Here is a 52,936-nt window from a genome sequence, read left to right as displayed (position 1 = left end):
ACATTCCCTACGTCGACAAGATCCTCCTCCACGGGAGGGAGGGGCGGGAGAACCTCCTCGCCGGGATCACGAGGGACCTCTCGGACTGTTTCGCCGCGGCGGGACACGACGTCGACCTCTCCTGGACGACGAGTTTCGCCGACGCGGGAGACTCGGACGTGATCGTCTGCACGGCGGGAGTGGCCAGGAAACCAGGCCAGGACCGGCTCGACCTCGCCCTCGAGAATGCCCGCATCGTGTCGAAGATGGCGGGGGCCATCGGCATGCACGCACCGCGGGCCATGTTCCTCATGGTGACGAATCCCGTCGACGTGATGACGTCCGTCGCGCTCCGCTACGCGCACATGCCACCCCACCAGGTGTTCGGCCTGGGCACGCACCTCGACTCCATGCGCCTGAAATTCCTGATCGCGCGTCACTTCAAGGTCCACGTGAGCGAGGTCCACACCCGCATCATCGGGGAACACGGGGACTCGATGGTCCCGCTCTGGTCCGCGACCACCATCGGGGGCATCCAGATCTCGAACCTGCCCGCATTCAACGGGCTCCCCATGGAAGACATCATGGGGCGCGTCAGGTCGAGCGGGGAAGAGATCATCAGGAACAAGGGCGCGACCGTGTACGGCCCGGGAGAAGCCATCGCAACGCTCGTGAGGACAGTGCTCGGGAACGAGAACAGGATCCTCACGGTCTCTGCCTACATCCGCAGCGAGGTCCACGGGATAGGCGACGTGTGCATCGGTGTCCCGGCAAGGATAAACAGGCAGGGCGTATTCCCCGTCCCCATCAAGATATCGGACGACGAGGTCGCGAAGTTCAGGGTATCGGTGGAGAAAATAAGGAGTATCACCACCGCCGTCCTCGAGAAGCTCGGGAAGGAATGAACGAAAAGGGGTTGCGGGACCCGCGCCCTTCCATGGCCGTGACCCCGCGAGGGGAAAAAATCCGGCAGGGTATCTCCCGGTTTTTCAGGTGAGGGTCACGTCGGTGATCTCTGCCCGCTCGACGCCGGGTATCTTCTGGATCGCTGCCTCGAGGGCATCCGTCTCGCCCCCCGCGTCCTGCACCAGCGCCGCGACGACGAGTGCCTTGAGCCCGAACCCGATGGGCTCCTCGCGGATGTCTTTCACGGCGGGGACCTCCCTGCGTATCGCCTCCTTCAGCCCCGCGAGGTCGACCTCGGGCGACTCGGGCATGACCCTGAGGATGACTGCCACCGTTCCCATGGCTCACGGCCCCGTGAACCCGCACCTCGGACAGACGTAGGGAATACTCTGTTCGCGGCAGCGGAAGCATCTCCTGATCTCATGGCCACACGTGGGGCATCCGAATTCCGTTGCGCCCCTCTCGGCAAGCGGCGCATTGCATGAGGTGCACTTTCTGGATGGCATGGGTTCTCCCTGCAAAGTATCTCGTACTATCTGACCTTTGGAGACTTAAAAGCCGATGGTTGTCCCGCGGGGCACCGCGCCGTCGAGAACGGCGGCGAGCCGTTCAAGCCGCAGCCCCGAGATGACCACCGCGGGCACCCCGCGCTCGAGGACGAACCCGAGGAAGCAGGGATCCACGTCACCCGTCTCGACCGGCGCGTCGACGCGCCGGAGGAGCCTCCCCCCGGAGCGGATGCCGTCCACCGCCTTGAGGAGGACGAGGGGGACGCCGAGCGTCCATGCGCACCACGCGGCGATCGTATCCGAGGTCACGTCCCACGAGTGCGGGAGGGGGTCTGCGGAGCGGAGGGGGATGTAGGGGAGGAGCACGCGGGGCCCCTCGGAGACGGAGAGCTGCCCCGTGACGGGGATACCGAAGCGCGAGAGATACCACCCGAACTGCTCCATGGCGGCGACGGCCATCCAGTGCGCTGCCGTCCCTCCCGCGCCCGTCTCCCTCACCGCCCGCGCGAAGGGCCCGCCCCCGGGAACGACGAGCACGGGGGGAGACCTCTCGAGGAGGAAGGCGCAGATCTCGCCAGCCCTCGAGTACAGGCTCCCTCCGAGCTTGATGACGAGCGGGGGGGAGAACATGCCGGTTCCTCCGGAGGGAAATGTGGGACGTTCCAGCAGGTTAATTGTTTCCCGTCGCACCATTCATAGAGGATGCACAGGGTACCCCTCGTCCTCGCCCTGGTCCTGCTCATCTCGCCCGTTTCTGCCTTCGCCCTCGTCGAGTTCTGCCCCGACCCGTACCTCGAGAAAGACCTCGACGAATACTTCGTCCTCGAGGGGAGCGGCCCCCTCGACGGGATCGTGGTCAGCGACGGGGAGGGGAGCCTGCGGTTCCCTCCCGGCTCCCACCTCTCGGGGCGGTGCGTCGTTGCCCGCGACGCGGAGGCATACAGGCGGAGCCACGGGGTACTCCCCGACTACGAGTGGGAGGGGAGTTCCCCCCTCGTCCCCGACATGGAGAGGACGGGCAGGTTCCAGCTCGCGAACACGCGCGACGAGATCACCCTGTTCTGGAACCGGTATCCGGTCCAGAAAGTCGAGTGGCCCGGGACGGTATCGACGCGCCAGGGCCAGGTCCACTACCTCGAGAACGGGACGTGGGACCGCCGCATCCTAATGCTGGGCCAGTCCCGGTTCGCGCCGGCCCGCTTCGACGGCGTCTCCGGGGTCGCCTTCGTCGCCCCCGACTGCTCGAGGGAGGTATTCCTCTCTGCCGTCGCGGGGGCGAGGGAGGAGATCCTCGTCGCCGTCTACGAGTTCACGAGCCCGGACCTCGCCCGGGCGCTGGTGGAGGCGGCGGGGAGGGGGGTGAACGTCACCGTCCTGCTCGAGGGCGGGCCCGTGGGGGGGATACCCACGGGGGAAAAGTGGGTCATCTCGCGGCTCGAGGGCGCGGGCATCCCCGTCTCCGCGATGTCGGGGACGCAGGACGTCCACGCCCCTTACCGGTTCATGCACGCGAAGTACATGGTCGTCGACAGGTCGGGTGTCCTCGTCACGAGCGAGAACTTCAAGGACAGTGGGTTCCCGGAGCGGGGGAAGAAGGGGAACAGGGGGTGGGGCGTCTTTGTCAGGGACAGGCGCCTCGCGGAGTACTTCGCCTCCGTCTTCTCCCACGACGCGGGCGGGAAGTACACGGTGCGTGCACCGGCCGGCGGCGGGACAATGGAGATCACGCACGCGGATGCATCTCCCCCGCGTTACACCCCGTACGATTTCTCCGGGGCGACGGTCACGCCCGTCGTCTCCCCGGACACGAGTTACCTCCTGCACGACCTCCTCAGGGGGGCGGAGAGGACCCTCGACATCGAGGTTGCGTACATCGCGAACGAGTCCGCGGGCGTGCTGAACCCCCTCCTTTCCGACGCGGTGGATGCTGCCCGGCGCGGTGTCCGCGTGAGGGTGCTGCTCGATTCCTATCCCTACAACGTGGAGGACGATGCCGACAACGACGAGATGGTGGACCTCGTCAACGGGATCGCCGCGGCGGAACGTCTCCCGCTCGAGGCGAGGCTCGCGGACCTGAGCCGCGGGAATATCCTGAAGGTCCACAACAAGGGTGTCATCGTCGACGGGAGGAGGGTCCTCGTGAGCTCCATCAACTGGAACGCGAACTCGCCGGCGTTCAACAGGGAGACCGCGCTGGTAGTGGACCACCCGGGAGTCGGGGCGTACTTCTCGGGAGTTTTCGAATCTGACTGGAAGACCGCGGGGAGCGAAGGGGAACCGGGTCGCCACCCGGACACGGCAAAGGTGCTTGCCGCGGTCGCGGTCGTCGTGCTCGTCGCGTGCGTTTTCTCCCTGAAGCGGGGGAGACGCAGGTAAGACCGGAGGGTCATGGGGGCCCCTGCGGGACAGAGCAACCGGGGTGCGCGTGGACGTTCCTGCGGGGTGTATATGTTGCACGGGTACGTACCCAAAAGATCGTGATACTCGTCCGGCAGGAGAAGATCGCGCTCGCGCTCGTCATCGCGGTCCTCGTGTCTGTCACCATCGCCTCCATCCTCGTGGAGAGCGCGGGGAAGGAAGCCTTCGCAAGGCCATTCTCGCAGGATTCACGCGAGGGCGAGCTCGTCTTCCACGGGGGGACCGTCGAGGATGCGAGGACGACGCAGGGAGGCGGTCACCAGGTCCTCAGGGTTGGGGGAGTGAGGGTCTTTGTCCCCTCGCACGCAGCCCGGAGGGGGTGGCCGCGTGCGGGGGATTCCGTCTTCGTGGTCGGCACGGTCCAAATATACAGGGGCGAAAAGGAGATCCTCGTGCAGTCACCGGGTGACATCCGGCCCATCGCGTCCCCTTGAGGGCCCCCCACGGGATCCGGGCCCGATCATTTTAATGCCTGCCGGTGGCCAAAGTGAGATCGGTGATTTCCAGGGCGAGGGGGTGGATACAGGGCATGGAGGAAGGCAAGGGCGAGAAAGAGACGACAGTAAGGCAGAGACTCTGGATCCTCGTGGTCCTCGGCATCGTGTGCGCGGGGCTCGAGGTGACCGTGCACTACATGTTCCGGACGGCCGTCGGGTACACGCACATCTTCTACATCCTCCTCGTCCTCTCCGCGCTCTGGTACCACAGGAAGGCGCTTTTCGTTGCCGTCGGCCTCGTGGCGGCGACGATCGCAACGAGCCTCGTCGTGGGTGACTTCTCGTGGGCAACGGTCCTCCGTGCCGCGATGTTCATCGCGGTCACGTGGGTGGTCGCGAGCATCTCGGAGGAGAGGGACAGGGTGAAGGCGGAACTGCAGGAGAAGAAGGAGGAGGTGGAGAAGAAGCACTCCGCGCTCGTCGGGTACCTCTCCGAGGCAACCCTCCGGATGAAGGGCCCCCTCGAGATGCTGAGGGACAACCTCGCCTCGATCCGCAGGCACCTTGACGAGGGACCCGTGACCGAGGAGGAAAAAACGATGCTCTCTGTCCAGATAACCCACCTCGAGCAGATAATCGAGAATTTCAGGGAGCTGAACAGGGAGATTGTCGAGGAGAGGGAGGAGATCCCCGAGGCATACCGCGAGTTCCTGACGAGGTGAGGGGAGGATGGCTGTCGATCTCTCGAGGCTGGGCCAGGACAAGCTCTTCCTCGTCCTCTCGGCGGCGGAGAGGCTGAAGCAGAGCAACATCCACATCATCAAGAGCCTCGTTCACCAGGGCTACAGGGTCGTCGTCATCACCACGAACCAGCCCTCCGGGATTCTCAGGAAGTACTACGCCGCGGAGGGCATTGACACGAAGAAAATCACCTTCATCGACGCGATCACGAAGTATGCCATCGGGAGAGTGCCGGAGGACGACACCGAGACGATGTTCGTGAATAGTCCCTCGAACCTGACCGATCTCGGGATCGCCATCACCGAGGTGCTCAACGCGACCACCGGCGAGAAACCGTGCCTCCTCTTCGACTCGGTGAGCACCATGCTCATCTACCTGCCGTCCGTCCACATCTCGAAGTTCATCCACTTCGTCACGAGCAAGCTCCGCCTCCTCGATACACCCGGGATCTTCCTCGCCGTGGAGAAAGGGATCGATCCCCTCCTGCTCACGCAGCTCACCACCTACGTCGACGACGTGATCGACATGGACAGGCTCGCGGAAGCCGAGGGGCGCGCGGCCGGGGCCCCTGCGACCTGAAAAAACGGGTTTCCCCTCACTCCCCGCCGGTTCTCAGCACGCGGTAACGGACGCGCCCCTCCTCCACGCAGGACCGGACCATCCTCTCCCTCTCCGAGAGTGAGGCCGCCCTCCCGCTCTTCACCTCGACGAAGACGATCTCCTCGAGCCTGCCCGCGGAGAGTCCCGAGAAGACCACGAAGTCCACGGGGGACCCGAGGAACCTCGCGTCGCGCGGGTTGTAGGGAAACTGGGGGAAGAAGGGGAGGAGGTGCTCGGTCACCCTGCCCCTCACCGCGGCCTCGCTCCGCGCGACTGCATCCCGCCGCACCCGCGCCTCGTTGGCCGCCACCCACTCCCTGCAGAGGACCTCTGCCCGCTCTTTAGCCTCCCGCTCGAGGCTTTCCGCACGCCACTCCTCGAACATCGCCCGCGCCCTCTCCCCGACCCTCTCGCGCAGCCGCACGTGGGAGACGAGGAGCCACAGGAACGCGATCAAGAGCGCCGCGAGGACAGCGGCGAGGAGGGAGACAGTGGTATCTTGCATGAGGGGGAAGGTGGGTTTCCCCCGGGGAAAATCCCTTCACCCGGAACAGTGGTGAAAAGCAGGCGCGGTCCCGGGGCGGGCCGCCAAGATCACGTTCCCCGCGCGGACTCCGCCGCGGAGAGGAGTATCCTTATCGCGGTGGCGACCTCCTCCCTCACCCTCTTGTCGGGGTCGTTCTCGAGTGCGCGGAGCGGTTCGAGGGCAGAGGGATCGCCGAGGACGCCGAGCGCCCACGCGGCGTGCTTCCGCACGAGGGCCTTCTCGTCTCTCAGGGCCTGGACGAGTGCGGGGACCGCCCTCCTGTCCCCGAGGCGCCCTAGGCCAATCGCGGCACCGATGCGGAGCCACTTCTCCGGGGACTGGAGTGCCTTGAGGAGGGGTTCGAAAGCCCTCCCGTCCCCTATCTCGCCGAGGGACTTCGCGGCGATCCAGGAGACTTCCACGAACGGGTCGGAGAGGGCCTCGATGAGGTCGGGGACGACGGACCCGTCCCCGATGACGCCGAGTTTCTCGGCTGCCTTCCACCGCTCGTCGAGGTAGGGGCTCTTGAGGAGCGCGGCGAGACGCCGCACCGCCCTCCGCCTCGCCGCCTCCTCGGCCTCCCTCTTCTCGCGCTCGGTCACCTCTCTCCCTGCCATTCCCGGAGTCTCCCCTCGGCAGGCATTAGGGATCCACGCTGATAAGTTTTTGGGAACGTCGCTCGGGTGGGTGGGGGGCCCGTGCAGGGAAAGTTACGCGTCAGGTATATTCCCGCGGTGCGGGTCCCCGTGCCGGCCGGGGAGCGTCCCCGGTCCCAACGACGTCGAGGCCGATATCGAGGGCCTTTACGCTGTGGGTGAGCGCGCCCACGCTGACGAGGGAGACCCCCTCGATCGCGTAGTCGGCGATGTTCTGCGGGGTGATCCGCCCCGAGACCTCGACGAGGGGGAGGGAGGGGAGACCCGCGTTTTTCAGCATCCTGATGGTCTCCCGGACGAGCGCGGGCGTCATGTTGTCGAGGAGGAGGATGTCTGCCCCCGCGCGTGCCGCGCGCACGGCCATCTCCGGGCTCTCCACCTCGACCTCGACCTTCCTGTAGCACGAGTGCGCCCTCGCCCGCGCGATCGCCTCCTCGAGGGGGACGAGGGCGAGGTGGTTGTCCTTGATGAGTATCCCGTCGGAGAGGGTGAGGCGGTGCGGGTCCCCCCCGCCGATGGCAACGGCCTTCTTGTCCAGCAGGCGGAGGCCCGGGCACGTCTTCCGGGTCGCCGCGACGCGTGCCCCCGGGAGTTTCTCGTCGAGCACGTCCTGGAGGGCACGGGTCATCGTCGCGATCCCGCTCATGCGGATCAGGATGTTGAGCGCGGTCCTCTCCACGAGGAGGACGGCCCGGGCCGGCCCCTCGACCTCCGCGAGGACTGCCCCGGGCGGGACCCGGTCGCCGTCCGCCGCGAGGGGCCGGAACGCGACGCCACTCGCGAGGAAAAGCTCCCGGGCCTCTTCGAGCCCCGCGATGACCCCCCCTTCCCGCGCGACGATCCTCGCCCTGCAGGACACGCGCGGGAGGACGGAGAGCGAGGTGATGTCACCGAACGGTGCATCCTCGTCGAGAAAGGAGAGGAGGAGACCGCGGGGGACCTGGAACGGCCCGCCGGCCCCGTCTTCCCCTCCCCCCCGGGGGGTAGCACCCTCTTGCTTTCCCTTCACGTCCCGACCACCAGGGGATTGTCCAGGTTCCGGAGGAGGGTGAGGATGGAGAGGGCGGCAAGGTAGCTCGTCGCCGGGTTGTCGGGGCTCGGGACGTTGCTCACCCTGATGTAGATCTCGCCGAACTCACCCTCCGCCTCTATCTCGTGGATATTCCGCGTGACGGAAGGGTCCGCGTACAGCTCGACGTCCGCGTCGCGGTCCGCGGCAAGGCTCAGCGCCACGGAGACGTTCACGTTGCGGGGGAATTCCTTGATGCAGTCGTGCGCCTTGCCGCGGAAGACGAGGGTCCTCTCCCCTGCCTCTATCCCGAGGGACTCGGGGCTCTTCGTGGTCCGCAGGACGAGGCGGCGGACGGGGGAGATTCGGCCCACCTTGAGGTTGTCGAGCCCCGCGATCGCGCCGCTCGGGACGAAGATGCGAAGGCCCCTCTCCCCGGCGATCCCCACGAGCTCCGAGAGAAACCGGGAATCTGCGAGCGCACCCACGGAGAGGAGGATGAGGTTCTTGCCCCTCGAGAGCACGCTCTTGCCGTACTGCCGCGCAGCCCTGACCGAGGCCGCCTCGACCACGTACTCGAAGTCTGCCCCGATGAACGAGTCGAAGTCGCTGTGCGCGGTTCCGCCCGATATCTCGGCGAGCTCCTTGGCCCGGGCGTGCACCTGGTCGTAGAGGGCCACGACCTCGAAGTTTTCCCTGTGCGTCACGATGACGCGACCGATGTTCCCGCACCCCAGAAGCCCGACCCGAATCATCGTACAGTCATAATGGGCCGGCCGGGTTAAGCCTTTTTCTTCCCCGGGCAGGGTTCACCCGGGGCTGCGGGCGCGTGCATGCCATTCCTGCCGCCGCGCCGGGGACAGGGGGAATGCTCATGCCCTCCGGGAGCGAGGGATGCCATGGATGGGCGACGGGTCGCACGGCGCGGACAGCAAAAAGGCGGGGGACAGCCGCGGGGCACTCCGCGCCCTCGCGGAAAAGAAGGTATTCCTGCGGACGTTTGGCTGCACGTACAACGCGGGGGACAGCTGGAAGCTCGCCGAGGTCCTCAAAGCGCAGGGGTGCACGCTCGTCGACGATCCCTGCCTTGCCGACGCCATCGTCCTCAACACGTGCGCGGTCGTCGGGAGGACGGAGAGGAAGGTCCTCGCGGAGGTGCGGCGGCACGAGGGCCGCCCCGTCTACGTGACCGGGTGCATGCCGCTCGCCCTCCCCGGAGCGTTCGCGGCCACGCGAAGGCCTGTCGTCACCATCCACCCCGACGAGATCCACGCCGCGTGGGCGAAAGTGAACACCGTTCCTGCCGGCCCGGTGGGGATAGTCCAGGCCTGCCGGGGTTGCCTCGGGTCGTGCACGTACTGCATCACGCGGCGCGCCCGGGGCGTCCTGGAGAGCCGGGACCCGCGCGAGATCCTCTCGGAGACCGCGCGCCTCGTCGCCGCGGGCGCATTCGAGGTGAGGCTGACGGGCCAGGACCTTGCCGCGTGGGGGAAGGACACCGGGCAGTCCCTCCCGTCCCTCCTCCACGCGCTCAACTCCCTCCCGGGGCACTTCATGGTCCGTCCCGGGATGATGAACCCGGCGACCCTCTATCCCGCCCGCGAGGGTGTCGCGGAGGCATTCACCCTTCCCAAGATCTTCGCGACCCTCCACCTCCCGGTCCAGTCGGGGTCTATGGGGGTCCTCCGGCGGATGCAGAGGGAGTACACCCCGGCAGAAGTCCTCGAGATCGTGGAGGTCTTCCGGGAGGCCGTCCCCGGGCTCTCCCTCACGACGGACATCATCTGCGGTTTCCCGGGGGAGACCGAGGGGGAATTCGAGGAGACGCTCGGACTCCTCCGGGAAGTCCGGCCCGACAGGGTCATCGTGACCCGCTACTCCCCTCGTCCCGGGACACCCGCCGCGGGGGAGGTGGACATGCCCGACCGCGTCAAGAAGGAGCGGTCGCGGAGGCTCCTTGCCCTCGCCGTGGAGATCGCGCGGGGCGAGAACGCGCGGTGGGTGGGCCGGACCGTCCCCGTCGTCGTCACCGAGCGCCTCCGGCCGGGCACGTCCATGGGCAGGACCCGCGAGTACCGCGGCGTCGTCATCGGGGGAGAGTATCCCCCCGGGACTGTCCTTCCGGTCCGGATCCTCTCGGACCACGTGTATTACTTCAGGGGACAACCCGTGTGACGCGGCGGGCCCACCGGGGGATGTGCGGGCACACCGGTATCGCGCGATAGGGTTTACGGACCGGGAGGGACGGTTTTTCGCAGGAACAATTATTGCCCCCTCCACCCAGTAGTGAATGAACGCCCCGGAAAATTTCCCCGCGCCGCGGGGAAGGGGGAGACATGCACGAGAGTGACGAGATAGAAAGGGGATACCGCAGGCTTCTTGAAAAGATCGAGGACTACGACGGGAAGATCGGGAAGCTGGGGGAGGAGGTCCGCGCGCGGGAAGAGGAACTGATGGCCCGCATGGGCGAGATGACGGTCCCGGTCGTGAAGAGAATCGGTCTCACGCTGCTCATGAAGGGAAAGGTGGACACGAGGGGCGAGCTCTACGACACGGCGTTCTACAAGGAGAAGATGATCGTCCTCGGGAGGACCGACCCCGTGCCGCACCGGCCCGACGATCCCAGCAAGAAGGTGGACGACCAGTTCTGCGTCCTCTCCGAGGACGGGAAGTTCTACGAGCTCATGTACAGTTCCGACGGGGTCTCCGTCGACTCCTACCGAAACCCCCTCGCCCCGCGCGATGCCCTGCACCTCTACGGGCACGAGGTCATGGTGATGCTCTACCGCGCGATGAGGGACTACCTGGAAGGCCAGGAAGACCTCATCGAGGCCCTGGAGAAGACGATCGCGTTCATCACCCAGAAAAAGTGAGGGCGCGGGGTCACTTCCAGCCGAAGAGGGGGAAGAGGGGTTTTAAGAGGTCCTCGTCCTCGACGTCGCCGGGGAGGAGGACGATGGTCTTTGCGAAGGAGAGACCCTCCTCGTTCCTGTACTTCACGTCGACCTTCGTCTTGTCTGCCAGGGCGGGGACCTGGAACGTCACCACCTTGTCCTCCCCGAGTTCCGGGATCTCGAACCGGAGGTCCTGCGGCGCGAGGGATACCTGAACTGAGAGGGCCCTCGCGTTGCCCCTGTTCCGTACCCGTATCCCCCTGCCGCCCTCCTCGGCGAAGACCACGATGTTCGGCTTGTTGAGGCTGTCCTGCATGATGAAGACCGACATCGCGAGGGCGATGGCGATGACCGCCACGATCAGGCTCGCGTAGATGTCGACGAGGACGTAGAGGGCGACGCACGCGGCGAAGCCGAGCGCGATGACGACGAGAGGTTCCCTTCTCATGCGATCCATGTGGGACGCGTGACCAGTTAAGGGGATTGGAAGCGCGGAAAAAGGGGTGATGGGCCCGATGTGATTCGAACACATGACCTCCCGGTTATCAGCCGGGTGCACCACCTGGCTATGCTACGGGCCCCCGTGGCCTGCCTACTATTTCGTCCCCGCTGGATATTATAGGTTTTGAATTCCCGCCGTGTCCATCCCTCCCCTGCGACCAGTAGATTAAATGGGTCCTGCCCTGAATGTATGAATGCGAATTCCGGGTGGGAGCCTGATGAGAAGGGAGTACCTCCTTGGCAACGAAGCGATCGCCCGCGGGTGCCTGGAAGCCCCCGTCGATTTCGTGACGGGGTATCCCGGCACGCCGTCCTCGGAGGTGATCGACATCCTCCGCGGGATACCGGAGAGGGGCTACTACGTCGAGTGGTCTGTCAACGAGAAGGTCGCGCTGGAAAACGCCCTTGCCGCGGCGTGGTGCGGGCTCCGCGCACTCGTCACGATGAAACACGTCGGCCTGAACGTCGCGGCAGACCCCCTCATGACGAGCGCGTACACGGGCGTCACGGGGGGCCTCGTCATCATGAGCGCCGACGACCCGTTCGCGCACAGTTCCCAGAACGAGCAGGACAGCCGGTGCTACGCCCTCTTCGCGAAGATTCCCTGCCTCGATCCCTCGACGATCCAGGAGGCCCACGACATGGCGAGGGACGCGTTTTCCCTCTCGGAACAGTTCGGTCTCCCCGTCATCTTCAGGCCCACGACGCGGATCTGCCACTCCAAGGGGGACACGATCACCGGCGAGCCGGCCAAGAACACGCGCAAGGGCGAGTTCCACAAGGACCCCAAACAGTACGTGGTCATCCCCGCACACACGCGTGTCCTCCACAGGAAGCTGAACGAAAAGCAGCCCGCGGTGAAGAAGGCCCTCGTGGAGAATGGGTACAACAAGGCCGTGATACGGGGACCCCGGGCGGTCGTCGCGAGCGGGATCGCGGCCGCGTACGTGGAGGAGCTCATCCCCGATGACGTCTCCCTCGTGAGGATCGGGGCGTACCCCGTCGACGAGGGATGGCTCAGAGACCAGGTGCGGCGCCACGAGAGCGTCCTCGTCGTTGAGGAGCTCCACCCCGTCGTCGAGGAGATCGTCCGCCAGGTCTCCGGCGGGGTCCCGGTCTCGGGCAAGAAGGACGGGCTCGTCCCGTGGGAGGGGGAGCTTTCCACGGCCTCGGTCGCCTCGATCCTCAAGTCCTTCGGGATCGAACCCCGCGAGACCTACCCCCCGGCAGTTCCCGTGGCAGATCTCCCTCCCCGGCCACCCATCCTCTGCGCGGGGTGCATGCACCGCCCCGTCTTCTACGCGATCCGCAGGGTCTTCAAGGACGGGATATTCCCTAGCGACATCGGGTGCTACACCCTCGGGCTCCAGCTCGGCGCCGTGGACACGACACTCTGCATGGGGGCCGCCGTCACGGTCGCGAGCGGGCTCTCCCACGCGGGGGAGAAGAGGGAGATCGTCGCGACGATAGGGGATTCGACCTTCCTCCACTCGGGCATCCCCGGCCTCATCAACGCGGTGTACAACGGTGCCCGCATGATCCTCGTCATCCTCGACAACCGGGTCACGGCGATGACGGGGCACCAGCCCAACCCGTGTTCCGGCACCACGGCGACGGGTGCCCCCTCGCCCCAGATCTCGCTCGAGGCGGTGTGCAGGGCGTGCGGTGTCCAGTGGGTGGAGACCGTGGACCCCTACGACCTCGTCTCCACGATGGCGACCCTGCGGGCCGCGGCGGAACAACCGGGCGTGAAGGTCGTGATCGCGCGGCAGCCGTGCGTGATCACGGCACGGCGGGCAAACATCCGGAGGGGGCGCTTCGAGGTCGACCGCGAGGCGTGCACGGCCTGCGGCGTCTGCATCGGGTTCGGCTGCCCCGCGATAGAGAGGGGAGAGGAGGACAAGGCACGCATCACGGACCTCTGCAGCGGGTGCGGAGTCTGTGCCCAGATATGCCCCGCGGGTGCGATCAGGAAGGAGCGAAGGAAGGAGGGCAGGCGATGAGCGGGAGTTTCGACATCCTCCTCGTGGGAATCGGGGGGCAGGGGATCATCCTCGCGTCCAACATCCTCGGCGAGGCATGCCTCGCCGAGGGGAGGAGCGTGAGGGGTGCAGAGACCCACGGGATGGCGCAGAGGGGTGGCTCCGTAGAGGGGCACATCCGCATCGACGGGAGATTCGGCCCCCTCGTCCCGCCGGGTGCGGCGCGGCTCATGATCGCGTTCGACCTGCTGGAGGCGCTCCGGTACTCCCATTTCCTCGCGCCGGACGGGAGGATCGTCTCCAGCAGCAGCCTCGTCGTCCCGACCTCCGCCTCCATGCAGGGGGCAGCCGTGCCGGACAGGGAGGCCATCGTCCGGAGACTCTCCGCGTGGCCCCTCTGCCTCGTCGAGGCCGACAGGCTCGCGGCAGAAGCGGGGAGCCCCCTCTCGCAGAACGTGGTGATGATAGGCGCGGCGTCGTGGTTCATGCCCCTCAAGCCAGAGTCCCTCGCGGGCGCGGTGAAGAGGCTCGTCCCGCCAAAGACCGTCGCGATCAACATGAAGGCATTCGAACTCGGCCGCGCGGCAGGGGAGCGGTGCAGGGGGGAGGCCCGGGGAACGTGAGAGAGGCGAACCTCGGCCCCTTCTCCCCCGACACCATCTACCTTGGGGATGCACTCGCCCTCCTCCCCGCCCTGCCCTCGGGGACTGTCGACCTCGTCGTGACCGACCCGCCATTCGCGATCGATTTCCGGGAACAGCGGAAAAATTACAACAGGACAGGGTCCCACGTCCTCCCGGGCTACCGGGAGATTCCCGCCGACGGCTACCAGGAATTCACGGACAGGTGGATGGAACAGGCATTCCGCGTCCTCTCCCCGACGGGGAGCCTCTACGTCTTTTCAGGGTGGAACAGGCTCAAGGAGGTGCTCTGCGGCCTCGACAGGGCGGGCTTCCACGTCCTCAACCACCTGATATGGAAGTTCCAGTTCGGGGTCTTCACCCGCCGGAAGTACGTGACGAGCCACTACCACATCCTCTTTGCCGTCAAGGACCCGTCCGACTACACGTTCAACAAGCAGGATCATTACCCGGAGGACGTCTGGGTGATCCCCCGGGAGTACTGGAGGGGAAAGAAAAAGACGGCGACGAAGCTCCCCCGCGCGCTCGTCAGGAAGATACTCGCGTACTCGAGCAATCCGGGCGACCTCGTGCTCGATCCCTTCATCGGGTCGGGGACGGTCGCCGTCGTCGCGAGGGAGATGGGGCGGCACTTCCTCGGGTTCGAGATATCCGAGGAGTACTACGCCTTCGCCCTCGAGCGGCTCGTGGAAGCGGGAGACCCGGGCCGAAACCCGCCAGAAGACGCGTCGCAGGACCGGGGGGACGCTGAGGGGGAGAATTGAACTCCCGAGGGGCCGAAGCCCCACAGGCTCTCCAGGCCTGCGCCGTACCGCTAGACTACCTCAGCAAAACGAGTGTACCCGTACTATATCGCGGGATTTTTTTAAAATCCTATCTCACCCGCCCTCCACCCGGGACACCGCGTGCCGGCCCCTCACTCCTCGCGGGATCTTTCTCTCTTTGCCTTCCACCCCTTCGGGTAGGTCCCCGGGGGGAGGAGGACGCACTCCGGCGCGATGGCGAGGCCCGGCATCCCCGGGGAAACCCTCTCGGAGGGGACGAGTGCGCGCCCCACGCAGACGAGCTCCCTCCTGCGCGTCAGGACCGCGACGCGGTCCCCCTCGCGGAATGACCCGCGCGAGAGGATCCCGACCCCCGCGAGGGAAGCGCCGTGGCAGAGGGCATCAACGGCCGTGTCGCGTACGACGACCTCCGGCAGGCCGGCGACGGCTGCTTCCACCGGGAGTACCATCCCAAGGAGGGGGCGGGAGAATCCCTCGCGGAACGCGTCCGCGGCGTCGCGGAGCTCCGCGAGTGTCCGCGCGGACTCCTCCCCGAAAGGCCCCGACCTCGTCCGGCGGAGTTCCTGCATGTGGGCGCCGCACCCGGCCGCAAGGCCGAGGTGGTGACAGAGGGACCTGATGTACGTCCCCGCGTCGCAGGTGACCCGCAGGACGGCAAGCCTCCCCTCCATCTCCAGGAGCTCGAGGGAACGGACGGTCCTTATCCGGAGTGCCCGCGCAACGGAACTCCTCCGCGGCGGTCTCTGGTAGATACGGCCGGAAAACTCCCGGCAGAGCCTCCCCACAGCCTCCACTCCCGGATTCCCGTGGAACCTCACGACGGCGACGTACTCCTTCTCGTGCGAGAGGAGGACGGGCGCGAGGCGGACCGCCTTCCCGAGCATCACGACGAGGACACCCGAGACGCCGGGATCGAGCGTGCCCGCGTGGCCGACCTTCGTGCCGAGGATATCGCCCGCCCACGCGGTAACCTGGTGGCTCGAGGGGCCGCGGGGCTTGTCGAGGACGAGGATACCTCCCGCGGGCAGGGGAATCGCACCCTCCCCGCTCACCCGGCACCACCACGGGGACGGGAGAGGAACCTGTCGAACGCGGAGAGCGTGCCCTCGAGCGACCCGTCGCCCACGACGTGGGGGGCGTGCCCCCCCTCCCGCATCGCGGATGCGGTGACCTCGCCGATGGCGAGGAAGAGGAGACCGGGCCGCCCCTCGAAGACGGCCACCCTGTAGGACATCGCGCTCGTGAAGAGGACGGCATCCGCGTCGGCGAGGGGGAGGGGTATCCCGGTCGGCCGGAGGGAGTAGCAATGGGCCTGCGTGACCCGCCCCCCCGCGGACTCGATGGACGCGACGAGACCCGGATTCGGCACGTCCGCGCGCGGAATGCCGACGTGTTTCCCGGCGATCCAGCTGCCCACGTGGCGGACGAAGTCCCGGCTGTAGAAACTGCCCAGGACCTCGGCCCGCACGCCGCATTTCTCGAGCTCCCGCCCCGTCTGCGGCCCGATCGCGACCACGCGCGGCCACCTCTCCACCCGCGGCGCGACGAGGCGGACGGTGAGGGCACTCGTGAAGAATATGCAGTCGAACGCGCCCTCGTTCGCGAGGCGGACGAACATCTCAATCTCGGCGGGGTCCGGGACGGCCTCGAGGGGATAGACCGCGTAGCACTCGTGTCCCCGCGCGGCGCAGCGTGCCCGGTCCTCGGCGGCCTTCTCCTTGAGCCTCGTGATCGCGATTCGCATCGGGCAACCCATCTCCGGCTGCAGGTAGGTTTCCTATCAGGTATCGATTCATTTAAGATAAATGCCCCCTACCCTCGCGAAAGGATGTGGGAAATCGTCGCGGGGACGGCAGCAGGGGTGGCCCTCGGCACGGTATCGGGGCTTCTCCCGGGCATCCACGTGAATACCCTCGCAGCCGTCCTCATCGCCTCCCTCTCCGTCCTCGCGCCGCTCTTTGGACCTGCATTCCTCGCCGCGGTCCTCGTCTCGGCGCTCGTCGCGCACTGCTTCCTCGACGCGGTCCCGAGCACTTTCCTCGGCATCCCGGATGCAGACACCGCCATCGCCGTCCTGCCCGCCCACTCCCTCTGCCTCGAGGGGAGGGGGGAAGAGGCAGTCCGCATCGCCGCCCTTGGGAGCGCGACAGGGATCGTCCTCTCTGTCCCGCTCTGCATCCTCCTCATCTTCCTCGTGCCCCCCGTCCAACCCTACGTGGACTGGGCGAGCGGGATAGTGATAGCCGGGGTCGTCGCGGTCCTCGTCCTCCACTCCCCCTCGGCGCGCGTCTCCACGGGTGTCTTCCTCGTCTCGGGAATCCTCGGGCTCTTTGCATTCCGGTACGCGTACCTCTCCCAGTCCCCGCTCGGCACGGGCGCGATCCTCATGCCGCTCCTCTCGGGGCTGTTCGGCATCTCCGTCCTCCTCTTCTCCGGGAAGGGCGCGATCCCTCCCCAGCAATTTACGGGGATATCGCTGGAGGACGGGGGGATCGCGAGGGGAACGCTCCTTGGGTCGGTCGCGGGGATCGTCGTCGGGTGGCTGCCCGGGCTCTCGAACGCGACCGCAAACGGGGTCCTCGCGTCGGTCGTCGACTGCGGACGCGACAGGCGCGAGTACATCCTCGCCACCAGCGCGGCGAACACCACGAACGCCCTCGTGGGACTCGCGGCGTTCTACGCCGTCGAGAGGACGCGAAACGGCGTCGTCTCCGCGCTCTCCGCCCTCGAGGTCCCCCCTCTCCACCTCCTCCTCGTCTCCGCGTCCCTCGCGGCGCTCCTCGCGTACGTGGTCACGGTTGCATGTGCAGGGCTCGCCCGCTCCCTCGAGGGGATCGACAGGACGCGGCTCGCCGCTGCCGTCATCGCGTTCGTCACGTTCGTGTCGTTCCTCACGACCGGGCCTTTCGGACTCCTCGTCCTCGCGCTCGCGACGGCCGTCGGGTGTGTCCCCCGGCTCCTCGCGGTACCGCAGGTCTTCTGCATGGGCGCGGTCATGCTCCCCGTGGTCCTCTTCTCGTTCGGCTTCTCGATCGCCTGACCGTGCGGGGGAGCGCCCGGCAGGGGGGTATATGAGCAATCCCGCCGTCCAAGATATCAGGGAATGCCTTCTTACTGGTTCGGCGACGTCTCGGGGGGGAAGTGCACACCGGCGGAGTCCCGCGACCCGGAGTACCTCTCCCTCCGCCTCGACAGGATCCTCTCCACGGGGGAGGCGCTCCCGATGCCCGCGTGGGAAGTCGCGAGGGACTGCGGGTTCGTCGGTTCGCGCGCCGAGTACCTGCACGTTCTCCGCGCGCTCTGCGTGTTCCGCGCCGGGAGGGCACTTGCCCGCGTTGCCGCGGGACCCGAGCAGGAACTCCTCCAGATGGTCCGCGTGAGGGACCGGCTGGACGAGGCGATCAACGACCTCTCGGAGAGCGCACTCGCATGGCACGCGGCGGTGACACCCGGATTCACGCGGAAGTACCGGGCCCTCGGGGGGAAAGAGGCACTCGGGGCCATCTCCGCGGGGGGGAGTCCCCGCCTAAAGGAGGTCGCGGCGGCCATCGCCCAGCTAGGGTGCGCGAGGGACGGCCTGACCCGCGAGATCTCGCGCCTCGCGTCGGAAATCGTCCCGAACACGGCGGCGCTCACGGGGGGTGTCGTGGCAGCACGCCTCCTCGCCGCGGCGGGAGGCCTCGTTGCCCTCTCCCGCCTCCCGGGTTCCGCGATCCAGGTCCTCGGTGCCCGGACGGCGCTCTTCTCCCACGTGCGTTCCGGGACACCGCCGCCGAAGCACGGGATCGTGTACCAGTGCCGCGCGGTGCACAGGGCGGCGAGGTACCGGAGGGGGAAGGTCGCGAGGACGCTCTCCGCGAAACTCGCCATCGCCGCGAGGATCGATCTCTTCCGGGGGGAGGTGGACCGCGCGTTCATCGAGGAGGCACGCGGGGCGGTGCGGAGGGCGGGGGGAGGAAGGGAAGGATGATGTGGATCGACGGGGTCCTCGTCTCCCGCGGGGAAGCGGGGGTCTACGGGGAACGTACCCTCAAGGGATACAGGGTCTGGAGTCCCCGCAGGAGCAAACTCGCCGCGTACTACTACCTCGGCGGGGAAGTGATGCTCGAGCCCGCGATGCGGGTCCTGTACCTCGGCGCGGCCCACGGGACGACGGTCTCGCACGTGGCAGACTACACGGAGGTCGTGTACGCAGTCGAGAACGCGCCCGCCCCGATGAGGGACCTCCTCGCCGTCGCGGAGAGGAGGATGAATATCGTCCCCATCTTCGCGGACGCGGCATGCCCGGAAACGTACGTTCCCCTCGTGGAGGAGGTCGACTTCCTCTTCCAGGACGTTTCGCACCCTGACCAGGTCCTGATCGCGAGGAGGAACTTCCCGTTCCTCGGGGAGGGTGGCATTGCCCTCGTCGCGGTGAAGGCCCGCAGCATCGACGTGGCGGGAAAGCCCCAGGACGTCGTGCGGCGCGCCGCCAAAGAGCTCGCGCGCCACGGGATACGCACGCGGAAGGTCGTGTGGCTCGGGCCGTACCACCGTGACCACGCCATCCTCGAGTGCTGCAGAGGTGGGGAACCGGGGAGAGAAGGGTCTCTGGGGGGGAATGGAGGGGGAGGAGGGCGAGGGGAATCGCGGGGAGAACAGGGAAGATCAGGGGACGGATTGACGGGAGGAAATCACCGCCGGCGCGTCACGCCAGGCGCGGAGGGAAAACGGGGACCATAGCCCGGAGCAGATTCGAACTGCTGTCGCGAGATCCAGAGTCTCGCATGATTGACCGCTACACTACCGGGCTGCGTGTACCTTATTCTATTCGTCCCCTCCCGTAATTAACCTGACTGGTTTTCTCCCGCCCCGCCGTTGCGACCGGCGGTCATCTCCGCGCGAAGTCTCACGGGCACTTCCCGCACGCCCTGCACACCTCCGGGATGGGGGAAATAGCCTCCCCCCTCCTGCAGAACGGCTCGATATCGGCGGCATCGCGGACGTAGTAGATGTGGGGCACGAGGGAGACGTGAGTGTACGACCCCAGCCCGAGCCCGAGTTCCCCCGCGATGTGCCGCTGGAGCGCAACGAGGGCGAACATGTTCGCGCCCGCGGCGGTGAGCATGTCGTTGCTGCGGAAGACCACTTTCATGTGGAGGAGGCCCGACCGTGCGACGCACTGCACGAGCTGCAGGCAGGGGCAGTCCCCCACGGACTGGTCCCTCGCGGGATTCCACGTGACGGCGATTGCACGCCGCGTCGCGGGGTTCTCCCTTATCTTCCGGGTGATGTACGCGACCTGGTCGACGTGCACGGGGGAGCAGTCTCCCGCAAAGAGCCCGTTGCCCCAGTGGAAGAGACGCTCGTGGTAGTCGTACTCGAATGCGGAGCGGCTCCCGGAGAGGAGGTCACGGGCGTACTGCTCCATGAAGTTCTCCGAGAACCTCGAGGCAGGGCTCACCATCGGGTGCGTGTCCGGCCGCTCGACCCTGATCGCGACCTCCTCGGCCTCCACGGTCTCCTCGCCGTTCTCCGTCGTGAGGGGCGTCCCCTTCTCGAGGACGACCTTGACCACCTGCTCGTGCGCGGAGGCGAGGGTGTGGGCTCTGATGCAGCGCATGCATCACTATGGGGAGTGAATACATTGTTAAGGTTTCATGATGCCTGCCGGGAACGTGTAGGAAGGGTGTGCGCGTGGAACGGGCCTGACCCGGGCGGGACCCGGCACGGGACCCGGGCGAAGGACCGGGGGCCGAATGGAAAAAAAGCCAATAAATGCGACCAAATTCGTGAAAAGGCTGTTTTTTTCCCGTCTCTCGTCGTCTCTCCGACCAAAAAGGATATATGAGGTGTTCCACAAATATTCATTCATATTCCGTTATTCGGAGTATGGAGCACGGGAGAACCTCCGTTCGGCACCTGTCGAATGCGGTTCTCACGTGCATGGATTGAACGTTCAGGATTTGGACATGAGTAAGGAGGACAAAAGAATGATTAAGCGCTTTGGCCTTGCACTGATTGCAGTGGTAGTCCTGGCCGCGTTCACGCTGCCAGCATCCGCCGCAACCATTAGGCAAGTCCCGCAGGGCGGAGATGTGTTCATAGGTGAAGAGGGCCTTGATGTATCCGCGGCAGTCGGTACTGCAACCCAGATTGCCTGGTTCGCGTCAGGGAACAACCCCGCCACCTCGACACCTGACTACGTGTTGTCCGTCGGAACCCCGACTAACTTCTACGTATCCCCGCAGACCTTCGTAGGGAAGACAGGGAACTGGTACAGGTGGACAGGGACGATCGGACCCGTCGCATTCAACGTGGTCGATCCCGCCATCGCCGTCAAGGTGTGGGACAACACCGCCGGGAAGGATGTCTCCGGCAAGTCCGTTCCCCCGGGGAACTACCTGAACTTCAGGATCGAGACCAACACCTACTCGGTGACCTCGAGGGCTGACGCCGGCACGCAGGGCTTCGTGAACGTCCGCGTGAAGACGTCCGACGGTGCGGTCTACACGTCGCTCTTCGAGACGACCACGGCGTCCTACTCCATAGTGGGACTCGCGCCGACGAGCGACCTCTGGTACGCGCTCCCCACGGCAGCCAACAAGGGGTGGAACACCGGCGTCCTTGACGCGAACGGTGCCCGGATGTACAAGGCGGGGACCTACACCGTGTACGCCGAGCTCGACCTGAACAAGATCAAGGACAACTACAAGGCACCCGACGGCAGCGACTACACCGGCAAGACGATCTCCGCGACCCAGACGGTGACCATCACCGCCGACACCGTGAAGATCGAGGCGAGCAAGGACGTCGTCGTCCGCGGGAACCCGTTCTCCGTGACGATCACCGGCAGGCCCAACACCGAGTACTACCTCTGGGTGAAGGGTACCGGCCAGATGAGCGGGGCACCCCTTGACCAGCCGCCACTCCTCGTCGCGAGCCAGAAGGACGTGACGAACGACCCGGTCGGTGGCCCGTACACCATCGGTAGCTACCAGTACGAGGGCGGCGCAGGGCGGACCATCAAGCAGGACGTCCCGCAGGCCCCGAGCAACGGTGTCTACTACTACGCGAAGGTGAAGACCTCCAACTCGGGCACGGTCACCGTCGGCTGGCAGACATCCCAGGCGACCAAGGACAAGAAGTACACCTTCCGCGTCGAGCGCTTCGACGGCACTTCCTACAAGTCTGACGAAGTCGACGTGAAGATCGAGAAGGGAACCGTGACCGTCGTTGCGGCCGGCGACCAGAGCTACTACCTCGGCGAGGAGGTCAAGCTCTCCGGGACGAACTCCGAGACTGACACGGTGTACCTCTTCATCACCGGGCCGAACCTCCCCTCCCAGGGTGGCAAGCTCACTGACCCGAGGACCGGTGTCGTGAACGGGAACGTCGCGACATTCACGACTGCCGACGTGCTCGATGACAACACGTGGGAGTACAAGTGGCAGACTGCCAACCTGAACATCGACGCGGGGACCTACACGATCTACGCGGTCGCTACCCCGTCCGACAGGAACAACCTCGCGGACACCCAGTACGCGACGGTCTCCGTGATCATCAGGAAGCCCTTCGTGACCGCGGTCGCGTCCCAGTCCACGATCGCCCAGGGTGACAAGTTCTACATCCGCGGTGTCGCAGAGGGCAAGCCATCACCGGGCGTCGCGATCTGGATCCTCGGGAAGAACTACGTCCTGTACGACACCGAGAGCGTGAACAACGACGGCTCGTTCGAGAAGGAGATCAGCCAGGGTATCACCCAGAACATGGCCGCCGGCCAGTACTTCGTGGTCGTCCAGCACCCGATGTACAACGATGTCCTGGATGTCTACCCCGACGCGACCAAGACCTACGTGGTCGGACCCTACCCGACGGCCGGCTCCAGGATCTTCAAGCTCCAGGGTGCAGGCAGCCTGCAGGGATCTGACGCGGCAGAGGCACTCGTCACAGCGCTTGACAACTCCTACGTCGACGATACCTACACGAAGCTCCAGTTCCTGATCGAAGCGCCGGTCATCCGGATCTCCCCGATCACCGAGAAGGCAGTCGGCGAGAAGTTCGAGATCTCGGGCACCACCAACCTCGCGGTCGACGACGAGATCCTCGTCGAGGTCGTCTCCTCGTCCTTCGCCCCGACCCAGAAGACTCAGAGCGGCGAGTTCAGCGGTGCAACGGGGACCGTGAAGGTCATGAAGGGCACCGAGGGCTACAACACGTGGTCGTTCCCGGTTGACACGAGCAACTTCAAGCCCGACGAGTACATCGTCCAGGCTTCCGGTGTGACCGTGGACGTCACCGCAACGGCGCTCTTCAACGTCGTCGAGAAGAAGCCGACGACAATCCCGACCACCATGCCGCCCACGACAGAGCCGACCACTGTCCCGACCACCGTGCCGACGACCCCGACCCCCACGCCGACCCCGACATCACCCGGGTTCGGTGCCCTGGTGGCCCTCGCCGGCCTCGGTGCAGTGGCGTTCCTCATCGTGCGCAGGCACTGATCGGGAACCCCCACAAACCCACACTTTTTTCCCGATTTCGTCCACGCAGGAGCGATTATCCCTTCCTTGTCCGGTTCTGCCCAGACACACAACCACTAAATAGGGCAGCACACGGAAGAGTACACCTGGAGAGCATACCAGGAGAAGACCGGCAGCGACGCCGGGAAACAAGCGAGGGAGACCGGGGGAGAAACATGAAGCTTTCCGTGAAACTCGTGGACATAGGGACCCGCGAGGTCCTCCTCCACGCGGCAGACGCGGGGAACATCGGGGTGATGCCGGGCGACCGCGTCCAGATCCTCAACGAGGCGAGCGGCATGACGGTCGCCGCGTTCGTGGACACCACGACATCCCTCCTCCCGAAGGGGACGATTGGGATCTACAGGATCACGAACGAGAAGCTGCAGGTGAGCGAGGGGACCCTGGTAGAGGTGAGGAGGGCGGAGCGGCCCGCGACGCTCGACTACATCCGGAAGAAAATGGACGGGGAGCACCTCACGAAGGACGAGACGTTCGCGATCATCAGGGATGTCGTGGAGGACAATCTCTCGCCCGCGGAGCTGACTGCATACGTGACCGCGTGCTACATCAACGGGATGGACATGGACGAGGTGGAACACCTCACCCGCGCTATGGTCGAGACGGGCGAGAGACTGAAGTTCCACAGCCACCCGATCGTCGACAAGCACTCGATCGGCGGGGTCCCCGGCAACAAGATCTCGCTCCTCGTCGTCCCCATCATCGCGGCGAGCGGCCTCAAGATCCCAAAGACGAGTTCCCGCGCGATCACGGGGGCCGGCGGGACGGCGGACTTGATGGAAGTCCTCGCGCCGGTCAACTTCACTGCCGCGGAGGTCCAGCAGATGACCGAGAAGGTCGGCGGCGCGATCGTCTGGGGTGGGGCGACGAACATCGCGCCCGCGGACGACAAGATCATCATCCAGGAGTACCCATTCCGGATCGACGCCCGGGGCCAGATGCTCGCGAGCGTGATGGCGAAGAAATTCGCGGTCGGCGCGGACCTTACGGTCATTGACATCCCCGTCGGGATGCACGCGAAGGTGAAATCGGTCCAGGAGGGGCGGAAACTCGCGCGGGAGTTCATCGAGCTCGGTGACCGCCTGAAGATACAGGTGGAGTGCGCGATCACCTACGGCGATTCGCCGGTGGGCCGCGCGATTGGCCCGAAGCTCGAGGTCATCGAGGCGCTCCGCATCCTCGAGGGGGCAGAGGGGCCTGGATCGCTCTTCCAGAAGAGCATCGCCATTGCCGGGATAGCGCTCGAGATGTCGGGGAAGGCGGCGCGGGGGAAGGGTTCCGAGATGGCCGCGGAGATCGTGAAGAAGGGCGACGCCCTGAAGAAACTCCGCCAGATCATCGAGATACAGGGGGGCGACCCGAACGTGAGGTCCGACGACATCCAGCCGGGAAGGCACCAGTTCGTGGTCAATGCCCCGGCGACGGGGTACGTGATCGAGCTCAACAACAGCGCGCTCGTCAGCCTCGCCCGGACGGCAGGTGCACCGCACGACAAGGGTGCAGGCATCCTCCTCCACGCGAAGAAGGGTGCGCGTGTCGAGAAGGGCCAGCCGATCTTCACGATATTCGCCGAGAGGAGCTGGCGGCTCCAGAAGGCCATCGAGGAGGGGAGGAAGCTGATGCCGGTCCTCGTCGAGGGGATGCTCCTCGACCGGGTCCCCCAGGACATGCGGTGGAGGTGAAGGCGCGGCGCGGTCCTCCACGCTGCCTCCGTTTTCCCGCGGGAAATACCAATTCCCCGGGCCATCCCGCGCACGTACCAGTGGGCTCTTATAGGCAGGGGACCCAGATCTCCATGCATGGACAGATCAAGCAGGATTTTCCTTTATACACTTTTATCGCTCGTGTTTCTCGTGGGAGCCGCGGGGGCGGTCACCGTCGTCGTGAACGTGTACGAGAGGGACGGGAACGTCACCCCCGTTCCCGGGGCATCGCTCTACGCGAACGGGGCGTTCATCGGGAAGTCCGACGCGGGGGGTTCGATCCAGTTCTCCCACCCGGGGGAGGCCCCGGTCGGGGTGACGGTGAAGAAACTCGGGTACGCGACGTGGACGGGAGAGATCGACCCCAACACGACCGCCCTCTCGGTGGAGATGACCCGCGCGAAGGTCGCGCTCACCGTGGAGGCCTACGACACGGATACCCTCCTCCCGGTCCCCGCGGCACGCGTGAAGGTCTCGGGGCCGGGGGTGTCCAACGCGACGACCACGGACGTGAACGGGTCCGCGACAGTACTCCTCGAATCGAACGCGGTCTACACGGTCGAGGTCGAGGCGCCGGGCTTCCGCCTCTACGAGAGGGCTATAGAGGTCGGTTTCGAGGAGAAGAACCTGCAGGTCCTCCTCGTCAGGGAGGAGAGATTTTCCGTCACCGTGAGGGACGCTGCCACGGGTGAACCCGTCCCGGGCGCGAGGGTATCGGTCGACGGGGCCGAGCGTGGCGTGACTGACCCGCGGGGGGCCCTCTTCCTCTCGCTCCCCCGCGGCAAGGTGTACGCAATCGCGGTGACGAAGGAAGGGTACGAGGAGTACAGGAGCCAGCAGATCGTCGGGGAAGACCAGGCTATCGTCCCCGTCTCCCTCTCGAAGTCGACCGCCGTGGTATTCGTGAACGTCTACGGCGAGGGGAGGAACCCCCTCGAGGGGGCAATGGTGACGGTAGACGGGAAGCCCGCAGGGTCGACGAACAAATACGGGAGACTCCAGGTCCCGAACCTCACGTACGGGACGTACACGCTCAACGTCACGGCACCCGGCCACGTCCCCGTCTCGCGGAGCCTTGCGGTCTCGTCCCGGACGGAGGATGTTCACGTCGAACTCCCCCGCGCGCGGGTGAACGTGACGCTCGTGGCAACGGAGGGAGAATCCGGCAGGGTCGCCGGTGCGACGGTCCTCGTGAACGGGACCCCGGCCGGCACGACCGGCCCGGAGGGCACGCTTGAGCTTGCCCTTCTCCCGGGCGAGCCCTATTCAATAACGGCGGCCATGGAAGGATTCGCACCCGCGACCGCGGAAGTGGCGGTCCCGTCGTCCCCGAACGCGACCACGACGGTCCGCCTCAGGATGGAGAGGAGCATCAACTGGGTCCTCCTCGGGATCGCCGCGGTGGCAGTGGGAATCGCGGTCGCCGGGACGTACTGGTTCTTCATCCACCGCGGGAGGAGGATGCACGGGCGGGGGAGGCTCTGACATCCCCCTGCCCGGACTCCACGCGGGCAGGATGCGTGGCGCGGGGAGAAGCGGACCCCCAAAAAAAGCGGACCCAGCGGGAATCGAACCCGCGTCCTTGGGTCCGAAGCCCAAGAGGATGTCCTCTACCCCATGGATCCGGAAAACCTTTAGGGAGGACAAGATATTAAGCATTTTCCGGGTGAATTATCTGTAGCCATGATCCTCTCCGCGCGCGAGATAAGGAGGCGTCTTGGGAAGGACAGCAGGGACGGAGACCTCGTGATCGAGCCCTACAGCGAGGAGTGCCAGCAGCCCGCATCCTACGATCTCCGGGTAGGTGGTGACTTCGTCCTCTCGCCGGGAATCTGCACCCTCGTCAATACCCTCGAGAGGGTCGAGCTCCCCGCGGACATCGCGGCGACACTCAGGTGCAGGTCGACGTTCGGGAGGATGGGTGTCGTCCTCACGGCAGGGTTCGTCGACCCGGGATTCCGGGGGCAGCTCACCCTCTGCCTCGTGAACATGGGCCAGAGTCACCTCACGATCAGGAAGAACGACAGGGTTGCCCAGATCATCTTCCACCAGGTCACGGACGGCGGGATGGTGTACGAGGGGAAGTACCAGGACAGCACGGGAGTCATCCAGGCGAGATGAATGATCCACACCGAGAGGAAGTACATCGAGATCCTCCGCATACTGAAAGAACATTCCGAGCCGATGGGTGCAAAGAGACTCTCGGAGCTCATGGCGGAGAGGGGTTTTGTCCTGAGCGACAGGGCCGTCCAGTACTATCTCCGGTACCTCGACGAGATGGGCTTCACGCGGAAGGTGGGGAACCAGGGCCGCGTCCTCACCCCGTACGGTCACCAGGAGACGGAGAATGCACTCGTCGGCGACAGGGTGGGGTTCATCATCTCGAAGCTCGAGCGCCTCGCGTACAGGAGCACCTTCAATCCCGAGACCTCCACGGGGGACGTCGCGTACAACCTCTCCATCGTCCCCGAGGAGAGACTGGGCGAGGCAACCGCGGCCTTCGACGAGGTCGTCGCGGCGAGGTGCGGTTTTTTCTCCAGGTACCGGATCGTCGATAGCGACCCGAGGATCCCGAAGGGGAGGGTCGGGATACTGAGCATATGCAGTATCACCATGGACGGTGTCTTCCAGAGGGAAGGGATACCCGTCCGGATGGCGTACGGGGGCCGGCTCGCCATCCAGCACGAGGAGGCGACGCACTTCGTGGACCTGATCGGGTATCGGGGGACGACGATCGACCCCCTCCAGCTCTTCATCTCCTCGGGCCTCACCTCGCTCTCGTCCCTCGTCCGGACCGGTTCCGGGATCGCCCTCGCAAACGTCCGCGAGATCCCCGCGGTTGCCGAGAGCAGGGCGAGGGAGACCGTCGCACGGATGAAAAGGGCAGGGTTCGTCTTCCCCGTCGCGCTGGGGAGCTCGGTCTTCAACCTCGTCCTCGATCCCTACCGGCTCGCGATCGTCGCGTACTCGGGGATGAACTTCGTCGCAAACGCGTACGAGAAGGGAATCCCCATAAAGACGGAGATCGGGGCGGGGACCATTCCATTCTCGCGGTTCCTCGGGGAATGAAGACCACCTGCAAACCCGCCCACTACGGGCCGGGATTGCCCTCCTTTTCGCGGCGCATCTCCTCGATGCGGGGAAGGGTTTCCATCCCGGCGAGGAGGACGAGCACGCCGATGTACCGCGTGTCCCTCACCGGGTAATCCCCGGAGCGGAGCTCGAGGTCGGGGATGCTCCGGTCAAGCCACCTCCGCACCGTCATGAATCCCTTCATGCTCATCTCGTGGCGGGGTCCCGCGATCAGCAGGAGGCCTTTCTTGACGCGGGAGAGGTCGGTCGACGCCGATATCTCGTCGTACACTGCCCTCTTCGCGAGCTCCACGATCCTCGAGGCTTTCACGTGGCATTCCTTGACGGACCGCGTGTGGGGCCCGAAGCGCAGGACGTGGTCGAGTGGCCTCGCGGGGGGGAGCTCCTCCCTCGCGTACCCGAGCGTCGCGAGACCCGCCCCCTGGATCGTGTTCAGGATCTCCCCGGCATCGAGGACGAGGTCCGGGATCTCCTCGGGGTCCCGCGTGGACCACTCGCCCGCGCGCAGGAGGAGCGTCACCCTCCTCGCGATGAGCGAGTCGATCCCCTCGTAGAACGGGTCGACGGGGGTCTCCTCTCCGCGGGGGAGGACCTTTTCGACGAGCTTCCCCGGGAAGGGGAGGGAGGGGGTATCCTTCCCTCCACGCTGTTCCTGCAGGGGGAGCCTCCCCTTCCACGCCTCGTTGTCAAAGACGATGACGCCGTCGGTGGCGGGGAGGGTCCCCTCGAGCTGGTCCACGGCCCGTGCGAGGCGCTCCGTCCCCTCCTCGCGGCGGGGAAGGGTGCAGATCGTAAAGACAGGTTCGCCGAGCGATTCCTTCAGGAACGTGACGAGACCGGGGACGGCGTATGCGAGCGTCCCGCCGAGCCCGCAGCAGACGAAGAGGGCGTCGATGTCCCCGTCGTCCAGCGCCTGGAGGTGGGCGAGTACCTCCTCCCGCGGGACGTGTTCGGTGAGAGACCCCTGGTCCTCGGGGTCGAGGGGCGAAAAGAAGAGCCTGCAATCGGCCGGAACCGCCCGGAGCGACGCGAGGTTCTCCGCGTCGCAGTCGACCGCGATCGCGTCCACGCAGTGGGAACCGGCAATCCTGTCGTGATCAAGGAGCCTGTCTGCGATGTGCGTGCCCGCCCCGCCAAGACCCACCGTGAGAATCCGCATTTTTGCCTTCTTCTGCTGTGAGGTTTTTCCTGCGACGATAAAGCACTTCTGTTCCTGTAGTAATCGACTCGTTTGGGGGAAAGAAAATCATAACGTATTTAAATCTTCGTTCGATACTATTCCATGAGGTGAATGGAACCTTGACAACCTATGGAATAGAGTTCGTACCAGGTGCGGTCAATGTCAAGCAGGTCGTGAATTACTGCAAGCTCGCCGAGTCCAAGGACATTGACTACGCGTGGATCACCAACCACTACAACAACCGCCACTGCTACCCGACCCTCGCGATGGTCGCGGCGAACACGACGACCCTCAAGATGGGCCCGGGGATCATGAACGCCTTCACGGACACCCCGGCCGCGATGGCATCGTTCATCTGCACGCTGAACGAGATCTCCGACGGCCGTGCGGTCCTCGGGATCGGCCCCGGTGACCTCTCCACGCTGCCGAAGATCGCCATCAATCCCGTCAAGCCCGTCGCACGGCTCAACGAGGCGGTAACCCAGATTCGCAGGCTCATCGCGGGCGAGGAGATCAAGAAGTCAGGCATGGAGTTCTTCGACTACGACGGTGCGAAGCTCACCGGGGTCACCCTGCCCGGCAAGAAGGGAATCCCGATCTACATCGGTGCCCAGGGACCCAAGGTCCTCGAGCTCGCGGGGACGATCGGTGACGGTGCCCTGATCAACGCGTCGAACCCGAAGGACTTCCAGGTCGCGATCCCCATCATCAAGGCTGCCTGCGAGAAGGTCGGCAAGAAGAACTTCGACGTGGGTGCCTACACGGCGATGTCCATCGACATGAACGAGAAGAAGGCACGGAATGCCGCGAGGATCGTCGCCGCGTTCATCGCCGCGGGTTCCCCGCCCGAGGTGCTCCAGCGCCACGGCCTCGACGCGAACAAGGTCGCGATCATCAAGTCCGCGCTCGCGAAGTTCGACTTCAAGACCGCCGGGGAGACGGTCGACGACAAGATCATCGATGCCTTCACGATCGCCGGCACGCCGGACACCGTCAAGCAGAAGTGCGAGGATCTCGTCAAGGCAGGCGTCACCCAGATCATCTTCGGGTCCCCGCTAGGCCCTGACATGACGACGTCCATCAGGCTGCTCGGCAAGTACATCGTCTGAAGGAGTCCCGCTCCGGGGACACGAGAATCCCCCTTTTTTTTTTGACCGGAGGCCCGCCGGGGGCAGGGGCCCGCATGTTCACGGTCACCGAGATAAGGTCTGGGACGAGCACGATCCAGGTCCGGGAAGAACACGTCTCGGGCCTCCGGTGCAAGATATCCCCCGAGAGACTGAACCGCCGTCTCGACGCGAGGTACGTCCCCCCGGCTCCCCCCGCGGGGTGCCCCTTCTGCGGGGACGCGGTGGAGAGGGTGACACCGACGTTTCCCGACGGGTCGCGGATCGCCGTCGGCGAGAGCCTCACGTTCCCGAACCTCTTCCCCTTCGCGGAGTGGCACACCGTGACCGTGGTCACCCGCGCCCACCACGTCGACGCGTTCTCGGCCCGGCAGATCGAAGACGCCCTTGCCGCCCAGGTCCAGTCTCTCGCGCACGTGCCCGGCTACCCGAGCATCAACTGGAACTTCCTCCCCTCCGCGGGCGCGAGCATCGCCCACCCCCACATCCAGGGCCTCGTGGACCGGAGGCCCCCGGTCCTCGCCGAGCGGTACATGGAGGGGGGCTTCCGGTACCTCGTCAGGCACGGCGAGACGTACTGGGAGAGCCTCGTCGAGAAGGAGCGCGAAGGCGCACGATTCCTCTTCGGCGACGAGGTATGCTGGATCGCGCAGGCGGTCCCGCTCGGCGAGAGGGAGGTCCGGGCTGTCCTCCCCGTCACGACCCTCTCCGACTTCGAGCCCTACATCGGCACGTTCGCGGAGGGGCTCCTCTCCATCCTGGAGATGTACCGGAGCCTCGGGACACACGCCTTCAACATGTCGATATTCTTTGACAGGGAGAAGAGGGAGAACGGTTTCCGGGTGTTCTGCTCGGTCATCTCCCGCATCAACCCCAACGAGTCCTCGACGAGTGACTCGGCATTCATGGAGAGGATCCACCAGGAACCCGTCATCCTCACCCTCCCCGAGGACCTCGGGCATTTCTACCGGAACGGGGGAAAACCGGGATAATCCCGACGGGGAAACGGGAGAACCGGCATGGCCGGCGCAAAATAGGAAAAAATTGTGCCGGTTCACTCCGGCTTGCTGATGAGCTTTGTCTTGGAGACGATGACGCCATCCTTCTTGTGCGGCTTGCGGACGACACCGTCGCATGCCTTCTCCAGTTCCCTCGCCTCGTCGCAGAGGGTCGCCGCGATCCGCATCATCTCGTGCGCGGAACAGACGATCGGGATGTACTTCTCCCACTCCTTCGTCATGAAGCAGCCCTTGACGTTGACCATCGCGACAGACTGCGCGATCTCGTAGGCTGCCCTCGCCTTTGCGAGCGCGTACGGGTTCGAGAACTCTCCCTCCACGGCCTTGTCAGACGTGACGACGAGCTTGGGCAGGACGAGCTCCGATCCCTTCTTCCCGGCCTTGACCTGGTCGATCACCTGGTCGAGGGCCATCTGGAGCTTGCGGAACGCGCCCGTGATCGAGAGGACCTTGATCAGGTTCCCGTTGTAGTCCGCCATCTCGATGGGGTCGAGGAACTCCCTGCGGGCACCGATCATGGCGTCGCCCTTCATGATGATGTAGCCGAACTTCCCGTCCTTGATCTCGGCCCATTCCTTCTTCGTCGTGATATCGTCCGTGATGAAGATCGTCGGGATCCCTGCCGCGGCGAGCCTCTCGCGTGCCCCCGTCGGTCCGGGGAGGACGCCGTTAGGGGATACGACGATGGCGAAGTCGGGTTTCCACGCGATCAGGTTGTTGACGACGCGGTCGATGTCCTCGGGCTGGAGTTTCGTGCCGCTCGTGGCCATGAACGTGATCATATCCTCGCGGTCTGCCCTCTCGTCGAGGAGGAGCTCGGCCATCACGCCACTCGCGATATTGCCCAGCTTCGCAACTCCTACTTTCACAACCATATAATTCAACCTCGTTTTTTAGTTTTAACAGGTTACTATCTGCCACTACTGTTATAAACGTTTTGAAATCTTTTACTCCCCAAATTGCAGGCAATTTCCCCATCCGCGGGATTATCCCGGGGAATATCCCGGGGAATCTCCGGAAACTGCACGGGCGCGACGGAATATCTACAAGATGCCTTAGAAATCCAAGTGAGTTAACGAAAGATGTTTAAATCACGCTCCCCAAGGGAAGATCATGAAGGGTGGGCTGCTGACCGAGAGGCAGAAGGAAGTCTTGCGGTACCGGAAACAGGGACTGACCCAGCAGCAGATCGCGGACATCATCAAGACCTCGAAGGCAAACGTGTGCACGATAGAGAGGTCTGCACTCGAGAACATTCGGAAGGCGAGGGAGACGCTCGAGTTCCTCTACACCATCGACGGCACCCGCCTCTGCACCATCAGCACGGGGATGGACCTCCTCGATGCCGCGTCCCTCGTGTACAGGGAGGCAGAGAAACACGGGATCAAGGTCAAGTACGACACGCTCTCCCTCCTCAACAGGATCAGGGAGTCTGCCCCCGGCCGGACGAGGGCCCGACTCGTCAAGGGGGACATCGAGGTCTACATCACCCCGGACGGGGACCTCTACTTCGGGTAGCGGCCCCGGCCTGAATAAGGTTTATATGCGTTTCCCCCGAATTATTATGGAGCCTATGTGAGGAAACCGCCCCGCGGGACAGGAGTTCCCGGGGAGGAATCCGCACCGAAGGTCAGGGACACCGTCCCGGGGTGGGCCGGTGTCCTTATCGCGGGAGAGTGGTGAGCGATCACCACCGGCTGACACGGTGGCACTGAAGAAGGCACACGGGGCGGACGTATCCGCTGGGATATGGGCCCTTGGACCGCCGCGAGAGGACGAGCGCGGGAAGGCAGGTCCGTGCCGGATTCAGACACTCTTTGCGAGGCAGATCGGAGGGAAGCGGTCGGAAAGGGCGAGGGCCGTTCTTCCGGGATACCGTGGGAGGGCATGCTCCCTCCCACCCGGAGCCCGGGGACACCGCCCGACTCCTGCGCGGACCGGCCGAGGATAGGCGTTCGAGACCGGGAGACCCGGTGAAGGCCGCGGGCCGACCCCGCGGCAGAGACGATTCGAGAATGCAGGATTGATCGAGACATGCCCAAGATAAACCATCCACGAAGAGGATCTCTGGCCTTTTCCCCCCGCAAGAGGGCCAAGAGCCCTGTACCCCGGTACCAGTCATGGCCCCAGTACGAGGGAGAGCCCATGCTCCAGGGCTTTGCCGGGTACAAGGTGGGGATGACCCACGTCATCATGGTGGATGATCACAAGAACAGCCCGACGGAGGGGAAGGACATCATGGTGCCGGTCACCGTGATCGAGACACCCCCGATGAAGGTTGCCGCCATCCGGGCTTACAGGAGGGACACCTACGGGAGGCACCCCCTCACGGAGGTCTGGGCGGGGAACCTCGACGAGGCCCTCGGGAAGAGAATCACCCTCCCCAAGGAGTACGACGCGGCGAAGGCGATGGACGAGATGAGGGACGCGGTCGCGAAGGGCGTGGTGGAGGAGATCTTCGCCGTGATGCACACCCTCCCCCAGATGGTGAGCGGGGTCCCAAAGAAGGTCCCCGAGATCATGGAGGTGCGGGTCGCAGGGGGCACGGTCCAGCAGAGACTGGACTTCGCTGCGTCCCTCCTCGGCAAGGAGGTCCACCTCAAGAACATCATACAGCCGGGTGCTTACGCGGACATCACGGCCGTGACGAAGGGGAAGGGGACACAGGGACCGGTGAAGCGCTGGGGTGTCAAGCTGCGCAAGAGGAAGCACGCGAGGGGTGGCAAGGAACGGCACGTCGGCAACCTCGGGCCGTGGAACCCGCACCACGTCCGCTGGCAGGTTCCCCAGATGGGGCAGATGGGGTACCAGCAGCGGACCGAGTTCAACAAGAGGATCCTCAAGATCGGCGAGAACGGCGACGAAATCTGCCCGAAGGGCGGTTTCCTCCACTACGGCGTGGTGAAGAACCCCTACGTCCTCGTCAAGGGGTCGATCCCCGGGCCTGCCAAGAGGCTCGTGCGCATCAGGCCGGCAATCAGGCAGGGTGAGCACGTGGTCCGGCAGCCGACGATCGAGTTCGTGAGCACGGAGAGCAAGCAGGGGTGCTGAGGAGATGAAAGCGCAGGTATTATCACTGGACGGCTCGGTTCTCCGGGAGATAGATCTCCCCGCCGTCTTCGAGGAGGAATACCGCCCCGACCTGATCAAGAAGGCGGTCATTGCCCTCCAGAGCACGAGGCGGCAGCCCCACGGGACGTATCCCTACGCGGGAATCCTCTCGTCGGCGCACAGCTGGGGATCCGGCCGCGGTGTCGCGCAGGTGCCGCGGATCAAGGGCGGTTCGCGGGCCGCGAAGGTCCCGCAGGCGAGGGGCGGGAGGGAAGCCCACCCGCCGGTCGTGGAGAAGGTGCTCGTGCGCCGGATGAACAAGAAGGAGAAGAGGAAGGCGATGTGGTCGGCGATCGCGGCGACTGCGTGCGAAGAGCTCGTCAGGGCGAGGGGGCACGTCTTCTCCTCGCACGTCCCCGTCATCCTCGAGGACCGGTTCGAGGATCTCGAGAAGACGCGTGACGTCATCCCCGTCCTCGCGGCTGCGGGCGTCCTCGGAGACGTCCTGAAGGCCAAGGCGAGCCGGAAGGTACGCGCGGGTCGCGGGAAGATGAGGGGCCGGCGGTACAAGCAGAAGAAGAGCCTCCTCATCGTGACGGCAGGAAAGCCCCTTTACGCCGCGGAGAACCTGCCGGGCGTCGACGTGACCACCGTGGACCAGCTCACCTGCGAGCTCCTCGCGCCTGGCACGCTCCCCGGGAGGCTCACGGTGTGGACGGAGGGCGCGATTGCGCGGCTCGGGGGTGGTGCGTGACCATGGTGCTCCGGTACCCCTACGTCACGGAGAAGGCCATGATGGCCCTCGAGAACCAGAACAAGCTCCAGTTCATCGTCGACAACAACGCGACCAAGGCAGAGATAAAAAGGGAGATCGAGAAGACGTTCGCGCAGGAAGTCACCCACGTCTCGACGATGATGACGATGGACGGAAGGAAGAAGGCGATCATCAGCTTCGCGAACGAGAAAGCGGCCGAGGAGATCCTCTCCCGGCTTGGCATCATGTAGGTGGGGAACATGGGACATCGCATCACCACGCAGAGCCGGGGGAAGGGGGGCCCGACATACCGTGCCCCCTCGCACAGGTACAAGGCCGCGATCCGGCACGTGAACAGCGCTGACGGCCTCGTCCAGGGAGTCGTCGAGGACATCGAGCACGACCCCGCACGCCACGCCCCGATCGCGCTCGTCCGCCTCGCGGACGGGAAGAAAGTGTACACCCTCGCGACGGAGGGAATGGGCGTGGGCGACACGATCGCGTGGGGCGCGGGGGCAGAGGTGAAGAACGGCAACACGCTGCCCCTCGCGGAGATCCCGGCCGGGACGTTCATCTGCAACATCGAGGCACAGCCCAATGACGGCGGCAAGTTCGTCCGGGCCAGCGGGACGCAGGCGGTCGTCGTCGACAGGACGGAGGACCGCGTCGGCGTGACGATGCCGAGCGGGGAGTTGAAGTGGTTCAACAGCCGCTGCCGTGCCACCGTGGGAATCGTGGCCGGGGGCGGCCGCGGCGAGAAACCCTTCGTCAAGGCCGGGAAGAAGTACCACAAGATGAAGAACACCGCGTCCAACTGGCCACGGGTGAGGGGTGTCGCGATGAACGTCATCGACCACCCCTTCGGCGGCGGCGGACACCAGCACGCGGGCAGGCCGAAGACCGTGAGCCGCGGGACCCCGCCCGGACGGGCAGTCGGGCACATCGCAGCGAGGAGAACGGGGCTATCCAAGAAGTGAGTGGTGACACATGGCAAAGAAGGCGCAGAAGAAGATCCCGAGGCGGCGGGAGGAGTTCACGTACCGCGGTTTCCGGCTCGACGAGCTGCGGGCGATGGGCCGGTCCGAGCTCGCCGCCGTCATGCCGGCCCGCGCGAGGCGGAAGCTGCTCCGCGGTCTCACCCGCGGCGAGGAACACCTCCTCGCGCAGTTCAAGAAGGGCGATGGCACCATCCGGACACACCTGCGGGACATGATCGTGATGCCGGAGATGGTGGGGCGGACGGTCGACATCCACAACGGGAAGGAATTCGTGAAGGTCGAGATCCTGCCCGAGGCCCTCTTCCACTACCTCGGCGAGTTTGCCCTCACGAGGAAGAAGGTGGTGCACGGGGCTGCCGGTATCGGGGCGACCCGCTCGAGCAAGTACGTGCCGCTGAAGTGATCGCCATGGCAAGGACACGCTACTCTGTGGCATTCGAGGGGGAGACCTATGCCCGCGGGAAGGCAACCGAGGTGCAGATCTCCCCGAAGCACGCGATCGAGATCGCGTCCTTCATACGGCACAAGAAGGTCCCCGAGGCAATCTCGTACCTCACGCAGGTCGTCGAGGGGAAGAAACCGATTCCGTTCCGAAGGTTCAACCGCAAGGTCGCGCACAAGAAGGGGCTCTCCGGGTGGTGTGCCGGGAGGTACCCAAAGAAGGCATCGAAGGCGTACCTCCGCCTCCTCCACTCGGTGGTGAAGAACGCCGAGTACCTCGGGCTCGACACGGAGAACCTCGAGATCGTGCACGTCGCGGCGAACAGGGGCAGGGCGTACCGCGGCATCTTCCCGAGGGCGATGGGCAGGGCGACACCCAAGCGCAAGGAGACGGTGAACATCGAGATCGTCGCGAAGGAGGCGGCCTGATGGCAGTCGAGAAGAAATTCGTGGCCGAGGGGGTCCGCCGCGCCCGCGTGGAAAAACACCTCAAGAAGGAGCTGAAGCGCGCGGGGTACGGCGGGATGGACATCCAGCGGACGCCGCTCGGGACCCAGGTCACGATATTCGCGGAGAAACCGGGCATCGTCATCGGGAAAGGCGGGAAACTCGTCCGGCAGCTCACGCAGGACCTCGCGAACGACTTCGCGGTCGAGTCCCCCCAGATCGAGGTCCAGCAGGTTCCCAACCCGAACTTCAATGCCCAGATCATGGCGGAGCGCCTCGCGAACGCCCTCGAGAGGGGCTGGTACTTCAGGAAGGCCGGCCAGAGCATCCTCCGTCGCGTGATGGACGCGGGGGCGCTGGGCTGCGAGGTCATCATCGCCGGGAAGCTCACGGGGGCCCGCGCGAGGGTCCAGAAGTTCACGGAGGGCTACATCAAGCACGCGGGTGAACCCGTGAACACCATCGTCGAGAAGGGCTACGCCGTCGCCGTGAAGAAACTCGGGGTGATAGGGGTCCAGGTCAAGATCATCCCGCCGACCGCGAAGATCCCCGACCACTTCGAGGTCACGGCCAAGAGGGAGAAACCGCAGAAGAAAGGCATCGAGATACCCGTCACGACGGTCGGCGAGGACATCGCGGAAGAGGAACTCCCGCTCGAACCCGACGAGTTCGACGAGGAAGAGCTGCTCGGGAGGAAGTGAAGATGGCCATATTCCGGGCAAAGGAGGTGCGGCAGCTCTCTGACGTCGAGCTCTCCGAGCAGATGGAGAAGCTGAAGGTCGAGCTCATCCAGCACTACGGCAAGGTGAGCGCGGGGGGATCGACGGAGAACCCCGGCAGGATACGGGAGCTCCGCCGGACGATCGCGAGGATGAAGACCGAGCAGAACAGCAGGAGACGCAGCGCCAGATGATCTCGCCGCGAAACATCCTCCGGCACGAACTGATCGGGCTGGAAGTCACCGTGGTTAGGGCGACCAACCCTGCCCTGCACGGCCTGTCGGGCCGCGTCATCGATGAGACCAGGAACATGCTGGTGATCCGGGGGGAGAAGGGGACGAAGAAGATCCAAAAGGCGGGAACACGGTTCCGTGTCGTCCTCCCGGATGGTGTCCTGGTGGAGATTGACGGTTCCGCCTTGGTCATGGCGCCGGAAAAGCGGATCAACGCGAATTGGAAGACCAGAGGGAAATAATGGCAAGGAACATCGGGTTGAACGTCAGGCCTCCCGAGAGGGAGTGCGATGACGTCGATTGTCCGTTTCACGGCACTTTACCGGTGCGCGGCCAGGTGATCACCGGTAAAGTCGTGAGCGACAAGATGGCAAAGACCGTGGTGGTGGAGCGGGCCTACCTGCACTACGTGGGCAAATACAACCGCTACGAGAAGCGGAGCAGCAAGATACACGCCCACAACCCTCCCTGCATTCAGGCGAAGACCGGTGACACCGTGCGCATCGCCGAGTGCAGGCCGCTCTCGAAGACCACCACGTACGTCGTGGTGGAGGTGCAGCCATCATGAAGGCGAAGCAGTCGAACATCCCGCGGGCGCTCCACACGGGCTCAAGGCTCCTCTGCGCCGACAACACCGGCGCGAGGGAGGTCCAGATCGTGTCCGTCTTCGGGTACCACGGCGTGCGGAGGCGCCAGCCAAGGCTTGGCCTCGGCGACATCGCGACCGTGAGCGTGAAGAAGGGGACGCCTGACATGCGCCGCAAGCTCGTGAGGGCAGTCGTGATCCGGCAGAAGAAGGAGCTGCGGAGGCCGAGCGGCATCAGGGTCAGCTTCGAGGACAATGCCGTGGTCATCGTGGACGACAAGAACGAACCGAGGGGGACCGAGATCAAGGGACCGGTCGCGCGCGAGGTCGCGGAGCGGTTCCCGAAGATCGGGTCGATGGCAACGATCATCGTGTGAGGCAGATCCATGGTCCGAATCGAGAGCAAGCAACCGAGGAAACAGAGGAAGGCCCGGTACACGGCACCTGCCCACGCGAGGAACCGTTTCCTCCATGCCCCGCTCGCCCCTGCGCTGCGCGAGAAATACCACAGGCGCAGCGTCCGCGTGGTGACGGGGGACACGGTCAAGGTCCTCCGCGGCGAGTCGGCCGGGACGGAGGGACTCGTGGACAAGGTAGACACGAAGAGGTGCATGATCGTCGTCCAGGGTGTCTCTGTCCGCAAGGCGGACGGCACCGAGGTCCCGCGCCCCGTGCACCCCTCCAACGTGCAGGTGACGAAGCTCAACCTGAAAGACCCAAAGAGGGCAGAGAGACTCGGGGGGAGTGAGTGATGTCAGATCACCTAAAGAGGCTGAATGCCCCCGACTCCTGGCACGTCGCGAAGAAGACGAGCAAGTTCATCACAAAGACGGCACCCGGACCTCACAACGCGAACGCGATGCCGATCGCGGTGTGGCTGCGGGAACACATGCACCTCGCGGCGAATGCAAAGGAGGTCAGGCAGATCCTCCACCAGAGGGACGTCATCGTGAACGGCAGGCCGTGCCGGAATCCCCGGATGGGAATCGGCATCTTCGACATCATCTCGATCCCGCGGATCAACAAGCACTACCGCATCCTCCGGGACAAGAACGGCCGGCACCGGACGATCGAGATCGACGCGGAGTCCGCGAAGACCCGCCTCGAGAAGATTCGGAACAAGACGATAGTCCCCGGCGGGAAAGTACAACTGAACCTCCGCTCCGGTGCAAACGTCCTCGCGGACAACAGGTACAAGCCCGGCGACTCGATCGTCCTCTCCCTCGAACCGGAGAACAGGTTTGCCATCCTCGACCACTTCCCGTTTGCCGTCGGCAACATGGCGATGGTCATCGGCGGGAGGCACTCGGGCCGGGTGGCACGGATCGTCGCGATAGAGAAGGTCCCCGGGAGCGTTCCCAACAGGGTCATCCTCGAGGACCCTTCGGATGGATCGCGGTTCGAGACGATCGACGAGTACATCTACATGGTGGGCCGCGAGGAGCCTGCCCTCAAGGAATGGGGGATTGAAGAATGAACCCGATGCGCGAGGTATTCGTCGAGAAGGTCGTCGTGCACATGGGTGTCGGCGAATCCGGGGACAGGCTCTCGAAAGCTGTCGACATCCTCAGGGCGATCACGGGCAACACCCCCGTGCGGAGCAACGCGAAGAAGACCAACGTCTCGTTCGGGATACGGAAAGGCGCCCCGATCAGCTGCCGCGTCACGCTCCGGGGGAAGAAGGCGACAGAGTTCCTCGCCAAGGCGTTCGACATCATCGACAGGAAGATCTCGAGGCGCCAGTTCGACAAGTGGGGGAACTTCTCGTTCGGGATTGAGGAACACACCGATTTCCCCGGGATGAGCTACGACCCGCAGGTCGGGATCTACGGGATGGACGTCAACGTCGTCCTCGCCCGCAGGGGTGTCAGGATCGCCCGGCGGTCGATAGAGAAGAAGCGCCTCCCTGCGAAGCAGAGGGTCAACCCGGAGGATGCCATCAGGTTCCTCAAGGAGACGCACAAGGTGGAGGTGTACTGATGGGAGGAGAGAAGAAGAAGCTGTTCGGCCGCGGCGCGCACCAGTGCAAGATGTGCGGGAGGAAACAGGCCCTCGTGAGGCGGTACCACATCATGTTCTGCCGCCAATGCTTCCGCGAGTGGGCGCCCAAGATGGGCTTCAAGAAGATGAACTAGGGGGCGTGTCGCATGGCAAGACTCAATCCAATCGCGGACGGCATGTGTGCCCTCAAGAACGCGGCGGAAGGGGGGAAATCCTCGGTCATCATCGAGCCCGCGAGCAAGCTCCTCGGCGCGATGTTCCGCATCATGCAGGAGGCCGGGTACATCGACGGCTTCGAGTACATCGAGGACGGGCGCGGCGGCCAGTTCCTCGTCCACCTGAACGGGAAGATTAACAGGTGCGGCGCGATCACGCCCCGCTACTCGGTCCGGCTCGACGAGATGGAATACTGGGAGAAGCAGTTCCTCCCGGGGAAGAACTTCGGGATCCTCATCATCTCCACGTCCCGCGGGGTCATGACCCACGAGCAGGCCCGGCGCGAGCGCATCGGGGGAGAGCTCCTGGGCTACGTGTACTAGGGGGGAAAGGAAGATGGCAACACAGCGCACGGTGACCATTCCAAGCGGCGTGAAGCTCGAGCTCGACGGCGCGACCGTCCGCGTCACGGGGCCGAAGGGGCAGCTCGAGAGGACATTCCGGTTCCCCCAGATCACGCTCGCGGTCAGTGACGGCGTCCTCGTGATATCCACCCCGGCAGACCGGAAGAGGATCACCGCGATGGTCGGCACGATACAGGCGCACGTCCAGAACATGATCAAGGGCGTCACGGAGGGGTTCGAGTACCGGATGAAGGTAGTTTACAGCCACTTCCCCATCCAGCTCAGGCTCGCGGGAGACAGGCTCGAGATCAACAATTTCCTCGGCGAGAAGAAACCGAGGTACGCGCGCATCGTCCCCGGCGTGACCGCGAAGGTGGGCAACGACGAGGTCATCCTCACAGGGATCGACCGCGAGAAGCTGGGTATCACGTCCGCGAACATCGAGCGTGCAACCAAGATCAAGTACAGGGATCCCCGCATATTCCAGGACGGGATATACATCGTGCAGAAGGGATGAGCGACGATGGCAGATGACATAATGCGTGCAATAAGGATCCGCAGCCAGAAGTCAGCCCGCTTCAAGCGCGACGGGTATGGCAAAAAGAAACAGCTCGCGGACTGCTGGCGGCGGCCGCGGGGTCTCCACAACAAGCAGCGGATCCAGAAGAAGGCGAAAGGACCCCTCCCCACGCCGGGATACGGGAGTCCCCTCGTCGCGCGGGGGCTCCACCCGAGCGGGTACCGCGAGGTGCTGGTGCACAATCCCGCCGGGCTCGAGGGGCTCGATCCCGAGAGGGACGCCATCCGGATCGCCGCGGGTGTCGGGGCGAAGAAGCGCCTCCTCATCCAGGAGATGGCCCTCAAGGCAGGGCTGAAGATCCTCAACCCGCGGGAGACGAAACCCGCGGGGGAACCGGCCGCACAACCGGCGGGCGGAGAGGAGGTAGAGGAGGAGAAGGGCGATGAGTGACCTTGCCACGCAGCGACGGATCGCCGCGGACCTCCTCGGCTGCGGGCGCCACCGGGTATGGTTCGATCCGGACCGGCTCGCCGACATCCAGAACGCCGTCTCGCGGGAGGACATCCGGAAGCTCGTCGAGGAGGGCGCGATTGCAGCCCACCAGGTGAGGGGCAACAGCAGGGGAAGGGCACGTGCGAGGATGGCGAAGAGGGCCTACGGGCACTGCAGGGGCCCCGGGCGGCGCAAGGGAGCAGCGGGCGCACGGAACCCGCCGAAACGCCAGTGGATCAGGAAGATCCGGGCACTCCGCAGGACACTCGCGGAACTCCGCGATAAGGGCGAGATAGAGAGGCACCTCTACCGCGTCCTCTACCGCCAGGCCGCAGGAGGCCAGTTCCGGAGCGTCGCGCACCTAAAGACCCACATCGCGACAATCACGGGGAGGGCCCGGTAGAATGGCGACAGGACCACGCTATTTCGTCCCGTTCCGCAGGCGGAGGGAGGGAAAGACAGACTACTACGCCCGGGCGAAGCTCGTCGTGTCGAGGAAGCCCCGGATGGTCGTGCGCAGGACGAACAGGTACATCACCATCCAGCTCGTCGAGGCAGAGATGGACGGTGACATCACGCGGGTCTCGGCCCACTCCCGGGAACTCGCGAAGTACGGGTACACGGGTTCCCTCTCCAGCACGCCCGCGGCATACCTCACGGGGCTCCTCTTCGGCGTGAGGGCCCTCAACGCAGGGTACGAGACCGCGATCCTCGACATCGGCCTGCACAGGGCGACGAAGGGAGCGCGGGTCTTTGCCGCGCTGAAAGGTGCGGTCACCGCGGGCCTCGACGTCCCCCACGGGGAGGAGATCCTCCCCGACGACAGCAGGGTGAAGGGGGCACACATCGCGGCGTACGCACCGGAACGCGCGGGGAACCTGCAACAGGTCGTCGAGCAGACCATGGACGCCATCATGAAGGAGCTGGAGTGACATGCCTTACGAGAAAGTGGAATGGGTCCCGCTGACCGGCCTCGGGAGGATGGTCGCGGCAGGGGAATTCTCGAGCATCGACCAGGTTCTCGAGAGTGGTCGCCCCATCAAGGAACCCCAGATCGTCGACGTATTCCTCCCGGACCTCGAGGACGAGGTCCTTGACATCACCATGGTGCAACGCATGACCGACTCCGGCAGGCGGGTGAAGTTCCGTGCCGTGGTGGTCGTCGGGAACAGGAACGGGTACATCGGCTTCGGCCAGGGCAAGGACGCGCAGGTGGGGGACGCCATCAAGAAGGCGATCGCCGACGCGAAGATCAACCTCATTAAAGTGCAGCGCGGGTGCGGCAGCTGGGAATGCGGCTGCAACGCGCCGCACTCGGTCCCCATGATCGTCGAGGGTGCGGCGGGGAGCGTGCGCATGACGCTCAAGCCCGCCCCGAGGGGAATCGGCCTCGTCACAGGGGACATCAGCAAGAAGGTCCTCGAACTCGCCGGGATAAGGGATGTCTGGACGTTTGCGAGGGGCCAGACGAGGACGACGATCAACTTCGCGAAGGCCACGTTCAACGCCCTCAAGGCAACGAACATGATCCGCACGGGGGGAGAGTGATGACCTACGCCGTCGTCCAGGTGAGGGGAGTCGTCAACACCCGGAGGGACATTCGGGACACTCTCAAGATGCTCCGCCTCCACCACGTCAACCACTGCGTCCTCGTCCCCGACACACCCGAGTACCTCGGGATGATTCGGAAGGTGAAAGACTTCGTCGCGTACGGGGAGGTGGACGCCGAGACAATCGAGACGATCCTCAGGACGAGGGGGCGGATCGAGGGGAACAGGCCGCTCACCGACGAGTACATCCGCGAGAACTCCTCCTACGGGGGAATCACCGAGTTCGCCGCCGCGATCGCGTCGGGGGAGGCGCGGCTCACCGACGTCCCCGGAGTCAAGCCGGTCCTCCGGCTCCACCCGCCCCGCAAGGGGTACAGGACGATAAAGCGGACCTACCCGCAGGGAGGGGCACTCGGGTACTACGGGAAGGAGATCAACATGCTCCTCTACAGAATGAGGTGAATGCACATGCCCGTCAACAAGAGATCGAAGTACAGGGGATCGCGTACCTGTGGAGGGGGTACCCACAAGAACAGGCGCGGGGCCGGGAACCGCGGCGGGAGAGGGAGGGCAGGACACCGCGACCACCGCTTCTCCCATTTCTGGGTCTACGGCGAGGTTCACAACGGGAAGAACGGGTTTGCGAATCCCACGACGAAGAAGGTCCGGGCGATCTCCGTGGGGCGGCTCCAGGAGATGGTCGATGACCTCCTCGCCGCGGGCCTCGCGACGAGGGAAGGGGACACGGTTGTCATCCCCGCGGAGAAGATCGGCATCGATAAGATACTTGGAAACGGAAAGGTGACGGAAAAGCTGCGCGTCACGGCGCACGCGTTCTCCGCGCAGGCGAAAGAGAAGATCGAGACGAAAGGTGGCGAGGCCCTCGTTGTCTGAACCCCCGTGGTGAAAAAAATGGGAGAACTTCTCGACCGAATGGAACCGCTGCTCGCAGCGATGCCGACGGTGAAGGGTCCCGAGGGGCACGTTCACTTCAAGCACAAGCTCGCGTGGACGGCGGGGATCCTCGTCCTCTATTTCGTCCTCACGAATATCCCCCTCTTCGGGCTGGACCCGAATTCCCAGGACATCTTCTTCTACTGGCGCGCACTCCTCGCGGGCGCGAGCGGTTCGCTCGTGCAGCTGGGTATAGGCCCCATCGTCACCGCCTCCATCGTCCTCCAGCTGCTGAAGGGAGCAGACCTCATCCAGATCGACACGAGCGAACTGAAAGGGCAGATCCAGTACATGGGCCTGCAGAAACTCCTCATCTTCGTCATGATCGTGGTAGAGGCGGCCCCGAACCTCGTCGGCGGGTTCCTCCTCCCGGACCCCCGCATCGCGGAGATGTTCTTCGGGGGGAACCTGTTCCTCGTCTCGTTCATCATCTTCGTCCAGATCTGCATCGGGGGTCTCCTGATCGTCTTCATGGACGAGGTCGTCACGAAGTGGGGCATCGGGTCAGGGGTCGGCCTCTTCATCATCGCGGGGATCTCGCAGGCGATCATCAACGGTTTCATCAACTGGGCACCGGTAAACGACCAGTACCCCGTCGGGTTCTTCCCGCGGATCGTCGCGGTCGTGCTGGACGGCGCGAATTTCCTCCAGTACATGGGCAAGGACATCATCGCGCTGGTCACGACCGTCGGCATCTTCCTCGTCATCGTGTACGTGGAATCGACGCGCATCGAGATCCCCCTCGCCCACGCGCAGGTGAGGGGTGCACGCGCGCGGTTCCCCGTCAAGCTCATCTACGCGAGCGTTCTCCCGATGATCCTCGTGAGGGTCCTCCAGGCCAACATCCAGATGATCGGCCTCTTCCTGAACAACGTGGGCATCACGGTCCTCGGCAGGTTCCAGGGCGCGACGCCCGTGAGCGGGGTGATGTACTACCTCGCCCCCATCAACGGGCCCGACGACTGGATGTGGTGGATTTACGATCTCGGCCACCCCCCGTGGGAGGTCCTCCTCCGCATGGGGATCGATATCGTCGTCGTGGTGGTGGGAGGCGCGGTATTCGCCCTGTTCTGGATAAAGACGGCGGGCATGGACTCTAAGGACGTCGCCCGCCAGATCCAGTTGTCCGGGATGTCCATCCCGGGATACAGGCGGAACCCGCAGGTCCTCGAGAAGTACCTCGACCGCTACATCCCGAGGGTGACCGTGATCGGCGGGGTCTTCATCGGGGTCCTCTCGGTGTTCGCGAACCTCTTCGGCGTGATAGGGGCCGTGAGCGGCACGGGACTCCTGCTGACCGTCTCGATCACCTACAGGCTGTACGAGGAGATCGCGAGCCAGCAGATCATGGAGATGTACCCGTTCATGAGGACGTTCTTCGGGAAGGAGTGAGAATGGCAGGGAGGAGAGTGATAGTGACTGGGGTCCCGGGCGTCGGCAAGACGACCGTGATCACGGGGGCCCTCGATCTCCTCGCGAGGGAAGGGATCTCCTACAGGTCCCTCAATTTCGGGACGTACATGTTCGAGATGGCAGTCTCGCAGGGACTCGTCAGGGACAGGGACGAGATGCGCAAGCTCCCGGGGGACATCCAGAAGAGGCTCCAGCAGTTAGCGGCGCGGGCGATGGCACGCGAGGAGGGGAACATCCTGATCGATACCCACGCCTCGGTCAAGACCCCCCGCGGGTTCCTCGCGGGGCTCCCCGAGTGGGTTCTCCGGGAGCTGATGCCCGACACGATCGTCCTCGTGGAGACCGATCCCGACCAGATCCTGATGCGGAGGCTCTCGGACGAGACGCGGACGCGGGACATGGAGGGGGCAGGGGCAATCGCGGACCACCAGCAGTTCAACAGGGCGATCGCCGCTGCGTACTCCATGCTCACCGGGTGCACCATCAAGTACATCACGAACGCCGATCACCTCCTCGAGCACGCGGTGCGCGAGATGGCAGACGTTCTCCGGTGAGGGACAGATGGCAAAGAGGTTCGGGGGATTCGCCGCCCTCTTCGTCGCGATGGCGATGATACTCTCCTACAGTATCGAGCCGGTCCGCGAGGGCGTCGGGAGGGGCCTTGATAGCGTTTTCGGCCCGCTCGCGGAGATGGTCCCGTTCTTCGTCCTCATCATCATCCTCGCGGCGATCACCGCGATCTACTCGTCCCTCATCCAGAAGTACACGATCGACTACGAGAGGTTGACCGAGGTCCAGGAAAAGCTGAAGGCCTTCCAGAAGGAGTACCGGGAAGCCCAGCTCTCCGGGGACGAAAAGAGGATAAAGAAACTCGACGCGAAGAGGGACCGCGTGATGAAGGAGCAGCTCGAACTCTCCCAGCAGCAGTTCACGCCGATGGCGTACATCCTCATCATCACAGTCCCCATCTTCTTCTGGCTCCTCTTCCGGCTCGGGATGGCACCCGATGCACCGATCACCATGCCATTCTTCGGCGAACACGCGCTCTCCGCGCCGGTCCTCGGACCCGTCCCGGCCTGGATCCTCTGGTACATGATCTGTTCCCTCACGATAAGCCAGGTCATCCGGAAATCGCTCAACATCGGGGGCATCTGATGAGGATCACGGTGAGCGGGCTGCCCGGGAGCGGGACGACATCCCTTGCCCGCCACCTCGCCGAGTCCCTCGGGTTCCGCATGGTGTCTGCCGGGGAAGTCTTCCGGCAGATGGCGCGGGAACGCGGTCTCAACCTCCACGAGTTCGGGAGGATCGCCGAGAGCGATCCGAAGATCGACCGCGAGATCGACGAGAGGCAACGCGAGATCGCGGAGAGGGAAGACGACATCATCGTCGAGGGGAGGCTCTCGGGGTGGTTCGTCCGGAACGCCGATTTGAGGGTCTGGCTGCAGGCTCCCCTCGCGTGCAGGGTAGACCGCATCCTCGCGCGCGACACGATCCGGGACAGGGAGACGGCGCTTGCCCTGACGCGGGAGAGGGAGGCCTGCGAGGCGAGGCGGTACAGGGAGTACTACCAGATCGACATCGGGGACCTCTCCCCCTACGACCTCGTCCTCAACTCGGAGAGATTCTCGGTGGAGGAACTCTCCGGGATCGTCGCGCTCGCGATCCGGATCGTGAGCGGGAAGGGGAAGGAATCACGGTGAGGGACCGTGATGCGCATCCGGATCCTCGTGGACAATGCTGCCCTCACCGACCGCTACCTCCTCGCGGAACCCGGTTTCTCCGCGCTCGTCGAGACGGGAGACGGCAGGGTCCTCTTTGACCTTGGCTACTCGGGTGCCGCCGTGGAGAATGCCCGGCGCATGGGGGAAGACATCCTCGGCGCGGGGTACGTCGTCCTCTCCCACGGCCACCTCGACCACACGTGGGGACTTTTCTCCTACATCATGGCGATGACCGAGGCCCGGATGGAGGAGAGGCAGGTCGCCCGCCCGACACTCGTGGCCCACCCCGACGCGTTCCAGACGAAGAAGACGGGCGATCTCCCGGAGACGGGATCCCTCGTCGCCCTCGAAAAGTGCGCCGAGCACTTCGAGATCCACCTCTCGAGGGAGCCGGTCCGGCTCTTCCCCGGCCTGTACTTCCTCGGCGAGATACCGAGGCGTTACCTGTTCGAGGACCCGGGAGAGCAGAAAAAGAGGGTGAAGAGAGTCGCGGGCGGCGGGCTTGTGCCCGACCCCCTCCTCGACGACAGCGCGCTCGCGTACAAGGGGAGGGAGGGCCTCGTGATCGTGACCGGGTGCGCGCACTCCGGGATATGCAATACCGTGGCCCGGGCCCGCGAGGTGTGCGGGGGAGAAAAGGTGGCCGACATCGTCGGGGGGTTCCACCTCGCCGGCGCCTCCCCGGAAAGGCTGGAGAGGACCGTGGACACCCTCCGCGAACTGGGTGTCTCCCGCATGCACCCGTGCCACTGCACGGGCGAGGCTGCCATTTGCCGGCTCGCGGCCGCGTTCGAGGTGGGGGCAGTCGGATCCGGATGGGAGAGCGAGTACGCGTGACGGCGCGCGCGAACGGGAATGCCCGATGGAACCAGCAGGTCGCGGCGGGTTTGACGTCCTCCTCGTGAAGGAGTGGGACCTGGACGACCTCGTGCGGCTTTACCGCGCGGGATCGTGGTGGAGCGGGGAGGGCGACCCTTCCGTCCTCTCCCGCATCGTTGGCTCGAGCTTCGCATTTGCAGTCGCCGTCCACGTCCCGACCGGCGAGACCGCGGGGATGGGGAGGGCGATCTCCGACGGCGTCTCGGACGCGTACATCCAGGACCTCCTCGTCCTGCCGGAATTCCGGGGGAGGGGAGTCGGGCGCATGATCGTCGAGAAACTCGTCTCTTTCTGCCTCTCCCGCGGGATCACGTGGATCGGCCTCGTCGCCGCGCCAGGGACCACCGGGTTCTACACGCGGTGCGGTTTTCTCCCGATGGACGATCACGTCCCGATGAGGTACCACGGCGGGGGGAGCCCGTGCTGACATCCTCGTGTTTCCGCCCGGTGACGCTTGAGGACAGGGAGGTGTTCTCCCGCCACTACGCGCACTACCCGCCGGGGCACAGCGACAACCTCTTTGCGAACATGGTCTGCTGGAGCAACTACGCCCACTACAAGTACGCCGTGCACAGGGGATGCCTCGTCGTCAGCAGCACCGTCCAGGGGGTTACCACGTTCCGCCCGCCGATCGGCCCGAGGGACACGGAAGCCCTCCTCGACGTGTGCGACATCGCGGTGAGGGAGGGGGGGCCACGCCCCCTCGTCCTCGTGGACAGGCCGACGAGGGAATGGATTGAGGCACTCTTCCCGGGGATCGCGCTCCAGCCCGACCGGGACTACTGGGAGTACGTGTACCTCGCCCGCGACCTCGCCCGGCTCCCCGGGGGGAAGTACCTCACCATCCGCAGGCAGTACAGGAGGTTCGTGGAGAGGTGCCGCCACAGCGTGGAAGAGATAACCCCCGAGAATATCGGGGATGTCAGGGCGTTCCTCGAGGAATGGTGCGAGTGGAGGCAGTGCGACGAGCACCCCTACCTCTCCTTCGAGAAGGAGGCAATCTTCTTTGCCATGGACCACTTCCGGAAGCTCGGTCTGTCGGGCCTCGCGATAAGGGTGGAGGACAGGATCGGGGCAATCTCGATCTTCGAAGAGCTCGACCGGGAGACCGCGGTCGTCCACTTCGAGAAGGGCCTTCCCGATTGCGAGGGGATTTACAAGGCCATCAACGTCGAGACGGCGCGGTTCCTCGAGGGCAGGTACACGTACATCAACCGCGAGAGCGACATGGGTGTGCCGGGGATCAGGGAGGCAAAGACGCGGTACCATCCCCACCACATGGTCGAGGTCTTCTCGGTGGCAAAGGAGGAGCTCGCCGAGATCCTCGGGAAGCGCGAACCGGGCACCCCCGGGTTCACTGCGCGGGATTAAATAGCACAAAATGCGAAATTAAACCCTATAAAACGGGATCGCGGGAAGGGGGATCTCCAGATTCGCCCGGGAAGGGCCCCGTTTGGAATCGCAATTGCCTCGGTGCGCGTTTCGAATCCGCGCTTTTACGTGCCGATTTTAGAATTTGTCTAAAATGGCGTAATTTCTCCAAAAACCGCCTATTGTCACTCCAATGCAGAAAAGGGAGGTGATTTCCCACGGGGTAATTGGGAAAGGTTTAAATTTCGGCTGGCTGACCTCTGAGAAATAGTTCCGAGAAGTGAACTATGGTGGGAGAAGTCAACATGCTCGAAATGAAGCGTGAAATGACCGTCCGGAACATGAAGGACGAAGAAGTGATGAAGACGTTCAGGAAGGAAAACGCGTGGGGTTTGTGCACCATGGTGGACCTGAAGGGATGCAACCCGGAGACCATCAGGGACCCGGAGAAGATCCGCGAGTTCATCGTCAGGCTCTGCGATCTCATCGAGATGAAGAGGTTCGGGGATCCCACCATCGTCCACTTCGGTCCGAACGAGAGGGTCGCGGGATACTCGATGACCCAGCTCATCGAGACGAGCCTCGTCTCGGGCCACTTCGCGAACGAGTCGAACTCCGCGTACCTCGATATCTTCAGCTGCAAGGAATACCCGCCCGAGAAGACCGCGAAGTTCTGCAAGGAGTTCTTCGGTGCGAAATCGATGAACTACAACGTGGTTTTCCGTTTCTAGAGCAAACCGGTTCTTGAAATTACGCCCTCCCCGCCGCGGGGAGGACACAGGCCATTTTTCCCGCACGCGCCGCGGTGCCATTCCCCGGGACCCGCGGAGAATCCCCCTGGAAAACTTTCCCGGAACGCCTCTCGCGGCCGTCCCGGAGGAAGATGCCCGGGAGAAGGGTATTTTTGCGTTTTTGACATCAGGCGAGACCGACGACCCCCGCCGCGATTATCCTGACCGCGATCGCCGCGACGAGCATCCCGAGGACGCGGGCCATGACCTCGATCACGGTGTCGCCCACGAGCTTCTGGATGTCCCCCGAGAAACGGAGGATGACCCACGTCGCGCCGAGGGAGAGCGCGATGGCGATTGCCGGGATGAGGATCCCCATCTGGTTGACGAGGAGGATCACCGTGGTGATCGCGCCGGGCCCGCAGAGGAGGGGTGTCCCGATGATCACGCCCGCGACGGAGGGCGACCTGTCCTTCGGCTTGCCGATGTCGATCCCGAGCGCCATCTGCATCCCGAGGATGAAGAGGAGGATTCCCCCCGCGACCTGGAAGCTGTGGAGGTCGATCCCGAGGACATCGAAGATGAAGAAATTGAAGAAGAGGAAGATGTAGAGGAGGCACCCGGCCACGGCAACGGCTATCATGGCCTGCCTGCTGATCTCGAGGGGGGACTGCCCCCGCGTCATAGACGCGAAGATCGGCACGCTCAGGATGGGATCGAGGATCACGAAGAGCGCAGAGAACGCGTACAGCAGTGACGGGAAGAAATCTGCCATCGGACGCCAGATGGTTTGTCCTCCCGCGTATTAAACCAGAGGGTACGAGGGGAATCACGCGGGATCGTGCGGGCTCTCCTGGAGAGGTCCCTGACTTGATAGGGGGGTTGATGCCAGATTTTGGGGGTGTCCGGCAAAAGAAAGACCAGGAGACCCATCCAGAGAGCTGAGTGATTTTTGTTCTTTTGATATTAAAAATTGTTCACGTTCGGTTCGGCCGCGGGAGGGTGCGCCTGCCACGCGCCCCCCCTTTGCTCACCGGCGGTCGACGAGCCGCCGGGGACGGCCCTTCACCCGGTAGAGTTCGAGCGAACCGGGAGGGAGGAACGAGAAGAGGATCTCGAGCTCGTCGCCGTACAGCGGCGCGAGTGCCGGCTTGGAACGGAAGAAAGTGGAGAGGAACCTCTCCGACACGTCACCTGCGGGGACAGAAGCCGGGTCGCGCGATTCCATGCTGACCCGGACGACGGCACCATCGTCGCCGCGGGGATACACGAACGCCTCGTATTCTCCCGTGAGGTACTCCATGTTTTCAGGCTGGAACACCCCGCGCTCGATGTCCACCTTGTTGACGGGTGTGCCGAAGATCCAGACGGTCTCGGCCTCCCGCTGGGGGGTGAAGATCCTCGTGTGCGTCCTCCCGCAGGGGCATTTCTCCCGGCTCTGGATGACCGTCGTGTCCTCCGTGTCGTAGTTGATCAGGAGTGTCCCGCACCGGCCGCCCGGCGGGAGGAGTGTCGTGAGGATCGCGCGGCCGCACTCCCCGTCCGGGACGAAATCCCTGAGCGCGGGATCGTACACGTCGAGGTGCACGAGGTCTTCCGGGACGTGGAGTCCCTGCCGCAGGGCGCACTCGCCGCACATCGTCCCTTCCGTGCTCCCGTAGGTGTTGAACACCTCTCTCTCCCAGACACCCGAGAGGTATTCCCGTGCCTCCTCGGAGAAGCTCTCGCCGCCGACCACGAGTCTCTCGACCGATGTCTCCCTCGGGTCTATGCCCTCTCCCTTCAGCCTCTCGGCCAGCCTGAGGAGCTTGAAGACACTCCCCACGATCCCCGTGGGCCTGTACGCGTTCAGGATGCGGCTCGGGAACGAGCACTTCCCGGTCGGGATGATCGTCATCCCGATCTCGCGGGCGGCGAGGGTCATCGTGTTCGCACCGACGTTCATCCCGTAGGACGTGCATATCACGACCCGGTCGCCCTTCCCGAAGCCCTGGGAGACGAAGATGCGGGCGTACTTCGTCGCGTACCGCATCCAGTCCTCCCACGTGAGGAAGAAGCTCTTCGGCGTTCCCGAAGTGCCGCTCGTCTCGTGCACGGTGAATATCTCCTCCCACGGCACGCTCCTGAACGAGAATTCAGGTGTCGCGGGGGGCTGGTTCTCGCGGATCGTCTTCCCCGAGACGAGGGGGAGGGCAAGGAGATCCTCGTGCTCCCTGATCTCCCCGGGCGCGACCGAGTGCTCCTCGAACCACCTCCGGTAGAAGGGCGAGTGTTCCCACGCGTA

66 protein-coding genes, 4 tRNA genes and 1 pseudogene (2 of these 71 running past the window's edge) are annotated in these 52,936 nt (G+C 64.8%); 52 read left to right on the top strand and 19 right to left on the bottom strand.

Going from position 1 to position 52,936, the window contains the following annotated elements; genetic code table 11:
* Positions 1-884, top strand: the 3' portion of a protein-coding gene (locus tag QFX32_07450; GenBank protein ID MDI9633873.1) for a malate dehydrogenase. It extends 67 nt beyond the left edge of the window; only the last 884 of its 951 coding nucleotides appear in the window; its start codon lies off the left edge, out of view; its stop codon occupies positions 882-884.
* A gap of 84 nt (positions 885-968) precedes the next feature.
* On the opposite strand, the gene QFX32_07445 is transcribed toward QFX32_07450, so the two are convergent.
* The 3 genes from QFX32_07445 to QFX32_07435 are packed head-to-tail and all read right to left on the bottom strand — an operon-like array spanning position 969 to position 2,024.
* A complete protein-coding gene (locus tag QFX32_07445; protein MDI9633872.1) occupies positions 969-1,226 on the bottom strand; it encodes an elongation factor 1-beta in 258 nt (85 codons plus the stop codon).
* 3 nt (positions 1,227-1,229) lie between these two features.
* Positions 1,230-1,391, bottom strand: a complete 162-nt coding sequence (locus tag QFX32_07440) for a zinc finger domain-containing protein (GenBank protein ID MDI9633871.1) — start codon at positions 1,389-1,391, stop codon at positions 1,230-1,232.
* 45 nt (positions 1,392-1,436) lie between these two features.
* Positions 1,437-2,024 (bottom strand): uridylate kinase, encoded by a 588-nt coding sequence (locus QFX32_07435; GenBank protein MDI9633870.1) that lies wholly within the window; start codon positions 2,022-2,024, stop codon positions 1,437-1,439.
* A 72-nt stretch (positions 2,025-2,096) separates the two neighbouring features.
* Between QFX32_07435 and QFX32_07430 the strand changes: the two genes are divergently transcribed.
* From QFX32_07430 to QFX32_07415, 4 genes are all read left to right on the top strand, one after another.
* The gene (locus QFX32_07430; protein MDI9633869.1) at positions 2,097-3,770 is read left to right on the top strand and encodes a phospholipase D-like domain-containing protein; all 1,674 of its coding nucleotides are present in this window, start codon (positions 2,097-2,099) and stop codon (positions 3,768-3,770) included.
* 101 nt (positions 3,771-3,871) lie between these two features.
* Positions 3,872-4,246: a hypothetical protein gene (locus QFX32_07425; protein MDI9633868.1), complete on the top strand. Its 375-nt coding sequence runs from the start codon at positions 3,872-3,874 to the stop codon at positions 4,244-4,246.
* Between the two features lie 95 nt (positions 4,247-4,341).
* Positions 4,342-4,971, top strand: a complete 630-nt coding sequence (locus tag QFX32_07420) for a hypothetical protein (protein ID MDI9633867.1) — start codon at positions 4,342-4,344, stop codon at positions 4,969-4,971.
* Between the two features lie 7 nt (positions 4,972-4,978).
* The gene (locus tag QFX32_07415) at positions 4,979-5,569 is read left to right on the top strand and encodes a hypothetical protein (protein MDI9633866.1); all 591 of its coding nucleotides are present in this window, start codon (positions 4,979-4,981) and stop codon (positions 5,567-5,569) included.
* 16 nt (positions 5,570-5,585) lie between these two features.
* Here QFX32_07415 and QFX32_07410 read toward each other — a convergent pair whose 3' ends face one another.
* The 4 genes from QFX32_07410 to nadX all read right to left on the bottom strand — a co-directional run bounded on the left by QFX32_07410 (position 5,586) and on the right by nadX (position 8,536).
* Positions 5,586-6,095, bottom strand: a complete 510-nt coding sequence (locus QFX32_07410) for a Holliday junction resolvase-like protein (protein MDI9633865.1) — start codon at positions 6,093-6,095, stop codon at positions 5,586-5,588.
* A gap of 89 nt (positions 6,096-6,184) precedes the next feature.
* Positions 6,185-6,733 carry a HEAT repeat domain-containing protein gene (locus QFX32_07405; GenBank protein MDI9633864.1) on the bottom strand — a complete coding sequence of 183 codons (549 nt, stop codon included), beginning with the start codon at positions 6,731-6,733 and terminating at the stop codon, positions 6,185-6,187.
* Positions 6,734-6,833: 100 nt separating this feature from the next.
* The gene (gene nadC / locus QFX32_07400) at positions 6,834-7,781 is read right to left on the bottom strand and encodes a carboxylating nicotinate-nucleotide diphosphorylase (GenBank protein ID MDI9633863.1); all 948 of its coding nucleotides are present in this window, start codon (positions 7,779-7,781) and stop codon (positions 6,834-6,836) included.
* Positions 7,778-8,536: an aspartate dehydrogenase gene (gene nadX, locus QFX32_07395; protein ID MDI9633862.1), complete on the bottom strand. Its 759-nt coding sequence runs from the start codon at positions 8,534-8,536 to the stop codon at positions 7,778-7,780. Before nadX ends, nadC begins: the two co-directional genes overlap by 4 nt.
* A 139-nt stretch (positions 8,537-8,675) precedes the next feature.
* On the opposite strand from nadX, the gene QFX32_07390 reads away from it, so the two are divergent.
* Both QFX32_07390 and QFX32_07385 read left to right on the top strand, forming a co-directional pair.
* Positions 8,676-9,956: a tRNA (N(6)-L-threonylcarbamoyladenosine(37)-C(2))-methylthiotransferase gene (locus QFX32_07390; GenBank protein MDI9633861.1), complete on the top strand. Its 1,281-nt coding sequence runs from the start codon at positions 8,676-8,678 to the stop codon at positions 9,954-9,956.
* A 161-nt stretch (positions 9,957-10,117) separates the two neighbouring features.
* Entirely contained in the window at positions 10,118-10,654 is a 537-nt protein-coding gene (locus QFX32_07385) for a hypothetical protein (protein ID MDI9633860.1), read from the top strand.
* Between the two features lie 10 nt (positions 10,655-10,664).
* Here the strand turns inward: QFX32_07385 and QFX32_07380 are convergent, their stop codons facing one another.
* The gene (locus QFX32_07380; protein ID MDI9633859.1) at positions 10,665-11,123 is read right to left on the bottom strand and encodes a hypothetical protein; all 459 of its coding nucleotides are present in this window, start codon (positions 11,121-11,123) and stop codon (positions 10,665-10,667) included.
* A 59-nt stretch (positions 11,124-11,182) separates the two neighbouring features.
* Positions 11,183-11,256: transfer RNA gene (locus QFX32_07375), tRNA-Ile, on the bottom strand.
* A gap of 138 nt (positions 11,257-11,394) precedes the next feature.
* Here QFX32_07375 and iorA point away from each other — a divergent pair.
* The 3 genes from iorA to QFX32_07360 are packed head-to-tail and all read left to right on the top strand — an operon-like array spanning position 11,395 to position 14,563.
* Entirely contained in the window at positions 11,395-13,179 is a 1,785-nt protein-coding gene (iorA, locus tag QFX32_07370) for an indolepyruvate ferredoxin oxidoreductase subunit alpha (protein MDI9633858.1), read from the top strand.
* On the top strand, positions 13,176-13,781 hold the full coding sequence (locus tag QFX32_07365; protein ID MDI9633857.1) for an indolepyruvate oxidoreductase subunit beta: 606 nt from the start codon (positions 13,176-13,178) through the stop codon (positions 13,779-13,781). The genes iorA and QFX32_07365 overlap by 4 nt, the downstream gene beginning before the upstream one ends.
* Positions 13,778-14,563, top strand: a complete 786-nt coding sequence (locus QFX32_07360) for a site-specific DNA-methyltransferase (GenBank protein MDI9633856.1) — start codon at positions 13,778-13,780, stop codon at positions 14,561-14,563. Before QFX32_07365 ends, QFX32_07360 begins: the two co-directional genes overlap by 4 nt.
* Here the strand turns inward: QFX32_07360 and QFX32_07355 are convergent.
* The 3 genes from QFX32_07355 to QFX32_07345 form a co-directional block, all read right to left on the bottom strand.
* Positions 14,545-14,628, bottom strand: a tRNA-Ser gene (locus QFX32_07355). The two genes, QFX32_07360 and QFX32_07355, sit on opposite strands and share 19 nt — an antisense overlap.
* 87 nt (positions 14,629-14,715) lie before the next feature.
* Complete coding sequence (locus QFX32_07350; protein MDI9633855.1) at positions 14,716-15,636, bottom strand: RNA-guided pseudouridylation complex pseudouridine synthase subunit Cbf5; 921 nt, start codon at positions 15,634-15,636, stop codon at positions 14,716-14,718.
* Positions 15,633-16,328, bottom strand: a complete 696-nt coding sequence (locus QFX32_07345; protein MDI9633854.1) for a uroporphyrinogen-III synthase — start codon at positions 16,326-16,328, stop codon at positions 15,633-15,635. The genes QFX32_07350 and QFX32_07345 overlap by 4 nt, the downstream gene beginning before the upstream one ends.
* Before the next feature lie 84 nt (positions 16,329-16,412).
* On the opposite strand from QFX32_07345, the gene QFX32_07340 reads away from it, so the two are divergent.
* From QFX32_07340 to QFX32_07330, 3 genes and pseudogenes are all read left to right on the top strand, one after another.
* Complete coding sequence (locus QFX32_07340) at positions 16,413-17,624, top strand: tripartite tricarboxylate transporter permease (GenBank protein ID MDI9633853.1); 1,212 nt, start codon at positions 16,413-16,415, stop codon at positions 17,622-17,624.
* Positions 17,625-17,687: 63 nt separating this feature from the next.
* Positions 17,688-18,554 (top strand): RNA-processing protein, encoded by an 867-nt coding sequence (locus tag QFX32_07335; GenBank protein MDI9633852.1) that lies wholly within the window; start codon positions 17,688-17,690, stop codon positions 18,552-18,554.
* Positions 18,551-19,147: pseudogene (locus QFX32_07330) on the top strand (fibrillarin-like rRNA/tRNA 2'-O-methyltransferase). The gene QFX32_07335 and the pseudogene QFX32_07330 overlap by 4 nt, the downstream one beginning before the upstream one ends.
* Positions 19,148-19,303: 156 nt before the next feature.
* Here the strand turns inward: QFX32_07330 and QFX32_07325 are convergent.
* A tRNA-Gln gene (locus QFX32_07325) sits at positions 19,304-19,376 on the bottom strand.
* 96 nt (positions 19,377-19,472) lie between these two features.
* Positions 19,473-20,186: a thymidylate synthase gene (locus tag QFX32_07320; GenBank protein ID MDI9633851.1), complete on the bottom strand. Its 714-nt coding sequence runs from the start codon at positions 20,184-20,186 to the stop codon at positions 19,473-19,475.
* 370 nt (positions 20,187-20,556) lie between these two features.
* On the opposite strand from QFX32_07320, the gene QFX32_07315 reads away from it, so the two are divergent.
* The 3 genes from QFX32_07315 (at position 20,557) to QFX32_07305 (ending at position 26,294) form a co-directional block, all read left to right on the top strand.
* On the top strand, positions 20,557-23,067 hold the full coding sequence (locus QFX32_07315) for an MEMAR_RS02690 family S-layer glycoprotein (protein ID MDI9633850.1): 2,511 nt from the start codon (positions 20,557-20,559) through the stop codon (positions 23,065-23,067).
* 194 nt (positions 23,068-23,261) lie between these two features.
* On the top strand, positions 23,262-24,788 hold the full coding sequence (locus tag QFX32_07310) for an AMP phosphorylase (GenBank protein MDI9633849.1): 1,527 nt from the start codon (positions 23,262-23,264) through the stop codon (positions 24,786-24,788).
* A 162-nt stretch (positions 24,789-24,950) separates the two neighbouring features.
* A complete protein-coding gene (locus QFX32_07305; protein MDI9633848.1) occupies positions 24,951-26,294 on the top strand; it encodes a PEGA domain-containing protein in 1,344 nt (447 codons plus the stop codon).
* A gap of 68 nt (positions 26,295-26,362) precedes the next feature.
* On the opposite strand, the gene QFX32_07300 is transcribed toward QFX32_07305, so the two are convergent.
* Positions 26,363-26,434 (bottom strand) — tRNA-Arg (locus QFX32_07300).
* A 58-nt stretch (positions 26,435-26,492) separates the two neighbouring features.
* Between QFX32_07300 and dcd the strand changes: the two genes are divergently transcribed.
* The gene (dcd, locus tag QFX32_07295) at positions 26,493-26,930 is read left to right on the top strand and encodes a dCTP deaminase (protein ID MDI9633847.1); all 438 of its coding nucleotides are present in this window, start codon (positions 26,493-26,495) and stop codon (positions 26,928-26,930) included.
* A complete protein-coding gene (locus QFX32_07290; protein ID MDI9633846.1) occupies positions 26,931-27,878 on the top strand; it encodes an NrpR regulatory domain-containing protein in 948 nt (315 codons plus the stop codon).
* Positions 27,879-27,900: 22 nt separating this feature from the next.
* Here the strand turns inward: QFX32_07290 and QFX32_07285 are convergent, their stop codons facing one another.
* A complete protein-coding gene (locus QFX32_07285; protein ID MDI9633845.1) occupies positions 27,901-29,061 on the bottom strand; it encodes a hypothetical protein in 1,161 nt (386 codons plus the stop codon).
* A gap of 140 nt (positions 29,062-29,201) precedes the next feature.
* On the opposite strand from QFX32_07285, the gene QFX32_07280 reads away from it, so the two are divergent.
* Both QFX32_07280 and QFX32_07275 read left to right on the top strand, forming a co-directional pair.
* Complete coding sequence (locus tag QFX32_07280; GenBank protein MDI9633844.1) at positions 29,202-30,191, top strand: 5,10-methylenetetrahydromethanopterin reductase; 990 nt, start codon at positions 29,202-29,204, stop codon at positions 30,189-30,191.
* A gap of 74 nt (positions 30,192-30,265) precedes the next feature.
* On the top strand, positions 30,266-31,201 hold the full coding sequence (locus QFX32_07275; protein MDI9633843.1) for a galactose-1-phosphate uridylyltransferase: 936 nt from the start codon (positions 30,266-30,268) through the stop codon (positions 31,199-31,201).
* Positions 31,202-31,263: 62 nt separating this feature from the next.
* Here QFX32_07275 and QFX32_07270 read toward each other — a convergent pair whose 3' ends face one another.
* Complete coding sequence (locus QFX32_07270; protein ID MDI9633842.1) at positions 31,264-32,103, bottom strand: F420-dependent methylenetetrahydromethanopterin dehydrogenase; 840 nt, start codon at positions 32,101-32,103, stop codon at positions 31,264-31,266.
* A gap of 238 nt (positions 32,104-32,341) precedes the next feature.
* On the opposite strand from QFX32_07270, the gene QFX32_07265 reads away from it, so the two are divergent.
* From QFX32_07265 to QFX32_07110, 32 genes are all read left to right on the top strand, one after another.
* Positions 32,342-32,746, top strand: a complete 405-nt coding sequence (locus QFX32_07265) for a Tfx family DNA-binding protein (GenBank protein ID MDI9633841.1) — start codon at positions 32,342-32,344, stop codon at positions 32,744-32,746.
* 516 nt (positions 32,747-33,262) lie between these two features.
* Positions 33,263-34,279, top strand: coding sequence for a 50S ribosomal protein L3 (locus QFX32_07260; protein ID MDI9633840.1), 1,017 nt, complete (start codon positions 33,263-33,265; stop codon positions 34,277-34,279).
* Positions 34,280-34,283: 4 nt separating this feature from the next.
* Positions 34,284-35,033: a 50S ribosomal protein L4 gene (gene rpl4p, locus QFX32_07255; GenBank protein ID MDI9633839.1), complete on the top strand. Its 750-nt coding sequence runs from the start codon at positions 34,284-34,286 to the stop codon at positions 35,031-35,033.
* A gap of 2 nt (positions 35,034-35,035) precedes the next feature.
* Positions 35,036-35,284: a 50S ribosomal protein L23 gene (locus QFX32_07250; GenBank protein MDI9633838.1), complete on the top strand. Its 249-nt coding sequence runs from the start codon at positions 35,036-35,038 to the stop codon at positions 35,282-35,284.
* A 9-nt stretch (positions 35,285-35,293) separates the two neighbouring features.
* Positions 35,294-36,010, top strand: a complete 717-nt coding sequence (locus QFX32_07245) for a 50S ribosomal protein L2 (GenBank protein ID MDI9633837.1) — start codon at positions 35,294-35,296, stop codon at positions 36,008-36,010.
* 10 nt (positions 36,011-36,020) lie between these two features.
* Entirely contained in the window at positions 36,021-36,434 is a 414-nt protein-coding gene (locus QFX32_07240) for a 30S ribosomal protein S19 (protein ID MDI9633836.1), read from the top strand.
* A 5-nt stretch (positions 36,435-36,439) separates the two neighbouring features.
* Positions 36,440-36,901, top strand: a complete 462-nt coding sequence (locus tag QFX32_07235; GenBank protein MDI9633835.1) for a 50S ribosomal protein L22 — start codon at positions 36,440-36,442, stop codon at positions 36,899-36,901.
* Positions 36,901-37,620, top strand: coding sequence for a 30S ribosomal protein S3 (locus QFX32_07230; GenBank protein MDI9633834.1), 720 nt, complete (start codon positions 36,901-36,903; stop codon positions 37,618-37,620). Before QFX32_07235 ends, QFX32_07230 begins: the two co-directional genes overlap by 1 nt.
* Positions 37,621-37,622: 2 nt before the next feature.
* On the top strand, positions 37,623-37,832 hold the full coding sequence (gene rpmC / locus QFX32_07225) for a 50S ribosomal protein L29 (GenBank protein MDI9633833.1): 210 nt from the start codon (positions 37,623-37,625) through the stop codon (positions 37,830-37,832).
* Positions 37,829-38,113: a ribonuclease P protein component 1 gene (locus QFX32_07220; GenBank protein MDI9633832.1), complete on the top strand. Its 285-nt coding sequence runs from the start codon at positions 37,829-37,831 to the stop codon at positions 38,111-38,113. Before rpmC ends, QFX32_07220 begins: the two co-directional genes overlap by 4 nt.
* Positions 38,113-38,439 (top strand): 30S ribosomal protein S17, encoded by a 327-nt coding sequence (locus QFX32_07215; protein ID MDI9633831.1) that lies wholly within the window; start codon positions 38,113-38,115, stop codon positions 38,437-38,439. The genes QFX32_07220 and QFX32_07215 overlap by 1 nt, the downstream gene beginning before the upstream one ends.
* Positions 38,436-38,834, top strand: a complete 399-nt coding sequence (locus QFX32_07210; GenBank protein MDI9633830.1) for a 50S ribosomal protein L14 — start codon at positions 38,436-38,438, stop codon at positions 38,832-38,834. Before QFX32_07215 ends, QFX32_07210 begins: the two co-directional genes overlap by 4 nt.
* A 9-nt stretch (positions 38,835-38,843) precedes the next feature.
* Positions 38,844-39,209 carry a 50S ribosomal protein L24 gene (rplX, locus tag QFX32_07205; GenBank protein ID MDI9633829.1) on the top strand — a complete coding sequence of 122 codons (366 nt, stop codon included), beginning with the start codon at positions 38,844-38,846 and terminating at the stop codon, positions 39,207-39,209.
* Positions 39,209-39,934: a 30S ribosomal protein S4e gene (locus QFX32_07200; GenBank protein MDI9633828.1), complete on the top strand. Its 726-nt coding sequence runs from the start codon at positions 39,209-39,211 to the stop codon at positions 39,932-39,934. Before rplX ends, QFX32_07200 begins: the two co-directional genes overlap by 1 nt.
* On the top strand, positions 39,931-40,437 hold the full coding sequence (locus QFX32_07195) for a 50S ribosomal protein L5 (GenBank protein ID MDI9633827.1): 507 nt from the start codon (positions 39,931-39,933) through the stop codon (positions 40,435-40,437). The genes QFX32_07200 and QFX32_07195 overlap by 4 nt, the downstream gene beginning before the upstream one ends.
* Complete coding sequence (locus tag QFX32_07190) at positions 40,437-40,592, top strand: 30S ribosomal protein S14 (GenBank protein MDI9633826.1); 156 nt, start codon at positions 40,437-40,439, stop codon at positions 40,590-40,592. The genes QFX32_07195 and QFX32_07190 overlap by 1 nt, the downstream gene beginning before the upstream one ends.
* Positions 40,593-40,604: 12 nt before the next feature.
* On the top strand, positions 40,605-40,997 hold the full coding sequence (locus QFX32_07185) for a 30S ribosomal protein S8 (GenBank protein ID MDI9633825.1): 393 nt from the start codon (positions 40,605-40,607) through the stop codon (positions 40,995-40,997).
* A gap of 13 nt (positions 40,998-41,010) precedes the next feature.
* Positions 41,011-41,535, top strand: coding sequence for a 50S ribosomal protein L6 (locus QFX32_07180; protein MDI9633824.1), 525 nt, complete (start codon positions 41,011-41,013; stop codon positions 41,533-41,535).
* 6 nt (positions 41,536-41,541) lie between these two features.
* A complete protein-coding gene (locus QFX32_07175) occupies positions 41,542-41,988 on the top strand; it encodes a 50S ribosomal protein L32e (protein ID MDI9633823.1) in 447 nt (148 codons plus the stop codon).
* Complete coding sequence (locus tag QFX32_07170; GenBank protein ID MDI9633822.1) at positions 41,981-42,433, top strand: 50S ribosomal protein L19e; 453 nt, start codon at positions 41,981-41,983, stop codon at positions 42,431-42,433. The genes QFX32_07175 and QFX32_07170 overlap by 8 nt, the downstream gene beginning before the upstream one ends.
* A gap of 1 nt (position 42,434) precedes the next feature.
* Positions 42,435-42,962: a 50S ribosomal protein L18 gene (locus tag QFX32_07165; protein ID MDI9633821.1), complete on the top strand. Its 528-nt coding sequence runs from the start codon at positions 42,435-42,437 to the stop codon at positions 42,960-42,962.
* A 1-nt stretch (position 42,963) separates the two neighbouring features.
* On the top strand, positions 42,964-43,578 hold the full coding sequence (locus QFX32_07160; protein MDI9633820.1) for a 30S ribosomal protein S5: 615 nt from the start codon (positions 42,964-42,966) through the stop codon (positions 43,576-43,578).
* Positions 43,578-44,042 carry a 50S ribosomal protein L30 gene (locus tag QFX32_07155; GenBank protein ID MDI9633819.1) on the top strand — a complete coding sequence of 155 codons (465 nt, stop codon included), beginning with the start codon at positions 43,578-43,580 and terminating at the stop codon, positions 44,040-44,042. Before QFX32_07160 ends, QFX32_07155 begins: the two co-directional genes overlap by 1 nt.
* Before the next feature lie 6 nt (positions 44,043-44,048).
* Entirely contained in the window at positions 44,049-44,474 is a 426-nt protein-coding gene (locus tag QFX32_07150) for an uL15m family ribosomal protein (GenBank protein MDI9633818.1), read from the top strand.
* 18 nt (positions 44,475-44,492) lie between these two features.
* Positions 44,493-45,926: a preprotein translocase subunit SecY gene (secY, locus tag QFX32_07145; protein ID MDI9633817.1), complete on the top strand. Its 1,434-nt coding sequence runs from the start codon at positions 44,493-44,495 to the stop codon at positions 45,924-45,926.
* 2 nt (positions 45,927-45,928) lie between these two features.
* The gene (locus QFX32_07140; protein MDI9633816.1) at positions 45,929-46,501 is read left to right on the top strand and encodes an adenylate kinase; all 573 of its coding nucleotides are present in this window, start codon (positions 45,929-45,931) and stop codon (positions 46,499-46,501) included.
* 7 nt (positions 46,502-46,508) lie between these two features.
* Positions 46,509-47,102: an EMC3/TMCO1 family protein gene (locus QFX32_07135; protein ID MDI9633815.1), complete on the top strand. Its 594-nt coding sequence runs from the start codon at positions 46,509-46,511 to the stop codon at positions 47,100-47,102.
* Complete coding sequence (locus QFX32_07130) at positions 47,102-47,650, top strand: AAA family ATPase (protein MDI9633814.1); 549 nt, start codon at positions 47,102-47,104, stop codon at positions 47,648-47,650. Before QFX32_07135 ends, QFX32_07130 begins: the two co-directional genes overlap by 1 nt.
* A gap of 9 nt (positions 47,651-47,659) precedes the next feature.
* Positions 47,660-48,508, top strand: a complete 849-nt coding sequence (locus tag QFX32_07125; GenBank protein ID MDI9633813.1) for an MBL fold metallo-hydrolase — start codon at positions 47,660-47,662, stop codon at positions 48,506-48,508.
* A gap of 25 nt (positions 48,509-48,533) precedes the next feature.
* Entirely contained in the window at positions 48,534-48,977 is a 444-nt protein-coding gene (locus QFX32_07120; GenBank protein MDI9633812.1) for a GNAT family N-acetyltransferase, read from the top strand.
* Positions 48,971-49,921, top strand: a complete 951-nt coding sequence (locus QFX32_07115; GenBank protein ID MDI9633811.1) for a phosphatidylglycerol lysyltransferase domain-containing protein — start codon at positions 48,971-48,973, stop codon at positions 49,919-49,921. The genes QFX32_07120 and QFX32_07115 overlap by 7 nt, the downstream gene beginning before the upstream one ends.
* 305 nt (positions 49,922-50,226) lie before the next feature.
* A complete protein-coding gene (locus QFX32_07110) occupies positions 50,227-50,652 on the top strand; it encodes an S-adenosylmethionine decarboxylase (GenBank protein ID MDI9633810.1) in 426 nt (141 codons plus the stop codon).
* A gap of 187 nt (positions 50,653-50,839) precedes the next feature.
* Here QFX32_07110 and QFX32_07105 read toward each other — a convergent pair whose 3' ends face one another.
* Both QFX32_07105 and ftsA read right to left on the bottom strand, forming a co-directional pair.
* Positions 50,840-51,427 carry a MarC family protein gene (locus QFX32_07105; GenBank protein ID MDI9633809.1) on the bottom strand — a complete coding sequence of 196 codons (588 nt, stop codon included), beginning with the start codon at positions 51,425-51,427 and terminating at the stop codon, positions 50,840-50,842.
* Between the two features lie 255 nt (positions 51,428-51,682).
* A protein-coding gene (gene ftsA / locus QFX32_07100; protein ID MDI9633808.1) for a coenzyme F390 synthetase crosses the window boundary here: on the bottom strand, positions 51,683-52,936 show its 3' portion. Its footprint extends 96 nt past the window's final position; the window shows 1,254 of its 1,350 coding nt (coding positions 97-1,350); its start codon lies beyond the right edge, outside the window; the stop codon is at positions 51,683-51,685.

Origin of the sequence: Methanolinea sp., assembly GCA_030055515.1 — an archaeon.
In the GTDB taxonomy this organism is placed as follows: Archaea; Halobacteriota; Methanomicrobia; order Methanomicrobiales; family Methanospirillaceae; genus Methanolinea_A.
Note: the sequence above shows the minus strand (reverse complement) of the source record. Positions and strands in the feature narration are given on the sequence as shown.

Excerpts from the sequence above, each read along its gene's own strand:
- QFX32_07445 (MDI9633872.1), bottom strand. The coding sequence starts at position 1,226 with ATGGGAACGGTGGCAGTCATCCTCAGGGTCATGCCCGAGTCGCCCGAG.
- QFX32_07440 (MDI9633871.1), bottom strand. The coding sequence starts at position 1,391 with ATGCCATCCAGAAAGTGCACCTCATGCAATGCGCCGCTTGCCGAGAGG.
- QFX32_07435 (MDI9633870.1), bottom strand. The coding sequence starts at position 2,024 with ATGTTCTCCCCCCCGCTCGTCATCAAGCTCGGAGGGAGCCTGTACTCG.
- QFX32_07430 (MDI9633869.1), top strand. The coding sequence starts at position 2,097 with ATGCACAGGGTACCCCTCGTCCTCGCCCTGGTCCTGCTCATCTCGCCC.
- QFX32_07420 (MDI9633867.1), top strand. The coding sequence starts at position 4,342 with ATGGAGGAAGGCAAGGGCGAGAAAGAGACGACAGTAAGGCAGAGACTC.
- QFX32_07415 (MDI9633866.1), top strand. The coding sequence starts at position 4,979 with ATGGCTGTCGATCTCTCGAGGCTGGGCCAGGACAAGCTCTTCCTCGTC.
- QFX32_07410 (MDI9633865.1), bottom strand. The coding sequence starts at position 6,095 with ATGCAAGATACCACTGTCTCCCTCCTCGCCGCTGTCCTCGCGGCGCTC.
- QFX32_07405 (MDI9633864.1), bottom strand. The coding sequence starts at position 6,733 with ATGGCAGGGAGAGAGGTGACCGAGCGCGAGAAGAGGGAGGCCGAGGAG.
- nadX (MDI9633862.1), bottom strand. The coding sequence starts at position 8,536 with ATGATTCGGGTCGGGCTTCTGGGGTGCGGGAACATCGGTCGCGTCATC.
- QFX32_07390 (MDI9633861.1), top strand. The coding sequence starts at position 8,676 with ATGCCATGGATGGGCGACGGGTCGCACGGCGCGGACAGCAAAAAGGCG.
- QFX32_07385 (MDI9633860.1), top strand. The coding sequence starts at position 10,118 with ATGCACGAGAGTGACGAGATAGAAAGGGGATACCGCAGGCTTCTTGAA.
- QFX32_07380 (MDI9633859.1), bottom strand. The coding sequence starts at position 11,123 with ATGAGAAGGGAACCTCTCGTCGTCATCGCGCTCGGCTTCGCCGCGTGC.
- iorA (MDI9633858.1), top strand. The coding sequence starts at position 11,395 with ATGAGAAGGGAGTACCTCCTTGGCAACGAAGCGATCGCCCGCGGGTGC.
- QFX32_07365 (MDI9633857.1), top strand. The coding sequence starts at position 13,176 with ATGAGCGGGAGTTTCGACATCCTCCTCGTGGGAATCGGGGGGCAGGGG.
- QFX32_07345 (MDI9633854.1), bottom strand. The coding sequence starts at position 16,328 with ATGCGAATCGCGATCACGAGGCTCAAGGAGAAGGCCGCCGAGGACCGG.
- QFX32_07340 (MDI9633853.1), top strand. The coding sequence starts at position 16,413 with ATGTGGGAAATCGTCGCGGGGACGGCAGCAGGGGTGGCCCTCGGCACG.
- QFX32_07335 (MDI9633852.1), top strand. The coding sequence starts at position 17,688 with ATGCCTTCTTACTGGTTCGGCGACGTCTCGGGGGGGAAGTGCACACCG.
- QFX32_07320 (MDI9633851.1), bottom strand. The coding sequence starts at position 20,186 with ATGCGCTGCATCAGAGCCCACACCCTCGCCTCCGCGCACGAGCAGGTG.
- QFX32_07315 (MDI9633850.1), top strand. The coding sequence starts at position 20,557 with ATGATTAAGCGCTTTGGCCTTGCACTGATTGCAGTGGTAGTCCTGGCC.
- QFX32_07310 (MDI9633849.1), top strand. The coding sequence starts at position 23,262 with ATGAAGCTTTCCGTGAAACTCGTGGACATAGGGACCCGCGAGGTCCTC.
- dcd (MDI9633847.1), top strand. The coding sequence starts at position 26,493 with ATGATCCTCTCCGCGCGCGAGATAAGGAGGCGTCTTGGGAAGGACAGC.
- QFX32_07290 (MDI9633846.1), top strand. The coding sequence starts at position 26,931 with ATGATCCACACCGAGAGGAAGTACATCGAGATCCTCCGCATACTGAAA.
- QFX32_07285 (MDI9633845.1), bottom strand. The coding sequence starts at position 29,061 with ATGCGGATTCTCACGGTGGGTCTTGGCGGGGCGGGCACGCACATCGCA.
- QFX32_07275 (MDI9633843.1), top strand. The coding sequence starts at position 30,266 with ATGTTCACGGTCACCGAGATAAGGTCTGGGACGAGCACGATCCAGGTC.
- QFX32_07270 (MDI9633842.1), bottom strand. The coding sequence starts at position 32,103 with ATGGTTGTGAAAGTAGGAGTTGCGAAGCTGGGCAATATCGCGAGTGGC.
- QFX32_07265 (MDI9633841.1), top strand. The coding sequence starts at position 32,342 with ATGAAGGGTGGGCTGCTGACCGAGAGGCAGAAGGAAGTCTTGCGGTAC.
- QFX32_07260 (MDI9633840.1), top strand. The coding sequence starts at position 33,263 with ATGCCCAAGATAAACCATCCACGAAGAGGATCTCTGGCCTTTTCCCCC.
- rpl4p (MDI9633839.1), top strand. The coding sequence starts at position 34,284 with ATGAAAGCGCAGGTATTATCACTGGACGGCTCGGTTCTCCGGGAGATA.
- QFX32_07250 (MDI9633838.1), top strand. The coding sequence starts at position 35,036 with ATGGTGCTCCGGTACCCCTACGTCACGGAGAAGGCCATGATGGCCCTC.
- QFX32_07245 (MDI9633837.1), top strand. The coding sequence starts at position 35,294 with ATGGGACATCGCATCACCACGCAGAGCCGGGGGAAGGGGGGCCCGACA.
- QFX32_07240 (MDI9633836.1), top strand. The coding sequence starts at position 36,021 with ATGGCAAAGAAGGCGCAGAAGAAGATCCCGAGGCGGCGGGAGGAGTTC.
- QFX32_07235 (MDI9633835.1), top strand. The coding sequence starts at position 36,440 with ATGGCAAGGACACGCTACTCTGTGGCATTCGAGGGGGAGACCTATGCC.
- QFX32_07230 (MDI9633834.1), top strand. The coding sequence starts at position 36,901 with ATGGCAGTCGAGAAGAAATTCGTGGCCGAGGGGGTCCGCCGCGCCCGC.
- rpmC (MDI9633833.1), top strand. The coding sequence starts at position 37,623 with ATGGCCATATTCCGGGCAAAGGAGGTGCGGCAGCTCTCTGACGTCGAG.
- QFX32_07220 (MDI9633832.1), top strand. The coding sequence starts at position 37,829 with ATGATCTCGCCGCGAAACATCCTCCGGCACGAACTGATCGGGCTGGAA.
- QFX32_07215 (MDI9633831.1), top strand. The coding sequence starts at position 38,113 with ATGGCAAGGAACATCGGGTTGAACGTCAGGCCTCCCGAGAGGGAGTGC.
- QFX32_07210 (MDI9633830.1), top strand. The coding sequence starts at position 38,436 with ATGAAGGCGAAGCAGTCGAACATCCCGCGGGCGCTCCACACGGGCTCA.
- rplX (MDI9633829.1), top strand. The coding sequence starts at position 38,844 with ATGGTCCGAATCGAGAGCAAGCAACCGAGGAAACAGAGGAAGGCCCGG.
- QFX32_07200 (MDI9633828.1), top strand. The coding sequence starts at position 39,209 with ATGTCAGATCACCTAAAGAGGCTGAATGCCCCCGACTCCTGGCACGTC.
- QFX32_07195 (MDI9633827.1), top strand. The coding sequence starts at position 39,931 with ATGAACCCGATGCGCGAGGTATTCGTCGAGAAGGTCGTCGTGCACATG.
- QFX32_07190 (MDI9633826.1), top strand. The coding sequence starts at position 40,437 with ATGGGAGGAGAGAAGAAGAAGCTGTTCGGCCGCGGCGCGCACCAGTGC.
- QFX32_07185 (MDI9633825.1), top strand. The coding sequence starts at position 40,605 with ATGGCAAGACTCAATCCAATCGCGGACGGCATGTGTGCCCTCAAGAAC.
- QFX32_07180 (MDI9633824.1), top strand. The coding sequence starts at position 41,011 with ATGGCAACACAGCGCACGGTGACCATTCCAAGCGGCGTGAAGCTCGAG.
- QFX32_07175 (MDI9633823.1), top strand. The coding sequence starts at position 41,542 with ATGGCAGATGACATAATGCGTGCAATAAGGATCCGCAGCCAGAAGTCA.
- QFX32_07170 (MDI9633822.1), top strand. The coding sequence starts at position 41,981 with ATGAGTGACCTTGCCACGCAGCGACGGATCGCCGCGGACCTCCTCGGC.
- QFX32_07165 (MDI9633821.1), top strand. The coding sequence starts at position 42,435 with ATGGCGACAGGACCACGCTATTTCGTCCCGTTCCGCAGGCGGAGGGAG.
- QFX32_07160 (MDI9633820.1), top strand. The coding sequence starts at position 42,964 with ATGCCTTACGAGAAAGTGGAATGGGTCCCGCTGACCGGCCTCGGGAGG.
- QFX32_07155 (MDI9633819.1), top strand. The coding sequence starts at position 43,578 with ATGACCTACGCCGTCGTCCAGGTGAGGGGAGTCGTCAACACCCGGAGG.
- QFX32_07150 (MDI9633818.1), top strand. The coding sequence starts at position 44,049 with ATGCCCGTCAACAAGAGATCGAAGTACAGGGGATCGCGTACCTGTGGA.
- secY (MDI9633817.1), top strand. The coding sequence starts at position 44,493 with ATGGGAGAACTTCTCGACCGAATGGAACCGCTGCTCGCAGCGATGCCG.
- QFX32_07140 (MDI9633816.1), top strand. The coding sequence starts at position 45,929 with ATGGCAGGGAGGAGAGTGATAGTGACTGGGGTCCCGGGCGTCGGCAAG.
- QFX32_07135 (MDI9633815.1), top strand. The coding sequence starts at position 46,509 with ATGGCAAAGAGGTTCGGGGGATTCGCCGCCCTCTTCGTCGCGATGGCG.
- QFX32_07130 (MDI9633814.1), top strand. The coding sequence starts at position 47,102 with ATGAGGATCACGGTGAGCGGGCTGCCCGGGAGCGGGACGACATCCCTT.
- QFX32_07125 (MDI9633813.1), top strand. The coding sequence starts at position 47,660 with ATGCGCATCCGGATCCTCGTGGACAATGCTGCCCTCACCGACCGCTAC.
- QFX32_07120 (MDI9633812.1), top strand. The coding sequence starts at position 48,534 with ATGGAACCAGCAGGTCGCGGCGGGTTTGACGTCCTCCTCGTGAAGGAG.
- QFX32_07110 (MDI9633810.1), top strand. The coding sequence starts at position 50,227 with ATGCTCGAAATGAAGCGTGAAATGACCGTCCGGAACATGAAGGACGAA.
- QFX32_07105 (MDI9633809.1), bottom strand. The coding sequence starts at position 51,427 with ATGGCAGATTTCTTCCCGTCACTGCTGTACGCGTTCTCTGCGCTCTTC.